Origin of the sequence: Vibrio sp. 10N.261.51.F11 (assembly GCF_041471665.1) — a bacterium.
GTDB lineage: Bacteria > Pseudomonadota > Gammaproteobacteria > Enterobacterales > Vibrionaceae > Vibrio > Vibrio crassostreae_C.
Genome location: NZ_JBFROW010000039.1, coordinates 1 through 57,671, shown reverse-complemented (window position 1 = coordinate 57,671; position 57,671 = coordinate 1). Strand labels below are relative to the sequence as shown.

At 45.3% G+C, this 57,671-nt stretch carries 41 protein-coding genes and 2 pseudogenes (1 of these 43 running past the window's edge); 26 read left to right on the top strand and 17 right to left on the bottom strand.

What is annotated here, in order from left to right; translation table 11 throughout:
* From betA to AB4351_RS14115, 4 genes and pseudogenes are all read right to left on the bottom strand, one after another.
* Positions 1-1,036 carry the 5' portion of a choline dehydrogenase gene (gene betA, locus AB4351_RS14130; RefSeq protein WP_372126338.1) on the bottom strand. Its footprint begins 692 nt before the window's first position, so the window shows 1,036 of its 1,728 coding nt (coding positions 1-1,036); it begins with the start codon at positions 1,034-1,036; its stop codon lies beyond the left edge, outside the window.
* Between the two features lie 72 nt (positions 1,037-1,108).
* Complete coding sequence (betB, locus tag AB4351_RS14125; RefSeq protein ID WP_137001589.1) at positions 1,109-2,569, bottom strand: betaine-aldehyde dehydrogenase; 1,461 nt, start codon at positions 2,567-2,569, stop codon at positions 1,109-1,111.
* A gap of 105 nt (positions 2,570-2,674) precedes the next feature.
* Positions 2,675-3,277: a transcriptional regulator BetI gene (betI, locus tag AB4351_RS14120; RefSeq protein WP_048610022.1), complete on the bottom strand. Its 603-nt coding sequence runs from the start codon at positions 3,275-3,277 to the stop codon at positions 2,675-2,677.
* Positions 3,278-3,706: 429 nt separating this feature from the next.
* Positions 3,707-4,816 (bottom strand): annotated as a pseudogene (locus AB4351_RS14115) (alpha/beta hydrolase).
* Between the two features lie 278 nt (positions 4,817-5,094).
* Between AB4351_RS14115 and AB4351_RS14110 the strand changes: the two are divergent.
* The 5 genes from AB4351_RS14110 to AB4351_RS14090 all read left to right on the top strand — a co-directional run bounded on the left by AB4351_RS14110 (position 5,095) and on the right by AB4351_RS14090 (position 12,172).
* A complete protein-coding gene (locus AB4351_RS14110) occupies positions 5,095-5,799 on the top strand; it encodes a response regulator (protein WP_372126336.1) in 705 nt (234 codons plus the stop codon).
* 35 nt (positions 5,800-5,834) lie between these two features.
* Positions 5,835-7,154 carry a sensor histidine kinase gene (locus tag AB4351_RS14105; protein ID WP_372126335.1) on the top strand — a complete coding sequence of 440 codons (1,320 nt, stop codon included), beginning with the start codon at positions 5,835-5,837 and terminating at the stop codon, positions 7,152-7,154.
* 100 nt (positions 7,155-7,254) lie between these two features.
* Complete coding sequence (locus tag AB4351_RS14100; RefSeq protein WP_017065177.1) at positions 7,255-7,530, top strand: hypothetical protein; 276 nt, start codon at positions 7,255-7,257, stop codon at positions 7,528-7,530.
* Positions 7,531-8,102: 572 nt separating this feature from the next.
* Positions 8,103-10,472, top strand: a complete 2,370-nt coding sequence (locus AB4351_RS14095; RefSeq protein WP_372126333.1) for a M4 family metallopeptidase — start codon at positions 8,103-8,105, stop codon at positions 10,470-10,472.
* A gap of 143 nt (positions 10,473-10,615) precedes the next feature.
* Positions 10,616-12,172: a M28 family metallopeptidase gene (locus AB4351_RS14090; protein WP_372126331.1), complete on the top strand. Its 1,557-nt coding sequence runs from the start codon at positions 10,616-10,618 to the stop codon at positions 12,170-12,172.
* 143 nt (positions 12,173-12,315) lie between these two features.
* On the opposite strand, the gene lhgO is transcribed toward AB4351_RS14090, so the two are convergent.
* The 4 genes from lhgO to AB4351_RS14070 form a co-directional block, all read right to left on the bottom strand.
* Positions 12,316-13,530, bottom strand: coding sequence for an L-2-hydroxyglutarate oxidase (lhgO, locus tag AB4351_RS14085; RefSeq protein WP_372126329.1), 1,215 nt, complete (start codon positions 13,528-13,530; stop codon positions 12,316-12,318).
* A gap of 26 nt (positions 13,531-13,556) precedes the next feature.
* Positions 13,557-15,734, bottom strand: a complete 2,178-nt coding sequence (locus tag AB4351_RS14080) for a TRAP transporter permease (RefSeq protein ID WP_017061065.1) — start codon at positions 15,732-15,734, stop codon at positions 13,557-13,559.
* A 184-nt stretch (positions 15,735-15,918) separates the two neighbouring features.
* Entirely contained in the window at positions 15,919-16,932 is a 1,014-nt protein-coding gene (locus tag AB4351_RS14075; RefSeq protein ID WP_017061064.1) for a TAXI family TRAP transporter solute-binding subunit, read from the bottom strand.
* Positions 16,933-17,249: 317 nt separating this feature from the next.
* Complete coding sequence (locus AB4351_RS14070) at positions 17,250-18,590, bottom strand: sigma-54 dependent transcriptional regulator (protein WP_102321268.1); 1,341 nt, start codon at positions 18,588-18,590, stop codon at positions 17,250-17,252.
* Between the two features lie 230 nt (positions 18,591-18,820).
* Between AB4351_RS14070 and AB4351_RS14065 the strand changes: the two genes are divergently transcribed.
* Together AB4351_RS14065 and AB4351_RS14060 are read left to right on the top strand one after the other, a co-directional pair.
* Entirely contained in the window at positions 18,821-20,884 is a 2,064-nt protein-coding gene (locus AB4351_RS14065) for an ATP-binding protein (RefSeq protein ID WP_372126328.1), read from the top strand.
* 112 nt (positions 20,885-20,996) lie between these two features.
* Positions 20,997-21,161 carry a hypothetical protein gene (locus AB4351_RS14060; protein ID WP_016785428.1) on the top strand — a complete coding sequence of 55 codons (165 nt, stop codon included), beginning with the start codon at positions 20,997-20,999 and terminating at the stop codon, positions 21,159-21,161.
* Between the two features lie 20 nt (positions 21,162-21,181).
* On the opposite strand, the gene AB4351_RS14055 is transcribed toward AB4351_RS14060, so the two are convergent.
* Together AB4351_RS14055 and AB4351_RS14050 are read right to left on the bottom strand one after the other, a co-directional pair.
* Complete coding sequence (locus AB4351_RS14055; protein WP_016785429.1) at positions 21,182-21,715, bottom strand: AAA family ATPase; 534 nt, start codon at positions 21,713-21,715, stop codon at positions 21,182-21,184.
* Positions 21,716-21,768: 53 nt separating this feature from the next.
* A pseudogene (locus AB4351_RS14050) lies at positions 21,769-22,306 on the bottom strand (hydrolase).
* A 192-nt stretch (positions 22,307-22,498) separates the two neighbouring features.
* Here AB4351_RS14050 and AB4351_RS14045 point away from each other — a divergent pair.
* From AB4351_RS14045 to AB4351_RS14015, 7 genes are all read left to right on the top strand, one after another.
* Positions 22,499-23,083 (top strand): porin family protein, encoded by a 585-nt coding sequence (locus AB4351_RS14045; RefSeq protein ID WP_017062017.1) that lies wholly within the window; start codon positions 22,499-22,501, stop codon positions 23,081-23,083.
* Between the two features lie 233 nt (positions 23,084-23,316).
* Complete coding sequence (locus AB4351_RS14040) at positions 23,317-24,939, top strand: phosphoethanolamine transferase (RefSeq protein WP_372126326.1); 1,623 nt, start codon at positions 23,317-23,319, stop codon at positions 24,937-24,939.
* A 328-nt stretch (positions 24,940-25,267) separates the two neighbouring features.
* Positions 25,268-26,203, top strand: coding sequence for a CorA family divalent cation transporter (locus AB4351_RS14035; protein ID WP_017062015.1), 936 nt, complete (start codon positions 25,268-25,270; stop codon positions 26,201-26,203).
* Complete coding sequence (locus AB4351_RS14030; protein WP_017062014.1) at positions 26,203-26,778, top strand: mechanosensitive ion channel family protein; 576 nt, start codon at positions 26,203-26,205, stop codon at positions 26,776-26,778. Before AB4351_RS14035 ends, AB4351_RS14030 begins: the two co-directional genes overlap by 1 nt.
* A gap of 268 nt (positions 26,779-27,046) precedes the next feature.
* Positions 27,047-27,874, top strand: coding sequence for a GNAT family N-acetyltransferase (locus AB4351_RS14025; protein ID WP_372073390.1), 828 nt, complete (start codon positions 27,047-27,049; stop codon positions 27,872-27,874).
* Between the two features lie 152 nt (positions 27,875-28,026).
* Positions 28,027-28,866 (top strand): helix-turn-helix domain-containing protein, encoded by an 840-nt coding sequence (locus tag AB4351_RS14020; protein ID WP_372126324.1) that lies wholly within the window; start codon positions 28,027-28,029, stop codon positions 28,864-28,866.
* A 111-nt stretch (positions 28,867-28,977) separates the two neighbouring features.
* Positions 28,978-29,610, top strand: a complete 633-nt coding sequence (locus tag AB4351_RS14015; RefSeq protein ID WP_017067109.1) for a triacylglycerol lipase — start codon at positions 28,978-28,980, stop codon at positions 29,608-29,610.
* A gap of 133 nt (positions 29,611-29,743) precedes the next feature.
* On the opposite strand, the gene AB4351_RS14010 is transcribed toward AB4351_RS14015, so the two are convergent.
* Positions 29,744-30,718 carry an arginine deiminase-related protein gene (locus AB4351_RS14010; RefSeq protein ID WP_017061193.1) on the bottom strand — a complete coding sequence of 325 codons (975 nt, stop codon included), beginning with the start codon at positions 30,716-30,718 and terminating at the stop codon, positions 29,744-29,746.
* A gap of 586 nt (positions 30,719-31,304) precedes the next feature.
* Here AB4351_RS14010 and AB4351_RS14005 point away from each other — a divergent pair.
* Complete coding sequence (locus tag AB4351_RS14005; RefSeq protein ID WP_065584473.1) at positions 31,305-33,155, top strand: ABC transporter ATP-binding protein; 1,851 nt, start codon at positions 31,305-31,307, stop codon at positions 33,153-33,155.
* Between the two features lie 286 nt (positions 33,156-33,441).
* Positions 33,442-34,146, top strand: coding sequence for a hypothetical protein (locus tag AB4351_RS14000; protein WP_017065155.1), 705 nt, complete (start codon positions 33,442-33,444; stop codon positions 34,144-34,146).
* 108 nt (positions 34,147-34,254) lie between these two features.
* Here the strand turns inward: AB4351_RS14000 and AB4351_RS13995 are convergent, their stop codons facing one another.
* Positions 34,255-34,743 (bottom strand): Lrp/AsnC family transcriptional regulator, encoded by a 489-nt coding sequence (locus AB4351_RS13995; RefSeq protein WP_004732526.1) that lies wholly within the window; start codon positions 34,741-34,743, stop codon positions 34,255-34,257.
* A 278-nt stretch (positions 34,744-35,021) separates the two neighbouring features.
* Here AB4351_RS13995 and AB4351_RS13990 point away from each other — a divergent pair, with 278 nt between their 5' ends.
* A complete protein-coding gene (locus tag AB4351_RS13990) occupies positions 35,022-35,192 on the top strand; it encodes a hypothetical protein (RefSeq protein WP_017061196.1) in 171 nt (56 codons plus the stop codon).
* 662 nt (positions 35,193-35,854) lie between these two features.
* Here AB4351_RS13990 and putP read toward each other — a convergent pair.
* From putP to AB4351_RS13970, 4 genes are all read right to left on the bottom strand, one after another.
* Positions 35,855-37,381, bottom strand: a complete 1,527-nt coding sequence (putP, locus tag AB4351_RS13985) for a sodium/proline symporter PutP (protein WP_170930181.1) — start codon at positions 37,379-37,381, stop codon at positions 35,855-35,857.
* A 149-nt stretch (positions 37,382-37,530) separates the two neighbouring features.
* Positions 37,531-38,235 (bottom strand): 1-pyrroline-5-carboxylate dehydrogenase, encoded by a 705-nt coding sequence (locus AB4351_RS13980; RefSeq protein ID WP_372126323.1) that lies wholly within the window; start codon positions 38,233-38,235, stop codon positions 37,531-37,533.
* Positions 38,236-38,246: 11 nt separating this feature from the next.
* Positions 38,247-41,384 carry a bifunctional proline dehydrogenase/L-glutamate gamma-semialdehyde dehydrogenase PutA gene (gene putA / locus AB4351_RS13975; protein ID WP_372126321.1) on the bottom strand — a complete coding sequence of 1,046 codons (3,138 nt, stop codon included), beginning with the start codon at positions 41,382-41,384 and terminating at the stop codon, positions 38,247-38,249.
* 181 nt (positions 41,385-41,565) lie between these two features.
* The gene (locus AB4351_RS13970) at positions 41,566-42,390 is read right to left on the bottom strand and encodes a helix-turn-helix domain-containing protein (protein WP_372126319.1); all 825 of its coding nucleotides are present in this window, start codon (positions 42,388-42,390) and stop codon (positions 41,566-41,568) included.
* Positions 42,391-42,873: 483 nt separating this feature from the next.
* On the opposite strand from AB4351_RS13970, the gene AB4351_RS13965 reads away from it, so the two are divergent.
* From AB4351_RS13965 to AB4351_RS13955, 3 genes are all read left to right on the top strand, one after another.
* Complete coding sequence (locus AB4351_RS13965; RefSeq protein WP_372112001.1) at positions 42,874-43,977, top strand: PEGA domain-containing protein; 1,104 nt, start codon at positions 42,874-42,876, stop codon at positions 43,975-43,977.
* A gap of 185 nt (positions 43,978-44,162) precedes the next feature.
* Positions 44,163-45,995, top strand: coding sequence for an SUMF1/EgtB/PvdO family nonheme iron enzyme (locus AB4351_RS13960; RefSeq protein WP_372126317.1), 1,833 nt, complete (start codon positions 44,163-44,165; stop codon positions 45,993-45,995).
* A gap of 365 nt (positions 45,996-46,360) precedes the next feature.
* The gene (locus AB4351_RS13955) at positions 46,361-47,143 is read left to right on the top strand and encodes a PAS domain-containing protein (protein WP_372073586.1); all 783 of its coding nucleotides are present in this window, start codon (positions 46,361-46,363) and stop codon (positions 47,141-47,143) included.
* A 102-nt stretch (positions 47,144-47,245) separates the two neighbouring features.
* Here AB4351_RS13955 and pdxH read toward each other — a convergent pair whose 3' ends face one another.
* The gene (gene pdxH / locus AB4351_RS13950; RefSeq protein WP_017061203.1) at positions 47,246-47,881 is read right to left on the bottom strand and encodes a pyridoxamine 5'-phosphate oxidase; all 636 of its coding nucleotides are present in this window, start codon (positions 47,879-47,881) and stop codon (positions 47,246-47,248) included.
* A gap of 167 nt (positions 47,882-48,048) precedes the next feature.
* On the opposite strand from pdxH, the gene AB4351_RS13945 reads away from it, so the two are divergent.
* The 6 genes from AB4351_RS13945 to AB4351_RS13920 all read left to right on the top strand — a co-directional run bounded on the left by AB4351_RS13945 (position 48,049) and on the right by AB4351_RS13920 (position 57,592).
* Positions 48,049-49,956, top strand: a complete 1,908-nt coding sequence (locus tag AB4351_RS13945; RefSeq protein WP_372126315.1) for an ATP-binding protein — start codon at positions 48,049-48,051, stop codon at positions 49,954-49,956.
* 68 nt (positions 49,957-50,024) lie between these two features.
* Positions 50,025-51,311, top strand: coding sequence for a sigma-54 dependent transcriptional regulator (locus tag AB4351_RS13940; RefSeq protein WP_017061205.1), 1,287 nt, complete (start codon positions 50,025-50,027; stop codon positions 51,309-51,311).
* Positions 51,312-51,423: 112 nt separating this feature from the next.
* Complete coding sequence (locus tag AB4351_RS13935; RefSeq protein ID WP_050651165.1) at positions 51,424-52,815, top strand: HlyD family type I secretion periplasmic adaptor subunit; 1,392 nt, start codon at positions 51,424-51,426, stop codon at positions 52,813-52,815.
* Between the two features lie 59 nt (positions 52,816-52,874).
* A complete protein-coding gene (locus AB4351_RS13930; protein WP_372126313.1) occupies positions 52,875-53,543 on the top strand; it encodes a transglutaminase-like cysteine peptidase in 669 nt (222 codons plus the stop codon).
* 5 nt (positions 53,544-53,548) lie between these two features.
* A complete protein-coding gene (locus AB4351_RS13925; RefSeq protein ID WP_017061208.1) occupies positions 53,549-55,459 on the top strand; it encodes a LapD/MoxY N-terminal periplasmic domain-containing protein in 1,911 nt (636 codons plus the stop codon).
* 18 nt (positions 55,460-55,477) lie between these two features.
* On the top strand, positions 55,478-57,592 hold the full coding sequence (locus tag AB4351_RS13920) for a type I secretion system permease/ATPase (protein ID WP_017061209.1): 2,115 nt from the start codon (positions 55,478-55,480) through the stop codon (positions 57,590-57,592).
* The last annotated feature ends 79 nt before the right edge of the window (positions 57,593-57,671 follow it).

Here is a 57,671-nt window from a genome sequence, read left to right as displayed (position 1 = left end):
CTTTGCGAGTCAGAATCCATTCCGCGCCAATCATGCCCTTGCTGACCAAACCAAGCTTGCTGTTGAGCGTGATGGGTTCGTTGCAGTGATATTGGAAGTACACTTCTAGGTGATCTTGAAGGTTTTCACCTACGCCATTCAGCTCGTGTTTAAGCTCAACGCCTGCCTTTTCAAGCACGGCTTTCGGGCCGATACCAGAAAGCTGCAGCAGTTGAACAGAACCGATAGAACCCGCAGAAGAGATCACTTCTTTGTTCGCCACAGCCACCTGGGTATTGCCTGACTTTTCAAACTCGACACCGACGGCTTTCAAGCCCGATTGGCCTTTTGATGACTGGTCTTGTGCGTCTTGTGCTTCAAGTAAGAAACGACGCGCCACGATACCTTTCTTCAAGGTTAGGTTTGAACGCTTCAATGCTCGACGTAGATAAGCGTTAGAGGTTGAGGCTCTAACACCCTTGTCTACCGTCATATGCATAGTGCCGAAGCCTTCTTGCTGGTAGCCGTTGTAGTCGTTGGTTTCTGGGTAACCGGCGTCTTTACCTGCATCGATAAACGCTTGGTAAAGTGGGTTAAGCTCCATATCGTTACCATTACAAGTGCCGACAGGGCCATTGTCTCCACGGTATTCATCACCGCCTTTGTTCCATGATTCAGCACGGCGGAAATAAGGCAGACATGCTTGGTAGTTCCAACCCGCAGCGCCCTCTTCTTCCCATTGGTCAAAATCACACGCGTGGCCACGAACATAAACCATACCGTTGATCGATGAGCTGCCGCCTAACACTTTGCCACGTGGGCAGTGCAGTTCACGTCCATCAAGGCCCGGTTCTTTCTCTGTTTCAAATTGCCAAGCGTACTTTTCAGTATTCATTGGGTAAGAAAGCGCGGTTGGCATTTGGATAAAAATACTCTTGTCCGTACCACCAGCTTCCAGTAATAAAACGCTATGTTCACCGCTTTCCGTTAGCCTATCCGCTAACACACAGCCGGCCGAACCCGCGCCGACGATAATATAATCGTAGCGTTGTTCCATGTTTTGATTTCCCTGAGATGAGTCAGTAGGGCTAGCTCTGTTAAGCTAACCCATAAAATTGAGTGTTACGCGTTAGGCATAAGGGCTGGCGTAGTCGCCAAGTTCAATAAGAATGCTCTTAGTCTGCGTATAGTGAAGTAGAGTTTCTGGTCCATTTTCACGGCCAATACCCGAAAGCTTGTAACCCCCAACTGGCATTTCTGCTGGTGAGTCACCCCACGTATTAACCCAACAAATACCCGCCTGCATTTGGTGAATAACACGGTGCGCACGAGAAAGGTTTTGCGTAAACACACCAGCCGCAAGGCCGTATTTGGTGTCGTTTGCACGGCGAATCACATCGTCTTCGTCCGAAAACTTCAACACTGACATCACAGGGCCGAAGATCTCTTGTTGAACGTGAGGCATGTTGTCTTCGCAATCCACAAACACGGTTGGGATAACAAAATTACCGTTTTCGAGGCCGTTGTCTGTCACTTGATAGCCGCCCGTCAGCAGGGTTGCGCCCGACTGTTTAGCTAGCTCAATGGCTTCAAGGACTTTTGAAAGGTGTTCTTTAGAAATCAACGCGCCGATCTGAGTCTCCATGTCCATTGGGTTACCAATGATGAGCTTTTCAGTGCGTGTTTTAAGTTGGTCGATGAAATCGTTGTAGATATTTTCATGAACGTAAACGCGAGTACCGTTAGTACACACTTCGCCTTGGGTGTAGAAGTTAGCCACCATCGAAGCTGAAACTGCATCATCCAATTTCGCATCATCAAACACGATCATCGGTGACTTGCCGCCAAGTTCCATGGTGACTGATTTCAGCGTCTTAGCGCTGTCTGCCATTACCGCTTTACCGGTACCGGTTTCGCCCGTGAACGATACTTTCGCGATATCTGGGTGCGCCGTTAGCATCTGACCAACACGGTAATCGCCCTGAACCACGTTGAACACGCCATCAGGAAGACCAGCTTCGGTAAATATCTCAGCAAGCTTGAGCGCCGTTAGCGGCGTTTCTTCTGAAGGCTTGAAAATCATCGCGTTACCCGCAGCTAATGCCGGAGCCGATTTCCACATCGCGATTTGGATAGGGTAGTTCCACGCACCAATGCCCGCACATATGCCTAGCGGCTCGCGGCGAGTGTAGAAAAATTGAGATTCGCTCAGCGGTTGTTGGTCGCCTTGTAGCGTTGGTGCCAAGCCAGCAAAGTATTCAATAACATCAGCACCAGACGCCACATCCACTTCAATTGCTTCTTGCAGCGGCTTGCCCGTATCAACAACCTCAAGGTTTGCAAGGTCATCATTTCGAGCTCTAAGTATTTCCACTGCCTTCAACAGAATGCGGCTGCGTTCCACAGCGGTCATTGCAGACCATACCGCAAACCCGCGTTTCGCAGATTCAATAGCACTGTCGACATCTGCTGAAGATGCTTGGCCTAAGGTCGCGATAGGTTCACCGTTGGCAGGGTTAATGCTATCAAAGGTTTCACCAGAGGTTGCTTTAACCGCTGCGCCATCGATGTATAACGAGTTCATTTCCATTTGAGATTCTGACTTAATTATTGTTATTAGACTCTACTGGTCTAGTTTGAATTTTGGGTGTAAGTATTGGTCGTTCTAGTGCTGTTCTAGTTCTAACACTGCGTTCTATTTGGTACTGCACGAGTAGAACGTCAGTTGTTTATCTAGATAATCATTGATGATGGCACGCGCCTTTTGAGCATCGATACCATCTGGGTTTAGTGTGCCTCTCAGCCACAAACCATCAATCAGAGACGCAATCCCGTGAGCAACGAGATCCGCTTGTTCATGATTCAAAATACCTTTCAACTCAAGACGTAAGTGTGAAATCAAACGTTTTTCATTCACACGTTGCAGTCTTTTCAGCTGCTCGTCATGCATTGAATATGACCAAAATGCCAACCACGCCTTCGCGACCTTATTTTCTGCTTGGTAACCTTCGAAGTTACCATCGATGATCGCGTTGATTCTCTGTTGGTGAGCATCAACAGGAAGCGCTTTTAGTGAAGTCGTGATGGTATTAGAAAGTTGGCGAAGGATTTCACGCATGGTCTCTTCGAGCAGCCCATGCTTCCCGCCAAAATAGTGATTAATAATGCCAGTGGAGACTCCCGCTTCTTTGCTGATCAACGCAATACTCGCGGCATGCAAACCCACTCGATCAATCACCGTCATGGTGGCTTGAACAAGCTGTGGTTTACGTATATCAGGCATCCCAACCTTCGGCATTTCTTAATCCTTTTATTTTATATTGAACGTTCAGTTAAATATAAAATGACAGAAATTTAGTTAGGGTTCAAATGATTATTTAAAACAAACTCGTAACAATACAGCATTCAAAACAACAAAAATCATTATAAAACAATAAATTAAATATCATTTAGAGCACTAACGAAAACAATTAAAGATTTGAGGTGTGATAGTTATTGGTCAAATGTTTTTGCTTAGAAAGTTCAAGAATCAATCAGTGAGAGTCCTTGTAGAAACTTTTTGGGGAGGGAGTGGAAAGGAAGTATCAAGGAATTTTCATACTGAAATTTAAGACAAGGAAATCCACAATCAACACAGGTAACGAATCAAAAAATGAACAAAAAAGTTGGCGACAACAGCGTCATCACCAACCTTCTCAGTCGTTTCTAATGTTATTGCAAGCCTAAGCTACTCAATGCGTGTGATGAAACCGTATTTATCTGACTCAGCCTTAGTCACCCAGTGTTCGCCAGAAGCCGGAGCAGAATCCAACGTGAAGATATAGAAGTCGATTCCTTTGTCTCCCATTACCTTTTTAAAGTAGGTCGCTTGCTTGCGATGGCTTTCGTTCGTGTATGGGAAGTCTTTGGCTGTTTTATCATCCTCAGCCCAACTGTGCACACCAACCTGCTTATTAAGCTCAATGGCTTTAGTGGTATCTGCTCGTTGCAAAACTCGTGGGTTACCCGCAGCGAAAAGATCCGTGCCGCCAGAGAACACCGACCCCATAGGCGTTACGATCGTCGTCATGTTGTTACTGTGGATCATGCGCCCGGTGTACATATTGATATCATCGTCAGCGCTGCCACCAATATGGTTGGTAAACTTCAACGTCATCTCACTGCCTTGATACAATTTCACGACATCAAAAAGCTGAGAATAGGTTGATGCGCCTAGAGTGGAAGTAATGCGATCAACAGCGCCAGTCTCGTTGAGCACATCACGGTAAAAAGCGTTGAAAGCAAACGAGGTGGTTATCGTTACCTTGTTCCCACTTTTAGTGTTACTCAGAATGGTAGACCCAAGGCTAGTCACGTATTGAACCAGTTCATTGTGATACTCAAGCTCGACGGGCTTATGAGTATTCGTCGTCGTGTTAATTAACGTGGTGTCATTGCCGATTGAGCGTTGAGCCGCACCACAATCAAACACGTCCAAACCCTTGCTCTCTGTGTAGATACCGCAGCTATCAAATCCTGCATCAGGGAGGTACAGATCCACACTTTGACCTAAACTATCCGCAAGCCTAACCACTTTTTGCTTATCACTAATATCTTCCGCAAACAGAACGATTTCATACTGCACACCGTTGTAATCAAGTTTTATGGATTCTTGGACCTCTTGTCGCTCTTTATACAACTCACCCAGTTTCGCTGATGAAAATACGTAATCAGCTTGAGGTTTTGCTTACGCTTTAGTCGCCGCTTTACCAGAACTTGAGCCTGAGTTAGAGCTTGAATTACAGCCCGCTAACAGAATCAAAGGTAACGCCAGTAATGCATTTCTATAGTCGTTCATACAGTTATTCCCAAAATATTTGATGGGAAAATTCTATTATTTAAAGGCCAAAACATCTGTCGTGCGAATGTATGAGAATGTATATCGTTTTGAACATTGTTTTTTATTTTCACACAAATCCAAAAACATCATTGAACTAGCGTGCAAAGTGTTTAATCATTCATGTCAGGTATTTTAGGTAAGGCCTGTAAATTGGGTATGCCACAATAACTAAACACTCAAAAAGGCTCCCTCACGTAATCTCAATAAATGAAACACACGATAAGGCTGAGAATGGAATGACAAAACCTAAAATGATCATCGTAGAAGACGATTTAAAACTTCAGCGAATGCTAAAGGATTACTTTGTTACGCAGGACTTTGATGTTTCCACACTCGATGATGGCAGTGATGCCGCTCAAACCATCCTTGCCGAACAGCCTGATATCGTACTGCTGGATTTAATGCTTCCTGTAACTGATGGACTTACAATCTGCCGACAGACGCGTACGCACTATAAAGGTAAAATCTTGATGCTCACCGCTAGCGATGACGACTTTGATCACGTCGCTGGTTTAGAGACAGGGGCTGATGACTATGTCACCAAGCCAATCAAACCAAGAGTTCTGCTGGCCAGAGTTCGTTCGCTATTACGCCGCCAAGACACCAATACCGCTTCAGTCGATGACTCAGACACCCTTCAGTTCGATCAACTCGTTCTGAAAAACACTTATAAGAAGTGTGAACTTTATGGTGCGGTTTTATCACTCACTGACAGCGAGTTTGACCTACTTTGGTTATTGGCAAGCAACCCAGACACGCCGTTATCTCGTGACTACTTGACGCAAACATTGCGCGGGATTGAGTACGACGGAATAGACCGGACGATTGACAACAAGGTTGTACGTCTAAGGAAGATTTTGGGCGACGACCACACACCAGCAGAGAAAATTCAGACCATTCGCGGTAAAGGCTACTTATTTGTTTCGACCGCCTGGCGTTAACCTCGCTCAATACGAGCGTAATAGAGAGAGCGATTATGCGACGTATCTTTTTGGAGTCCTTAATAGGGCTGTTAGTTTGCTTTATGGCCGGCCTTGTCGCCTACGAGATTAGCGTCTATCAGCTCAATACCGACTACGAATACGTACTGGAAGATTACGAAGCGGCTGCCCACCAGCAATTGATCGAGAACATCGCTAAAAATCAAGGCCTTGAAGCGGCTCATCAAGCGATAAACCAGTTTGTAGAAACCACACGAAATAAATTGGTTACATTCAGCCCAGACGATGAAATACCCAGCCCCGTTTCAGAGTTCTTCAGCACGAATCCGAATACCTTTGTTTTTCACGATGATGAACGGGACCTATGGTTTCGCTTAGCAAGCAGTGACAATACCTATCACTACCTCCCCAACAGTGAAGCGTTCGTTAGGCAAAAAATAGAGTTGGAGGATGACCTCATTTGGTTATTCTTTTTAGCGAGCTTTATCTTATATGGCTTATGTCATCTATTTATTATCTTCCGCCGAGTTAAAAAGCTTGAGGCTGCCACTCTGCGTTTTGCTGAAGGGGATCTCTCGACACGAGCCGAGACTTCAAGTGGTATTGCGATTGGTTCATTGAACAAATCCTTCAACCTAATGGCCGACCGAATTCATCGCTTGGTAGAAAGTAATCGCTCACTCACTAATGCTGTCGCTCATGAACTGCGCACGCCAATATTCCGTATTCAGTGGCAAGCTGAAATGTTGAAAGACACCCAGCTAAACGCAGAGCAAGAAAGCACGATTGAGAGTATTGTCGAAGACACGGAAGAGATGGAAAAGATGGTCGATGAACTATTGTATTACGCCAAACTCGATAGCACTGACCTAGAAAACTTAAAAAAGCCATTAGAGATTCGAGACTTTCTCGACCACGCAATGGCGCGTTGGAACAAAGACACTCAGCTCAACATCGACCTATCGCTACCAGAGCAACCTAGCTCAATAATGGCGGATGAAACGCTATTTAACCGAGCACTAGATAACCTAGTGCGTAACGCAATGAAATTCGCACGTTCGCAAGTGTCGATTGAAGCAAGCGTGCATCAAGATAAGCTACAGATCGCGGTACATGATGATGGTGATGGCGTGGCACAAGAACATCAAGCTCGCCTGTTCGAACCCTTTTACGTTGGCGACAAAGCGCGTAACAAGGCCAAGAGCGGCCATGGTTTAGGGCTTTCTATCGTCGAAAAGATCTGTGCTCAACATAGCGCGACCGTAGAGGTTGGTCAGAGCCAAACCTTAAAGGGGGCGGTATTCACCATAACCATTCAGCTATGTAATGATTCAACTGACAAACCCATACAGTAACGACAAAACACCTCTGGAATAATGTTCAACATCGGTCGGGAGATGCTGTCTCCCAATGAACCTATTGAATCTAAATTCCAATCTTTCTTAAGGTGTTTGTATGAAAAAGTTATTAGTTGTTTTAGGCATTGTTTCTCTAGCGGGTTGTTCTGGTATCAGCCACAACGAAGAAGTGTACACAGCGCACGCAGAGAGCTTCAACATTGTCGGTTTCCAAGTGCCAGGTAACACTCAAGACCGCGCAATGGAATTAGTACCTGAAGGTGCAACGGTTGATACGATTCGCTCAACAAACTCTGATACGAGCTCTGTTCTGGGTATCATCAACCGTATTATCGGTATCGACTACGTACAAGTTGGCGGTAAAAAGCAGTAATTCGCTATAGTGACGTTAGCCACGTACCATAATTAAGTGTCGCAGTTGCCTACCTATATTCAGTAGCCTGCACAAACTAAGTTAATCTAAGCCAGTGACCCGTCGCTGGCTTTTTTCATCCAGCAGATTTTGTGCTCTGTGCCAAACAAGTGCCCGATTCCCCTTCCCTCTTTTAACTAACAATTCGAAAAATAAGCCGAAAAGTCTTCGATTTCTTATCAAAATTGCCCCTAAATTCGCTAAATGGCCTTCTGTTTAAAGTGACACTTTCAAATCGTTGATCCTTCTATCAACCCAGAATCCGTTAATTGAGGCACAGATCAATTTACTCGAAAATCTTAATTTCCAAGAGAAATAAACACTTAATAAAAGTGTCACGATTTTATAAATAAACATATAGGTGCGTTCAAAAATAAACAGAAATGATAACTATCTGTAAATACGAGAAATATAAGTTTCATGAATAAAAGAGATCATTGCCATGCTACTAATTAATCAGATCGAATGATGTAAATTCGCTGTGATTAATTTGTTACGTTTTCTTGGATTTTACATGGAAAGAGAAAACAACAATGAAAATAAGAAAACGTTTAGTTGCCGTTGCTATAGCCAGTGCTATGTCTTTGTCAGTGCATGCAAGTGAATCCGTTCAAATCGATCAACCGATCAACTTTACTAGCTTCTCTGGGTTAAACGCTCAGTTAGGAGTCAGTAACGCCTCTAGCTTCAAGATGGTGAAAGAAGTAAACCTGAAAAAGCGTGGTATCTATAAAGTTAAGATCCAGCAGAACATCTGGGGAACACCGGTATGGGGACATTACCTAAATGCCACCCAAAGTGTCCAAGGTGGCGCACTTAAGTCCGTTCAAGGTCGCTACCTTAAAACAACGACCTTAGAGCGATCTTTTGTTAAGCCATCAATCAACAGCGCTCAAGCGGTTGAACTCGCAAGTAAAGATCTAAAGACTCAAGGATTAACCAGCAAATCTCTAGACAACGTTCAACATCAGCTATTTATCTATCAAGGCTCTGTGAAGCAAGGCATCGGACAGCAAAGCGTAGATAAAACACGACTAGTGTACGTTGTCTCTTACCTAGTAGAAGGCAGTGAACAGCCGACTCGACCGTTCACCATGCTAGACGCGCACACAGGCGAAGTCATCGACCGCTGGGAAGGTATTGCCCATGCTCAGATCGGTACTGGCCCTGGCGGCAACGAAAAAACCGGCATGTACGAATACGGCACCGACTACCACTACCTTGATGTTCAAGAAGTGGGCACAGAGTGTGTAATGGAGTCTGAAAATGTCGTTACCGTTGACCTTAATGGCGCGACCGACGGCGACACCACTTACAGCTATGAATGTCCTCGTAACGAATATAAAGCCGTGAACGGCGCATTCTCACCACTCAACGATGCCCATTACTTTGGCAACATCGTGTTCGATATGTATAAAAACTGGTTCGACACAGCGCCACTCTCCTTCAAGCTCATGATGCGTGTTCACTACGGTGAAAACTACGAGAATGCATTTTGGGACGGCAGAGCCATGACCTTTGGTGATGGGGAGAGCTTCTTTTACCCGCTTGTTAGCCTAGATGTATCAGCCCATGAAGTGAGCCACGGTTTCACTGAGCAAAACTCAGGTTTGATCTACGCAAACCAATCGGGCGGTATGAACGAAGCCTTCTCTGACATGGCCGGTGAAGCCGCAGAATACTATATGAAAGGCACCAACGACTGGATGGTCGGCCGTAATATCTTTAAAGGCGACGGAGCTCTACGTTACATGGACGATCCATCACGAGATGGTTCTTCAATCAATAATGCATCCGAGTACTACGATGGCTTGAATGTGCACTACAGTTCGGGCGTGTTCAACAAGGCCTTCTACCAACTTGCAACCACGCAAGGCTGGGATACTAAAAAAGCGTTCGAGCTTTTCGTGCTATCCAACCAAATCTACTGGTCAGAAAACAGTGACTTCTGGCAGGGTGCTTGTGGCGTGAAAAACTCGGCAACAGACCTTGGCTACAATGCCGATGACGTTGTTTCTGCGTTCGGTCTTGTGGGTGTTACCCCATGTGCAGAGCCACCACTGCCACCAGAACCGGAATATCAACGCCTTGAAAATGGTGTTGAAGCCGCAGTTGCTGGTGAAACAGGTTCGAAAACTTACTTTGATATCGAAGTACCATCAGGCCAAGAGAAACTGACGATTGATCTTGCTGTGTCTACGGGTGACCCAGATATTTATGTCGGCCTAGATTATGCGCCAAGCTCTCAGGAGAATATCTGTAAGAGTGAAACCGTGACCGATGAAGTGTGTGTGATTGAAAACCCAACCGCAGGTCGTTACACGGTTAACGTTCTAGGTTACTCAGATTACGCAGGTGCAAATCTGAAAGCGTCGTACGAATCAGGCAGCGCTAACGTGCCGCCCGTCTCTTCTTTCGAACACACGATTGTCGGTAAAGAAGTCGAGCTACGCAGCACAAGTTCAGACAGCGATGGTCAAATCGTTTCTTACCAATGGAACCTTGGCGATGGCAACACACAAACCGGTGAAGTGGCTCGTTATACCTACGCTGAAGCTGGCGACTACGTGGTGACTCTGACCGTGACTGACGATGCAGGCGTTGCAACATCAACAAGCAAGTCGATCACGATTGAAGGTGACTCTGCGGAAGGCTTCCCACTAAAACTGAAGTTTGGTAACAAAAATCCGAACGGTAAGGCGCGCGTTAAGTTGGCATGGGATTACGACACCAATGACTACTTTGTGATTAAGCGTAATGGCAAAAATGTTGGCGCTACAGACTTCAACTCATACGTCGACAAGTTCCGTCACAACGGCACAGTAGATGTTGAGTACCAAGTATGTACCTCAAGCGATATCTGTTCAGAAACCAAGCACTACCGTTTCATTAAAATACAATAATCGATAGTAAATTCAGGGCTCCGAAAGGAGCCCTTTTCGCGGTTAACTGTTCAGAAAATGAAACATCTACACAAAAACATCCACGTATTACACAAAAATCACCCCCATCAACATAACAATACTCACCATAAAAAGGACGACAAATGGCTATTCAAAAAAGCATGCTAGCTTTGGCTGTACTCGGAGGTTCTTTAGCCTTAATCAACAGTACTTCGGCTTACGCATCCCTAGGCATCACACCACCAGCGAACGAAGAGGTTTGGATCACCACCGATGCGGACGCACAACATATTATGACTCAACATGGCGCAACGGTTTACCCAGGCGTGACCGGAAACAAGCATTCCATCGTCGCGAAAATCAACCAGAAAGAGCTGGCGAAACTCTCCAGCCACATGCACGAAGAAACTCACCGTTGTGGTGGCTACATGGTGCACGAAGACAAAGCAAGCGCACTCAAAGCCGCAGCGATGCCATTGACAATGAGCACCTTCGAAAAGCCGGTGATCAGCCATCAAGACACAGTGAACGACCTACTCGCTCAGGTCGAGCCGAACAACATGGTCACGACCATAGAAAATCTAACCAACTTCACCAACCGTTTTTATACTACTTCTACTGGTGTTGCTGCTTCGGATTGGCTTTTAGAGCGTTGGGAAACAGAAATTAAAGATGTGCCGTATGCGTCTGCACGCCAAATCACACATGCTGAATATCCGCAAAAATCTGTTGAAGTGACACTGCTTGGCGCGAAATATCCTGCAGAGATCGTCGTGGTTGGCGGACACCTTGATTCAACGGTTGGTTCTTGGACAAGCGAAGGCACCATCTCACCAGGAGCCGATGATGATGCGTCAGGCATTGCAACGGTAACAGAGTCGCTTCGCCTGATGATCGCCAGTGGTATTCAGCCAGACAAGACCATTAAATTTTATGGTTATGCAGCCGAAGAAGTGGGATTGAGAGGCTCACAAGATGTCGCCAACGCTTTAAGAGATGAGCAAGCCAACGTTGTATCGGTATTGCAATTAGACATGACCAGCTACAACGGTTCAGCGCACGATATCACCTTCATCACAGACTACACCGACAACAACCTTACCGCCTACTTAAGCGAGCTGATCGACACTTACGCGAGCGACATCAGTTACGGTTTCGATGATTGTGGCTATGCCTGTTCTGACCACGCCTCTTGGCACAATGTTGGCTACCCAGCTGCCATGCCATTCGAAAGCATGTTCAATGATTACAACCCAAGTATTCACACTGAGCACGACACGCTTGAGAACTCCGATCCTACGGCGACACACGCGACCAAGTTCGCTAAGTTGGCGATTGCTTACCTTGTCGAAACCAGCCTTGATTCACCGGTTGCTGGCCCTAAAGAGCTGCAAAATGACGTCCCCGTTGAAGGGCTTTCTGCAGGATATGGTGAAGAGCAATTCTTCACATTTACGACGGAAAGTGCAGGTCAGTTAACGGTAACATTAACAGGCCCTCGTAGTGGCGATGCCGACTTATATGTGAAACACAACGGCACCGTATCGAAAGCGAACTACGACTGCCGCCCATACCAGAACATCAGCAACGAACAGTGTGTATTGAACAAGCCAGCGGGTGAATTCAGCATCATGGTGCGCGGTTACCGTAACTTTAGTGATGTCACCATCGTCGCTAACTTCGTTCCTGATTGGCTTTAAGGTTGGTTAATTGACTAACAATTAAACCTAGCAAACACGGCTAAAACTAAAAATCCGCAAGCCCACGATCATAAATAGATTGGAGCTTGCGGATTTTTTATTGTCTTCGGAGAGCATCTCAACTTAATAACCTTTAGTTATCATCAAGCCGTCTTTTTCATTACCTTGCCACAGATGTACTCACCAATCGGCATTGCAGAGGTCGCAGCCGGTGATGGCGCGTTACATACATGTAAGCTTCTTGGGCTTTCGGCAAACAGGAAATCATGGGCCAAGGTGCCATCCTTCAGTACCGCTTGAGCACGAATCCCAGCAGGATAAGGCTTAAAATCATCAACCGTAATACTCGGGCAGTATTTGTTCACTAGCTTTAGATATCCCGGTTTCCACCACGAGTTCTTAAACTCGACCAAACCCGTTTTCAAGTGATTCGCAGTCACTTTCCAAAAACCCGCAAAGCTCAGCATCTGCCAAGTGTCCTTGAAGCTAAAGTTAAGCTTGCCATAACCTTCTCGCTTCCAGCCTTGAACTGCATTTGGCCCTACTGTTACGGAGCCATCAATCATGCGTGTTAAATGCACGCCCAAGAAAGGCAGTTCTGGGTCAGGGATCGGATAGATAAGATGATTCACCACTTGGTTGTGCTTAGCGTCTAACTGATAATACTCACCGCGATAAGGCACGATTTGGAAGTCGGTTTCGATGTCTAACATCTTGGTCATTCTATCGGCCATCAAGCCAGAACACGTGATCAAGAATCGACTGTTCAGTTGAAGAGTCTGACCATCTACTTTGCACGTTAACTGCACTTCATCTTCTTGCTCATCGGCCATGATCACTTCCGTACCAAGGCTAAGCTTACCACCCGCCTCAACAAACTCTTGAGCCATCACTTCGGTGACTTTTTTGTAGTCGACGATACTGGTGGTTTTGACATAAATCGCACCCAAACCCGTGATATTTGGCTCGGCAAGTTTGAGCTGAGCTTGATCCAACAAATCAACATCAATATCGTTATCGTGGCAACGCTGATAGAGCGCATTCATTCGCTCCACTTCTTGCTCATTGGTCGCGACCAACAACTTACCGCAGTTTTCGACGGGGATATCGTGTTGGCTACAAAAGGCGATGGTGCGCTCTACGCCGCGTTTACAAAAATCCGCCTTTAAACTGCCCGGAGCGTAGTAAACACCAGCATGAATCACCCCGCTATTATGGCCAGTTTGGTGCTGCGCGAAACCACGTTCCTTCTCGACTAAAAGGATACTTTTATCAGGGTGAGCTTGCTGTAATTGCCAAGCCGTCGACACGCCAACAATGCCGCCACCAACGATAATATAGTCGTATATTGAGTTCATAATATTCCTACATTCAATCCTTTTAATTATAGGGAAGACGCGACAGTGTTAGACCCGGTTTGAGGTAACTTTTTTTCCTCACTTTCTGATTCCATTTTCACTTGATTAGCATCGTATTTACGACCGCTGTAGATAAAGATGCCAACAAAAATGGCAACACATACCAAACGGATCACGACTGAAACATCAGGCCATACTAGAGCTATACCTACCGCAACCAACGCTACTCGAGTAATAATATTAACTTCGCTCTCTAGATAACCTTCAATCGCCGCGATAAACGCGTAAGTACCAATAACAGCAAAGCCACCCGTGACTAACACGGAGATCACATCCCAACTTACCAAGTTAGTGTAGGCAATCAACAATGGTACTAAATACAAGCCTTTGGCTATCTTCCATGCCATTAATCCCGTTCTCATCGGGGGTGTTTTAGCAATGGTTGCAGCCGCAAATGCAGTTAAACAAACAGGCGGAGTCACGTTGCTGTCTTGCGATAGCCAGAAAATGATCAAGTGGGCAGAAAGCAGTGCAAGGCTGATCGCTTCTAATCCAAGGCTCTGTTCAAGCAGAGTTTCCACAAAATCAGCAGGGACTAACGCAATCATCTCTTTGGCTGTTTCAAGTGCCATTGGCGCGTTCAGCAAATCAAGCTTATCTGGCGCAGCCAACATGAAGATAGCTTTCGCCTGTTCCGGTAACTGTCCCGAAACCAACAGGTCGAGCAACTGACTTTCAGCAATCAGTTTATACAAAGCTGGTGCAGACAGAGTACCCAACACGATATAAGCCGCGGTTACTGGTAACCCCATGCCCAGAATCAAAGACGCCAGTGCAATTAAGGCGATCATCACCAACAAATCGCCGTTCGCCCAGCTGTTGATCATCAACGAGAAGGTGTTACCAATACCAGTCGTGCTGATCACGTTGATCACCAGACCAATGCCCACTAGCAACACAGCCGTGGTCGCCATGTTTTTTGCGCCTTGAGAAAGCGCTTCGATGATCGCCTTTGGACCCATTTTGTGATTTTTAGAGAACCATGAAGCCACCACGACAGACAGAATCGAGATGCCCGCAGCGTAAGTCGGCGTAAAGCCCTTCACCAACAGAGTCACTAACACCGCTAATGGGATCAGGTTGTGCCAACCCGACAGCAATACTTTCAATAGAGGCTCACAGCCAGAAGTCACCTTTTGCACACCACTGCGTTTTGCTTCGATGCGCACGAAGAATGCCACAGACAGAAAGTAGATAAGCGCAGGAACGAAGGAAACCGCAATAATATCGACATAAGGAATTTGCGTGTAAGAGGCCATGATGAACGCGCCCGCACCCATCACAGGTGGCATCAGCTGCCCGCCAGTAGATGCAGCCGCTTCAACACCTGCCGCGAAGCGCGAAGGGAAACCTGCCTTTTGCATCAAGGGAATACTGATCACGCCCGTCGATACTGTGTTTGCTACGCTCGACCCGGAGACTGAGCCCATCAAGCCGGAGCCAATAACGGCAATGAAACCAGGGCCACCAATCACTTTGCCCGCCGCGGCACGGGATACATCAATAATGTAGTCGCCGACACCAGATCGAACTAAAAATGCGCCAAACAGGATGAACATGAACACGAAGGTCCAACTGATTCTTGAGATCGAACCAAACATCCCTTCTGATGAATAAAAGCTTCGATAAAGTAACGTCTCAAGGCTTAAACCCGGAAAATGAAAAATACCGCTGGTCCATTGTCCCCAAAGCACTACATAGCTTAAACACACTAAGATAAGCACTGGAATGAACCAGCCCATAGTGCGTCTAATCAGCTCGATGACGATGGCAATCGCCAAGATAGAGAAAAACCAATCACTGGCGATAAATTTTACGCCTCGGTCATAAAGGGCGTCTTCTGCGAAGGGGATATAGATAAGACAAGCCAGAGCCGCCAAGGCAATTCCGATGTCGACAGCCAGCGCTATCTTGCTATTTTTCAGCGAGATATGAGCGGGATACCAGAGTGCACAAATGATCGCAAAGCCAGCGAAGTGGGTCGCCGAGATCCAAAGCTCAGGCAAGGTAGATAAGGTGTTAAACCAAATGTGTAACAACGAGAGGAGCACTCCCATTGTCGTTATTGCTTTGCCCACCCACGGAAAATCCGTTCGGGTCGGCAGTTCAAATTTTTTCAGTTCCTGCTGCAGCGAATCGCTCATAGAAAACTCCTGCTCTCCGCAGCAAACACGAAGAGAAAATCCATAAAGTGAGGAGGTGCACGAACACATTCTTGAGCGAACGTGCACCAAGCAATTAAGTCACGAAGGGGTTAGTTGATGACAAACAGCTAGTTCGCGACAAATCATTAGCTCACGAACCAATAGTTACCTGACAAAAGATAAGCTAGTTAACGATCAACTCAGAAGGGATCTCGATGCCCATCTCTCGATAATAACGTGCAGCGCCTGGGTGAAGAGGAACAGGCAGACCTGCGATCCCTTTCTCAAGTGCCATTGCTTTGGTTGCTTTATGGATACCTTGTAGGAAAGGTAGGTTTTCATAGATAGCTTTGGTCAGTTGATACACATCGTCTTCAGAAATGTCTTCGCGAACTGCTAGGAAGTTAGGTTGGGCAATCGTAGTAATTGGTTTGTCGACACCTGGATAAGTGTTTGCTGGGATCTCGTACTTGGTCCAGATATTGTAATCGCCATTCGCTTGTTTGATCTGCGCATCGGTAAACGACAGGATTTGAATATCTTCACCCAAGGCAGCAAAGGCTTGTGTTACCGCACCAACAGGCACACCAGCAGGCGTATTCATGCCATCAATCGTGCCGTTTTGTAGTGCACTAGCACTGCCACCGTAACCCATAAAGGCGAGTTTAAATTGTTCTGGGTTAACCGATAGGCCCTGCATGATCTGGCGTCCTGAATTCTCAGTGCCTGAGTTCTTCTTACCGATAGAGAATTTCTTACCGTTTAGGTTCTCTAGATCGCTTACCGTACCTGTTTTTGCTAGATCTGAACGCACAATAAAGTGTTCTACATTTTGCCATAACATGGAAACTGAACGCAGTTGAGTTTGTCTGCCAGATTTCTCATATGGCCCCAAACCCTGCCAAGCCCAAGCACCGTACAAACCTTGTAGAATTGCGAACTGAGCTTCGTTCTCGTTCAACAACTTTACGTTCTCACCCGAGCCCGCAGAGCTGATAGCCGCTAAAGAAAAATGCTGCTTAGGCGCAAGCTTAACTTTACTCAATGTCGCTAAGGCCACACCCACTGGATAATAGGTACCACCCGTTGAAGCCGTCGCTAAAATATAGCTGCGATCTTCTTCAGCTGACGCATTACTGATAAGGCCAAGAGAAGCCATTGCTAGCGCTAAAGTTTTAACCAGCTTGTTGTATTTCATTGTTACTCTCCATGTAGGGTTATTCACGTTATATTTTTGTTAACAACAATAGATAGCAAGCGTAATGCCAGTTTTTAACTATTTGTTTTAATTTACTTTTATTTTAAAACCTATTCAAAATAAGCCGTTTTTTGCTTATTCCCCTGTTATTAAGTAAGCCATTTTTTGCTTATCGGCTACCGGAATTAACACCTGTAGATCGGGAAGCAAGTCACACCATGTTGCAGTTGTGTGATCAATGTATGTAAATTGATAAATATGCAATGAGCCATTTATTGCTCATTAAAAATCAACAAGCACTGCGATGAAGCTGCTCTCTAAGGGTCAACATAGTCACTTCGATTTAACCCATAACGCACCATCTTTTGGTTCAATGTTCGACGAGGTAAATCCAAATCTTGCATCACGTCATTGATACGCCCTTTATAACGAACTAAGGCATCATGAATCACTTTCCTTTCAAAGCTCTGTACTTGAACCGCCAAAGGGATGCCCGCCGTTGTGGACTCTGTGACAGAATTGGGACGACACGCCAAAATATCCCCAACGGTCAAGCTTTCATCCAATGCAAAACGAATCGCAACATTACGCAGTTCACGCACATTGCCCGGCCACGCATACGAGAGCAGTGCATAGCGATCAGCCTCACTGGCTATACGTGTTTCGGAATTGGCTTCTTGGGTGAAGTGTTCAAACAAAAGTAAGGCATCTTCTTCACGCTCACTGAGTGGAGGCAAATGCAGCTGGGCAACATTCAAACGATAGAATAGATCTTGGCGAAAGTCGGGGTGATTCAGTAGATCGCTTTTCGAGGCAGAGACCACTCGTAGATCAACATGTTGTTGCTGATTCCCCCCCACGCGTTCGACGACATTATCTTGCAAGGTGCGCAGCACTTTTACCTGCATCGACAGCGGCATACTCTCTATTTCATCAAGGAACACTGTGCCTTTGTCGGCAAATTCCAGCTTACCAATGCGTCGTTTGGCCGCACCAGTAAACGCTCCGGCTTCGTGTCCAAACAGCTCGCTTTCAAAGAGATTTTCTGGGATTGCGCCACAGTTGAGCGGAACAAACGGATGGGTTTTACGTTGGCTGAATTCATGTAAGCAAGAGGCGACCAGCTCTTTACCACAACCCGTTTCACCATAGATGATCACGTTGGTGTCTATGGAAGCGACTTTCTGGATTTGCTCGCGCAGTTCACACATCACTTTACTGCGACCGATCAGCACCTGTTCAATGCCCTTAAGGTTATCCAGATAGTTCTGACGACTGTTTCTGTCTTGGCCACTTTGATGTTTATCTACCGCTTCCGATACCGTTTGAGACAGACGCTCTGGGTCGAATGGCTTCTCAATGAAGTCATAGGCACCTTGCTGTAAGGCTTTCACCGCCATATCGACATCACCATGCCCAGTAATCAAAATAACAGGCACATCTGGCACAAGACCTTTGAAACGCCCTAGCAGATCAACACCATCAATATCAGGTAAACGAACATCGGTGATAATGGTTTGAAAATCACCCTGCTCTACGGCGTTTAACGCATCTTGTCCTACTTCAAATGCGGTGACATCGAAGCCCGCCAGCTGCAACCATTGGCTGGTTGCTTGACGCACAATCGCGTCATCTTCAATTAAAGCAATACGCTGCATAGTTTGGTTCCGCCACTCTACATCTGATTAATATCGTCCACGGTATGTAAAAAAACCTCAGACGAAAAGGAGCTAGCTCCCACTTTGAATAACACTCCTTTAACAGTTTAATAATGTTTGTTAGCTTCGATTTGTCTCACTCTCCATTCGCTTAAAAAGCAAACATAAAACCTTGTCAAACCACTAGCTCAAAGAGGCAAGCCACTAATTTTAAAGGGATTTGATCAGAAATGATGAATAACAATCGATATTGGTTATTCCTGTGTACCTGTTTATTGATTGGTTTGGTGCAGGTCACCACCAAGAATGGCATCAGCCAGTGGAAGCTTGAACAAGCCCAACGCTATGCCGAACAGCGCTTCCTTGGCTACATTGCCGAAGCAAGGCGAACCCTTAAGCGTTTCTATTATCTGCCCTACCTAGTAACCAATGATGAAACCAGTGTGCGCTTCATTGATGGTGAAGCCCGCCTAGAAAAACGCATTAAGAAGCAGCTGATTCAATTGGATAAAGCCGCCAACACCAAGGGCTGGTATCTGCTTTCTGGCGAAGGGGACTTGTTGGTATCGAGTGTTGAAAGAAGCAAACTGAGCAATAAGAACGCCAGTACAATTGTTTCGAAGATCCACCAACAAGGTGGTGCGATTTCAGTGGTGACAAAAAACAAAGGCGTGACACCCGATTACTTCATAGCGGCACCCGTATATCGAGCCTCTGATGTGGTTGGCATTGTCGCGGTGCAAATCGATTTGTCATTGTTAACCGATCAATGGTTTGCCGATGGTGAGGCGATACTGTTTCAGAACCCTCGCGATCAGTTCTTTCTCTCCAGTGACAACAGGTTGAGAGCCGATTGGTTCAATGACACCTTCAATTCTCAGCCCACAGCGACAAAACGTGAGCTGTATGACCAAACCCATATTCGCGTGTGGCGATTGCAAGATAAAGATTACCTAATTCAGTCCATCAAGTTAGACGATCTGAATTGGCGTTTAACCTACCTCACCCCATTAACTAGCCTCAATCAAACCACTAACTGGATAAGTTGGAGCGTCGCGGTAGGCTGTCTTTTCATCATGCTATTGCTGGTCATTCTCTACCAAAGACGCCAGAAGAAACTCAGCAACCTACGAATCCAAAAGCTTATCGAGGAGTCTGAGAAACGACTGTCTGGGATGATCAATAAAACCCATGTTGGGTTAATACTGATCGATAAACACGGACGCATTCACGATATCAACCTGATGGCGAAGAACTACTTTTCCTTATCCGATTCGATGATCAATAACATCAAGGCGTGGCAGCTATTTGAGGCAGGTAATCCGAATTCAACCACCTTGCAGCTGCTCAAAAACTTAGATCAACACCAAGAACTGGCCGAGATCACCAGCGTCGAAACCATGGCAAGACGCAGCGATGGCAGTTACTTCCCTGTTTTATTCTCTATTAGCGCCTTTCCTTGGCATGCGACGACTTACTACCTGTGTACCGTAATCGATATCAGCAAACGTAAGAAAGCCGAAATTGCGGTGCAAAACGCCAATAAAACGCTGCAGCTGCGAGTCGAAGAGCGAACACAAGACCTCAAGGATGCGCAGCAAGAGTTGGTGGAATCAAGCAAACTTGCCGCATTAGGTCGCATGTCGAGTGCGATTACTCATGAGCTTAATCAGCCGCTTACTGGTCTCAAAACCCTGCTTTCAAGTAATCAATTACTGATGGAAAGAGGCGAGACTAAGATGTTGAAAGCGAACATGGACTTGGTGATGAGCCTAATCGACAGAATGGCCAACATGACCAGTCAATTGAAGTCATTCGCCTTTCAAAGACTAGAAAAGCCATACCCAGTTTCGCTAACAGACGCACTGCAAGAAACCCTGCGTATTCATCAAACCGAGCTAGACAGCGTCGATATTCGCGTGCGTGTCGCTTCCAATATTTCGATGGTAATGGGAGAAGAGGCGCGACTTCGTCAAGTGCTTGGTAACCTGCTTAGAAACGCTGTCGATGCCACGCAGAATCAGAAACCAGCAACCATTGTGATCAGCGCTCATACCGAGCAACAACGCGTGATCATCAAGGTTCAAGATAACGGTTGTGGTGTGTCTGAAGATCAACTCGAAACCATTTTCGAACCGTTTCATACCAACAAAAAGATGGGCGAAGGCTTGGGGCTCGGGTTAGCTATTACAGCCAACAATGTACGGGATATGCAAGGCACCTTGATAGCAAAGAACAACCCAGACCAAGGCATGACATTCACATTAACGCTGAAGAATATAGATAGTGAGTAGTTACTAATAAGACTCAAAAATTACGATAATTGACTCGTATATATTTTAGCTTATTAAGAGAGTACATCTTGGTAGGTATTCGTGTCTGACGCATGAACCGGTTGAGCAAACAGTGACTAAAGTATCAACGAAACAATCAAGCAAGAACCTAGACATCAACCGCACTCTGTTCAAAGGGCAAGACGTTGAAACCGCAGCCAGCTGGCTACATAACACCAGACAAATCATTGCTGTCGGTATCGGTGGCGGTTCGACAATCGCCTCTCAAGAGCCGTAACACCGACTGTTTCGATTAATCTAACCAACCGAGGCTAAGATAAACTCGACTCGTACCTCAACAGATAGCTTAGGCACTTCCACCAGCTGATAACCAAACTGATTATAGGCTGTCACCATCTTTTCATAGGTGGCGATCGCTTCATCAAAATCTTGCTTGCGCTCTTGGTCATTGATGAAAATCGAATCCCATGGCGGGAAGATAAATACCTTGCTGTTGTATTCCAGTTCATTACAGTTATTCAGCAAAGACTCTGAAATAGGCAACGTTTCTAACAAGCTGTAACCGTATGAATCTACGATGCTTCTATCAAAGAAAACGAGTTGCTCACTTTCCTCAAACGCTTGGTAATTCGCTAACTCCTCTCGCACCATTTCGTCACGAAAAGTCACTTTATCTAACCACGGCAAGGCTCTACCTTGTTGCTCGACTTGTTGCTGAATCACTTTACGTCCAACTTCTGGTGCGCAGCGATAGCCCAGACTTTTCAAAGCATCGATGACTGAGGTTTTTCCAGATCCCGGCCCTCCGGTAAATACGATTAGATTGTTCAAATAAACCTCTTCAAAATGGAAAGTTAACGAATCGGACCTAAACGAAACCCAAGTTAACGAATCAAGGATAGAATGAGCTTAAATTCTGGTGCGCGGCAATCTTTCACTAGCTCGTATAAGCTCATTTCTAATCCCGTAATTTGGACACCAGCGTCCTGTAATCGGCTGATAGCCAACTTCTTATTCAATGCTGTCCGTGAACCAATACAGTCGCCAACTACCTGAACCCTGTACCCAAGCTCCAACAAACCCAATGCGGTTTGATAAACACAAATATGAGCCTCAATCCCACACCAACCAAGTCTCTACATCCTTGGTTTGAACCGCCTCAACAAACTTGGGCTCATCACACGCGTTAAACGTGAATTTAGGTATTGGTTTAGCATCACTCAAAAGGTCATTGAGTTCATCAACCGTCGCACCTAGCTTCTCTGGATTCTGCTCCAAACGAATAATTGGCAGACCCAAAACCTGTGCGCCCTTAATCAACTTTCCACAGTTAGAAATAAGTGTCTCACTCTCATCAACAAGGCGTGCAAGCTTACCTTGCACGTCCACAACCACCAAACCTGTGTTTTGTTTCGTTAGCATGTTTATTCCTTGTTTTAAACAGCCTGACTCACTAAGCAACCTGATGTGTATTTTTTCTACTATGTAACGATTCAGCTTACAAAGCCATACAGTAATACATACAAGACTACGGAATAATACTCACCAACGGTCGAAAGGTCGCAAAATAAAAATTATTGATACTGGCATGACATTTAAGAGTGAGTAACAAAGATGAACAAGATAACGAAATCAGCATTAGCACTGGGTTTAATCAGCGCAGTTTCTCTTCCAGCTTTAGCAGCAGGTACTGACGGCGGTGCGTACATTGGTGGCGGACTTAGTGTCTACCAAGATTCTGACACAGACGGTCACGGTAGCTTAGATTCAGATGGCATGGGCTACAACCTATACGGCGGCTACCAATTCAACCGTATCGTAGGTGTTGAACTTGGCTACACAGATTACGCAAACTACAAAAATAGCGCTGAAAAGCTGTCTCCGACGTCTGTTTCTTTGTCAGCAAATCTTGGTTACACATTCGACAACACAATCCGCCCATTCGTATTGGCTGGTTTAAGCTCTGTTGACCTAAACGCAAATAAGAGTGCTGGTTACGCTGATGACAGCGGTACGGGTTTCCACTTTGGTGTAGGTGTTGAATACACGCCAATCGAACACCTAACGCTACGCTTAATCTCGCAAGCGGATGCAGTAAGCGTAGACGACACGGTCCAATTTAAGAACTCTCAGATATCAGCTGGTGACCACACGCTTGCCTTCAACAGCATTAGCTTCGGTGGTTCATACAACTTCTAATGTGATTGAACCACATAGAATAAGCTGAACATACTAATTCACTTTGCTGTTCCACCTTGTCATGAAGGTCACTCAGTAAAGTGAATTTTTTGTTTCTACACGCACTATCGCGTCATTTCACTTTAGCCGGTTTATCGCTCACCATTACTTACTGAGCTTTATGCGTTGATATTAGAGCTTTCTTGGTAGCGAGACTAAAATAAAGGGATAAGAGACGCAGGAAAACAAGACCTATGAATCTACCAAGCTTTAACATGTCGATAAACAAGCTGCCTTTTGTGTTGGCCGTGTATTATCTGCTTGTCGTCAATCTACCTCTCTCCCAAGAACTGTTTAGTATTGTTCAGGCATCGAAGTCTGAAAGCGTTGCGTTTCTTATCTCCATTCCTATCTTCTTCCTTGCTGCCTTTAATTTAATCTTCCAAGTCTTCAACTGGCCTATTTTCTCTAAGCCGTTTTTCATCTTATTGCTGATCACCTCAACCTTAGTCAGCTACAGCATGTTCAATTACGGCATATTCGTCGACTACGGCATGATAGAGAATGTGTTTGAGACCAATAGCGGTGAAGCAGCCAGCTATATCAGTGGTCACTCGATCTTATGGCTACTGGCTATGGGTGGTATTCCATCTCTCATCCTGTTGTTTACCAAACTTGAAAAAGAGTCTTGGAAGGATTTCTTTGTCTGGAAATCGATTGGCTTGCTCTCTTCCTTGATCGTCATTGCGATTATTGCCGGGCTTTTCTACAAAGATTACGTATCGATTGGTCGCAATAACTCGCACATCAAAAAGATGATCATTCCGACCGAATACGTCGCTTCAACCGCAAAATACATCAACAATACTTACATCAAAGAACCGATTCCTTACCAAGAAATCGGCTTAGATGCGCAGATAAAACCAGAAGCTAAACAAGCTGAAAAACCAACCTTATTGGTGTTTGTTCTTGGTGAAACAGCACGTGTATATAACTACCAATATTATGGCTATGAGAAAGAAACCAATGCTCATACCAAACCCTATAATCCGATCTTTTTCTCTGATGTTCAGTCATGCGGAACCGCCACTGCGGTTTCTGTGCCGTGTATGTTTTCTAACATGAACCGAAGCAACTACGATCGCGACAAAGCCTACAACCAAGATAACGTGGTCGACATTATGAACCGCGCGGGCATTCACTCTATCTGGCGAGAGCACGATGGTGGAGACAAGGCGGTCGCACATCGAATCAAAGAGATGACTCTCGTCGCCAAAGACAGCGACCCGCTGTGTAATAACGATGTGTGCTATGACACAGCCATGCTAGAGAACTTCGAACAAGATACTCAAGATCTTAAACAAGATAGCATCATTTTCTATCATATCTCAGGATCTCACGGCCCAACTTACTTTGAGCGATACCCAGAAGATCATAAGAAGTTTGTGCCAGACTGCCCACGTTCTGATATCGAAAACTGCACCAAAGAGCAAGTAGTCAACACCTACGACAACACCATCTTGTACACGGATTTCTTTCTCTCACAGGCTATTCAAAAGCTAGAGAAGCTCACAGATAAGTACAATGTCGCGCTGATGTACATTTCCGATCACGGAGAATCATTGGGAGAAAATGGCGTCTACTTACACGGCATGCCTTATTCATTGGCACCGAAAGAGCAAACCCATGTGCCTATGATAATGTGGATGTCTGATGGTTTCGCCGAGCAGAAAGGGATAGACCAGACCTGCTTAAGAAAGGCAGGCAAAGAACAGAGCTTCTCCCAAGATAATCTGTTCGACTCCTTACTTGGCTTGATGGATGTACAAACCAAAGAATATCGAGAGAACCAAGACATTTTTGCTGCGTGTCGGTAGTGCTTTTGCTTATGTAAACCATCGGAAAACTCGAGTTGCCTGAACAAGCTATCCTCAACTTCTCCTAAAAAGAAAAGACCTCGGTCTTTTCTTTTTTTTCGTCGCTAACATGGAGCCAGAGTGCTAATTTATAACGATGAAACAATGAGCTACATTTAATAGAGACAATAATGGAAGAGTCCGTCGTGCTCCAAAGACCAACTAGTCTTATTAGACTTTATCTCACTCACATCGCTCATTGAACTTACCACGATTAAGCTCAGTTCAATACGGCACCTGAATGGCGCCGCAATATCAATGTTTACGTCATATCATTAAGGACAAATGAATGGACGCTTTCATAATTTCAAGCTGGCAATTTTCTGAGGGTGTGGCACATGAACACACCACCAGCCCAGCCTCATTCGAGCAATCAACTTGGTATCACTGCCAAAGAGATGCTGACGGTTTGAGAGAATGGCTCCACAGTAATACGGTTCCAAATGCCATCATCGATTCATTACTCACCGATGACACCCGTCCTCGGTTCGAACAGTTTGGCCACGACTGTTTTTTGATGATTCTGCGAGGGATTAATCTAAACGAAGGTGCTAACCCTGACGACATGCTTAGCCTACGCATCTTATGGTACAAAGGCACTTTAATATCAACACGCAAAGTTCCTTCAAAAGCGGTCAGTAATCTGATATCTGATCTCAAACAAAACCAAGGCCCTACATCATTACCTGATGTGTTGTTGGGCATGATCCGTGGAATCAACCACAGTATTTCAACCTTCCTAGCACCCGTCGAACTATTAATTGACGAGTTAGAATCTACATCCAATATCGACATAAGATCCATTAACGCTCTACATTCAAGGCTACTCAGACTAAGGCGTTATTTGAAGCCACAGAAATACGTTTTTGAAGATTTAATGAGTGACCTACCTGCGCCATTGAGTAAGCACAACAGTCATATAAAGAACAGCCTTGATACCATCCTGAGAATTAACGAGTCTGTTGAGTTTTACATCGAACAAATTAATGTATTTTTAGCGAGCCTAAGTCAGCAACAAGCTGAAAAAATGAATAGAAATACGTACCTATTTTCTATCATTGCAGGTATTTTCCTCCCTGCTGGGTTTTTCACCGGTTTACTGGGTGTCAATATCGCTGGGATACCCGGAACAGATAACCCGATAGCATTTCCACTATTTTGCGTTGGGCTGCTCGTGGTCATAGCGGCAGAGGTCGTTATTTTGAAAAAATTGAGGTTTATTTAATGGTTGAGTTTTTGCAATCCAATATGTGGCTTAGACAAGTAGTTTTAGGTTTACTTCTTATCACTGTGTATTGGGTGATCAAACGCTTAGGTAAGAACTGGATAGAAACATTAGCGGAAAATAAACGTGTCGAATTGAAGCGAAAGCAGTTCGTGATTAAGTGTTTCAATATTGTTCTGTTTCTACTCTTCATCGCTGTGTTTACGATTGTTCTTAACTTGGGTTTTGGTGATATTTCTCTGTTCTTGTCTTCGATATTTGCGGTGCTGGGTGTCGCTTTATTCGCGCAATGGTCGATTCTAAGTAACCTCACAGCCAGCGTACTAATATTTTTCGTCTTCCCTTATCGCATTGGCGACAGAGTAAGAGTCGCGGAGAAAGACGAAGACATCAGCGGTGTGATCATCGATATCACCATGTTCCATGTTATTCTTCGACACAGTTCGGGCAACATTATCACCTACCCTAATAACCTGATCCTACAAAAAGGCGTGATAAAGGTATTAGTTGATCCTGAGTTAAAGAGTGAAACTGTCGATACAAAACTCATCAAAGCTGAAGACTCAGATAAGTAATGCGCCCTCTGTTGAACTTCCACATCAATAAGTTCAACAGAGGGTAAGATATCTTGCCCTCTTTCAATTAACATAAGCTCTCCTGTTAATACTTACACGCCTTTCAAAACTGTCGTTTTTATTCAATATCAATCTAGAGTACTCACCTACAATTGCTGCTATTGAAACGTGGCTTGGCTAATCAATTTATCTCATCGTCCGTTGACGCACCTGAGAACAAGATGACAACCACGCACTCTACCGAATCGAAACAACAGGAATTAACGCGATGTTAGACATCAAAAAAATCTCAGTACTTAGCGACTTAAGCGAACTTAAAACGGCTTACTTTGCTGAATCTACAGCTCCACTCGATGGCATGTGGCATTTTGGCTTTGTACCTATGTCTGACCATTACGGCTTTTACGAAGATGACAAACTTGTGGGGTATTGCGTATTGAACGGAGAAGGTTACTTACTTCAATTCTACCTAGCACCAACAGCCAACACCAATATAGAAGACTTGTTTACCTTAATCGTAGAAAACAACAGCTCTGTGATTGGTGAAGTGAAAGGCGCATTCGTAAGCACGGCAGAACCACAATACTTGTCACTATGCATGGATAACACCCATTCATTTAAGGTGAACTCCTTGATGTATTGCCAAGACCAAGAAGCTAACTCTAGTCGTAATTCAGGTCGTATTGAAGACATCGAGATGACTCTCGCGACGCAAGAACAACTCGATCAATTAGTCGAATTTGCTTCATCAACGATTGGTGCGCCAAAAGAGTGGTTAACCGGCTACTACGGCAATTTGATTGCCCGCCAAGAGTTATGGGGCTACTGGGAAAATGGCAGCGTTCTCGCAGCCGGTGAGTGCCGTAAGTTCGATGAGCATCAAACACAGTTTGCCGACCTGGGTATGATTGTCGCTCAACAAGAGCGCGGAAAAGGGTTAGCAACGCGTGTTCTTAACTTTCTAAAGCAGCACGCTAACCAGCAAGATTTGGAAGTTATCTGTTCAACAAAAAATAGCAATATTGGCGCGCAAAAAGCTATCACACGCGCTGGGTTGTCATCAAAGCATCGCATCTTACAGTTTGATTTTCGCTAGTTGAAAACTCAGCTTTACCTCGCACTGAGCATGCGCACTCAGTGTGAAGTGAAGCTAAGATGCCAAGCGCAAGCACTTAGTATGGATAAAACTGTCACAGACAACGATATCCACATATAGTGGTAAAGTACTCATCAGAAATAGAAGTTCGAATGATCAATTGGTTACAGTCGGCAAAATCCCCTGAAATCGCTCAGTTCATTGATTGCTACTGGCTTATCGAGAAAACGCCCGATGCCCAAACTCATCAGTTTCCGATACTCAACCCTGACCCTTCAGCGCATTTAATCCTGTCCCCCTGCGATCAGCCGTATCACTACACAATAGAGCAGCAAGTCGAGCAAGGGGTTGGCAGCCACCTGTTGCTGCCCCATCACAAAGCCATTGAACTTGATCACTCGAAGCCGTTTATTCACTTGGGCATCAAGTTCCACGTTGGTGCTTTGTATTCGTTAGTCACCCCTGATTGCCCGCACCCAAGCCTAGATCGCGTCAATACCATCGACCTTGCAGATTTACTAAACAACTCTGATGTCGATACGATGTCACTGATTAAGCTTGCTCAAACCGACTTTGAAGCTTGTTGCCAGAAGCTGGATGATTTACTACTTCCATGGTTATCGACCGGTAAAACAGATAGACACAGTGAAATCACTCACAAAGTGTTGGGTGTACTTGATTCGACGCCGATTGCAGAGCTTAGCGACAAGCTGTTTTGCTCGCAAAGAACATTAGAGAGAAGCTTCAACAAGGTAACAGGGCTGACATTAAAACAGTGCCAATCGATGAACAAACTCGAAGCTATGTTGGAATACTTGTATAAGAGAAATTTGGATGACATCGACTGGATGGACGTCGCCTTTCAATTTGGGTTTAGTGACCAACCGCACCTAATTCGTTACCTCAAGAAAACCATTGGCCTAACACCCAATACTTATGCCAAACAAGGGGGATTAACTATAGACGTTTATGGCGGGGTCAGGTCAGAATAACGAACTGCCACTACGACACTCTCTGTCTATTGTGTCCCATTCACAGCAAGTTTTGTTGAGTTTAGAATTGCGACTCCATATACTGAAAACACCATCAGACGGAGGACAAAAATGAATAATAAAAACAAACATATAGTTTTAATTCATGGTCTATATATGCCTGCGTTGATCATGCAGTATCTGGATAGAAACTTCAAAAAACGCGGCTTTACAACGCACAAGTTTGCCTACAACTCGCTGCGTTTCCCTTCTGCAGCCAAACGCCTCAATCGCTTCGTAAATGCTCGCTTTAATGAGTACGATGAGGTCTATTTTTTTGGTCACTCACTCGGTGGCTTGCTGATTCGCCACTACTTTAAGTTCTACCAACCCGACTTTGCAGACACCTGCATTATTACCGCAGGTACGCCGCACAATGGGGCAACCATAGCCAAAACGTTGTCGAATCATGGTCTTGGCTTTATCTTTGGCTCGAGCAAGATGATCTTAAGTGATGGCTTGGGTGATTATGATATTGATGTGCCGATTGGCGTGATTACCGGCACCTATGACGCTGGTGTAGGGCGCATTGTATTGGGCAGAAACCCAGGTGATGGCACGGTGACGCTTGAAGACGCGAACCTGCGAGGCGCAACAGACACCTGCGCCCTCAAGCTCAACCACACGGCGCTTGTCTACTCCAAAGAAGTCGTAACACTGTCGGCTCAGTTCATCGAACACAGAGCTTTTAAGGACGCTTCATAGCTTATTTCCATTAGCTTTTGCGCGTTGACTCCTGTATCGAGCTCTGTTCTCTTATATGTGAAAGACAAAAACAAAAATACCACTCTGCGATAAGAGTGGTATTCAAAGATTCATTACTGAAAGTGAGTGCTTGTTACAGACGATTTACTCGCGTTGGTAAAAACACCTCACCCAACATGCATCGCACCGAACCACCGCCAATGTCTTCAATCGTTTTCACGTTAAATGGCAGCAGTTTTCCATGCGTCGAAAGCTGAGCTAACTGGGCTGGAGAAAACGCATCGTAAGCCGATTGAGACATCGCGATCACCTTGTCGCCATTCACGGTTTCAAGCTGCAGGATGTTGCCACAGAAACGGTTCATCTGATCAATTGAGATAGAGATAACCTGCTTATCTTTAGCAAGCGACTTCACCACAAAGCGGCGTTCAAACTCAGGAATCACTTCATCACAGATCACGCAGAAGTTATCGCCAATCGCCATCATCACATTGGTATGGTAAATCGGTTGGCCAGACGGTAATGCCGTTTGGAACGAGACCACGCGAGAATAACCAATGCGCTTCGCATAATCTTCTAACACTTCGCGGTCACAACGCTGAGAAAGCGCAGCGTAGATGGTCTTGTTGATATGGTCGATAACCATCACGCCCGTGCTCTCTAGATAAGAACCTTGCGCGATGTAAGACTCTAGAGACTCGCTATGGTTAACAATGCGACCCGACGCTTCTAACGCTTCAATAAGAGCATTTGGCTTAACTTCATTCTGACGGTTTTCACACGCCATAGGGAACGTGAATAAGCTTCCATCACTACAGGTACTGAACCAGTTGTTTGGGAAAACAGCATCCGGAGTTTCAACGCCCAATTCTGGGTAATCAAACTCTACAACTTGCACACCTTCTTTACGCAACGAAGCGACCATAGCTTTAAATTCGGCCATCGTTTCTACTTTCACCTCAGCTTCGGTCAGATTAACTCTGTGCTGAAATTCGTTATCACGTGCTGTTTCTTCGTTAAATTTAAACTCTTTTGGTGGCACCATAACAACGCAATTGGCGTTTTGAACATTAGTGATATGAAGTGATTTTTTGTGTAGGTTTAACATTTCAACCGTCCCTATCTTTTATTTACTTCAGAATTGTAAACAACTTGTTACGACAAGATTCACTGAAAAGAATATTTATTTGAATATTTATCCCAAACAATTACTGCAGATCTTAGATTAATCGGTAATTTTTACTGCAAGATAACAGCACATCAGAAAGAACCAACTGTATGCATATTCGTTAAGTCACTTTATGGATAAATATTCTGATTCCATTTTCTCGCCCATCACGAGTTTTGATTACAATTCAATCCATTTAACGTTAGGATTATCACCGTTGCATAACAATCAATTACGTTTGAAATAAGCTTAACTTTTCCTGTCTAATTCAATCTAAAATAAGCGTCATGAAAGACACTCTTTGGACCTTTCCTGTATCGCTTAGACAAAGTTTTAGTGTTTTAAAGCCAAGTGCCTAAATAGGCGCTAGAACAAAATCCATCGAATGACTTAATACTGATAAGAACCCATGGGCGCTTATATAATTTCAAACTAAGACAGTTAAATTTCGAATCAAGACCATAAAAACAAAGCTGCACCAACGATGCAGTCGCTTATAGATGCACTAGTTTATAAAGGGAAATCTATGTACAAGAAATTTGAAGGCTTTACTGAAGCCTTTCCAAAGGGAGAGCCGATACAACCTCCTACTGGCATACTGGCATTCTGCCGCCATTACACTCGAGGTTTCGAAAAACCATTGATTTTGCTCGGGTTGATGAGCATGACCATCGCGATCATCGAAGTCGCGCTGTTCGGTTACATGGGGCAATTGGTCGACTGGCTATCAACAAGCAACCCAGACACTTTCTTAGCAGACAACGAATCGACATTGATGGGGCTCGGTATTCTGCTGTTGGTTGTGATGCCAATCTTGATCAGTGTTTACTCGCTATTGCTTCACCAAACTTTGCTGGGCAACTACCCAATGTCGATTCGTTGGTTAGCACACCGCTACCTTTTGAAGCAAAGCCTGTCCTTCTATCAAGATGACTTCGCCGGACGTGTCGCGACCAAAGTGATGCAAACCTCGCTTGCAGTGCGCGAAACTGTGACCAAGATGGTCGATGTGTTTGTCTACGTGACGGTTTACTTCACGGCGATGCTGTTCATGCTTGCTGAATCAGATTGGCGCTTGATGGCTCCGATGCTGATTTGGCTATTCGTTTACATCGGTATTCAACTGCACTTCGTGCCAAAGCTAAAAGACGTGTCTTCAGAGCAAGCGGATGCGCGATCGTTAATGACAGGTCGTATTGTCGATAGTTACACCAACATCGCGACGGTGAAATTGTTCTCACACAGTAAAAGAGAAACCGAATACGCCGAAGAAGGCATGGAAGGCTTCCTAGATACTGTGCACCGCCAAATGCGCTTGGTAACCGGCTTCAACATCTGCGTGGAATTCGCTAACTATCTATTGGTGTTCAGCATTGCGGGTATCTCTATCTACCTATGGCTAGATAGCGCAATCACCGTGGGTGCAATCGCGATTGCGGTCAGCTTGGCTCTGCGTATTAACGGCATGTCGAAATGGATCATGTGGGAAATTGGTGGTCTGTTTGAGAACCTTGGTACCGTGATTGACGGCATTAAAACTCTGTCTAAGCCTATTGCTATTGAAGACAAGAAAGACGCGAAGCCTCTGGAGGTTCCACAAGGCGGTATCAACTTCGACAATGTAAGCTTTAACTACGGTGAGAATAAGGGGGTGATCAACAACCTAAACCTCAACATCAAACCGGGTGAAAAAGTGGGCTTGGTTGGCCGTTCAGGTGCAGGTAAATCGACCCTAGTTAACTTACTTTTGCGTTTCCACGATGTAGAAAGTGGCCGCATCCTGATTGATGACCAAGAGATCTCGAGCGTTACTCAAGATTCTCTGCGTAGCAACATTGGTATGGTGACCCAAGATACTTCACTGCTGCACCGTTCGATCAAAGACAACATTCTTTACGGTCGACCAGAGGCATCAGACGAAGAGGTATACGCGGCGACTAAACAGGCACACGCGCATGAGTTTATCGAAACGCTAACCGACCCGTTTGGCAACGTTGGTTACGATGCTCAAGTGGGTGAACGTGGCGTTAAGCTTTCTGGTGGTCAGCGTCAACGTGTGGCTATCTCACGTGTTCTTCTAAAGAATGCTCCATTACTTGTTCTCGATGAAGCAACTTCTGCACTCGATTCTGAGGTAGAGGCAGCGATTCAAGAGAGCTTGATTGAGCTAATGGAAGGCAAAACGGTTATTGCGATTGCACACCGCCTGTCGACCATCGCAGCGATGGATCGCCTGATCGTGCTTGATGCCGGCAATATCGTAGAAGAAGGCACGCACCAAGAGCTGATTAACCAGAATGGTATTTATGCGCAGCTATGGAATCACCAAACCGGTGGCTTCATTGCCGATGACCTTGAGCAAGCTACAAACGCTTAATTTTTGTGCTATTTTAAAAGTGCGATGTGATTCACAGCAATTTGTTTATTAGCGGTAAATTACACATGGCAGAATGTTATGTCGTAATTATATAATGACATTAACACCAAAGACGCCTCGCTTGCGCGTTCTGGAATAAGGCTAGACTTCGGGGGGAGGCTAGCCTTTTTTATGCCTGCTATTTGGCGCTCTTTGCTACCTGTCCAATAAACTTCATCGATCCTTTTGTTTTTTTCTTGGCGTTTTTTTCTTAAAATGCGCGCAATATTCTTTCTAGAGATCAACCATGAACAAAAGTGTCTTAACTAACGTTATCGCGTTAGCGCTGCTTGCTGGCGGCTATGCGACAGCAAACCAATACTTGCTTTATGCAGGCCTATTCGCCTTTTCTGGTGCCATCACCAACTGGCTTGCGATTCACATGTTGTTCGAGAAAGTACCCGGCCTATACGGTTCTGGAGTGATTCCAGCGCGCTTTGAAGAGTTCAAGGCAGCCATCAAGCAACTGATGATGGAGCAATTCTTTACAGAAAGTAACATCGACCGCTTCCTAAGCAGCGAGATGACAGGAAAGTCGCTCAATCTAGAGCCTGTGATTCAGAAGATCGACTTTAACCCTGCATTCGACTCACTGGTGCATGTTATCGAGAACTCTCAGTTTGGCGGTATGTTGGCAATGTTTGGTGGCACAGAAGCACTAGAGCCAATGAAAGCGCCGTTTGTTGAGAAGATGCAAGAATCTGTGATTGAAATCAGCAAGAGTGATTCTGTAAAAAATGCCATCAAAGACGAGCTAGAATCGCCTGCGATGATGGATGAAATCAAAGAAAACATTGAGGCGATCATCGATCAGCGCTTGAATGAACTAACACCTAAGCTGGTTAAAGAGATGGTTCAGACCATGATCAAGAAGCACCTTGGCTGGCTTGTGGTTTGGGGCGGTGTATTCGGTGGTGTGATTGGCTTAATCTCTGCGGCCATTACGCTTTAAGGCGAACAAGTTTATCGGATTGCTCTTTATCTGACGCTCAACAAAAAATGGAAGCTTATTGCTTCCATTTTTTATATCTAAATCACGTTGGTAAGCGAAATTAGGCCACTATTTTAGAGTTGCCAACAACTCAGGGTTCACGCCGAAGCCCTTTTTATGCTCTTCAATCACCACTTCACTACGTGTCTGAATCACACCAGGCAAGGTGCCCAACTTCGTTGCCATAAACGCTTGGTACGCCTTCATGTCTTTCACTCGAACCTTGATCATGGTGTCAAAGTCACCCGACAGTGAGTAGCACTCTTCCACCTCAGGCATCATTTCCACGGCTTGGGCAAATTTGTCGAAGATCGAAAAGCTAGTCTGATCGAGACGGATATGGATAAAGACTTGAACATCGAGTCCCAGCTTTTCTGAACAAAGCTCAGCATGATAGCCCGTGATGTAGCCCTCTTTCTCCAATCGCTTGAGTCTATCAGAGCAAGGTGACGTCGTAAGGTTGACCTGTTTTGCCAGTTCAACAACAGGTAAACGCCCTTTCATATGCAGAATTCTTAGTATCTCTTTATCGATACGATCGAGCTGATGCTGAGACATAACATTCCTTAAACATTCTAAATTCCGCTCAGTATATTCCATACCAAGTGCAATCGAAGAAAACCTCGCTCACACATTTAAAAACTAAATGCACGGATGATATTCACGCCAGATATAAACACATACAAATAGATAAGAACCCTTATAAATCAAACTCTGGTTATTAACAAATTATTATAGAAATGACCCGATTAACAAATAAGTTGAGCCGGAAACGAAAGAAAGGATATAGGCCAAAGTGAATAATAGAATTATCAAAGAGAAAGGATGACTCTATTATGAAAACGCAAGAACTCGCATATAAACCTTACGGTATTGGTTCATGGACACACGTAACGGTATCAAAAGATGTTGCTCAGGCACTAGCAAATGAATACTCAAACTATGGTTGGGATGTGAAGATTGATGGCGACGCCATTGTTGCCGAGCTAGCACTCAAAGCCGCATAGAAACGCAAAAACCTCCTAAAACGGAGGTTTTTTGATCTAAGTTAGTGAGCGCTTACTGTAAGTTAAGCTAAACCAATTTGGGGTACAGTACTTCCTGTTTCGCAACGACAATTGCACGTGCGGCAGAAGTGCTGAGTTTCCATATCGTAGTACAGGTTTCCACTAAATAGTTTTGACGTCCATTGCATCATACGGCCAGAAGCTGTCTCGGGCTCTGATTCACAACGTTTCATTATAGACTTATGTAGTGTTGTTTTTTTACATCCTTTGCAATAGAGATCAGGCATACCTTTGTCCTATAGGTCTTTAGTGGTTACTGACAATTGACACATCATGTCCAATTCGGTTCCACAATTCACCGAGCTAATGACAAAAGTGAGCGCCAAGTTCAAAAAATAGCCATTTTTCTGTTTTATTTTTTGACATCACACGCCATTGAGTAAGTTGATCTTTCCCTTCTCACGCAAGATCCTACCGCTTCGATTTACATTGTAAACCCCCATTTCAATATCAGAAAACCTCGAATAAACTTAATTTGAAATAAGACAAAGGTCGTACTCACATAAAAAAATAGAGCCACCGAAGTGACTCTATTGCTTTTATTTTTCAATTTCTTTTTAGCTAACGTTCTTTGCTAATTCACATCTGTTTTACAATGTAAATTAGTCTAGCTCAACGAGGTTCTTCTCGAACTCAGCGTGTTGCTTCTTAACTTCGTCTTCAGGCTCGCCCGTAATTAGACTCACGATAACGATAGAAAGAGTCGATAGGATGATTCCCGGTACGATTTCGTACACATCGAACCAACCGCCCGTGAACTGTTTCCAAAGTACGATAGTCACACCACCAACCACGATACCCGCGAGAGCGCCGTTACGGTTCATACGAGACCAGTACAGGCTCAATACAATAGCTGGGCCGAATGCAGCACCAAAACCAGCCCATGCGTAAGACACAAGGCCAAGTACTGAACTGTCTGGCGTCATCGCTAGTACAAGTGCAATCAGAGAGATTAGGATAACCGCGAAACGGCCTACACGAACAATCTCTTCAGACGTCGCGTCTTTCTTCAGAACTTGCTTATACAGATCTTCTGCCATTGCAGATGAAGAAACAAGAAGTTGTGAATCCGCAGTACTCATGATTGCCGCTAGGATTGCAGCAAGTAAGATACCTGCGATTACTGGGTGGAACATCGCGTTCACAAGAAGCATGAAGATCTTCTCGCCATCGTCTAGCTTAGGTGCGCCCGAGTTCGTCACGTAGATTAGACCAACAAGACCAACCAGCATTGCACCAATCATAGACAGTGCAGTCCATACCACCGCGATACGACGCGCGGTTGTTAGGTCTTTGTTGCTACGCGTTGCTTTGAAACGAGCCAAGATGTGTGGCTGACCGAAGTAACCTAGACCCCATGCCGCTAGCGAGATGATCGCGATAGCAGAAAGTGGTTCACCTTTCGCATCATTCCATAGCGTTAGAAGCTCTGGGTTAATGTTGTGTAGGTCAGTAGACAGTTGGCCAAGGCCACCGTTCATTGCTGCGATTGGTACAATCAATAGCGCAGCAGACATCAGTAGACCTTGAACCAAGTCAGTCCAAGATACCGCAAGGAAACCACCAAACAGGGTGTACGAAACCACACATACTGTGCCGATAATTACCGCTGTTGTGTAATCTAGGCCAAATACCGTTTCAAACAATTTACCACCCGCTACCAAGCCTGAACTTGTGTAGAAAAGGAAGAATAAAAGGATAAAGAAAGCAGAAATTGTTTGGATCAGCTTAGAGTTATCATTGAAGCGACGAGATAGGAACTCAGGCAACGTCAGTGATTCAGTTGTAATACTGTAAGTACGCAGACGCTTAGCACTGATTAACCAGTTAGCCCAAGTACCCACAAGTAGACCACCAGCAAGCCAGAATGCTTCAAAGCCAGCAGCGTAAGCGTAACCTGGTAGGCCAAGTAGCAACCAACCACTCATGTCTGATGCACCAGCAGAAAGTGCAGCAGGCCATGGACCTAACGAACGACCACCTAGGAAGTAGTCAGTTGAGTTAGATGTACGTTTGTAAGCAATAACACCGATTGCCAGCATCATAATTAGATACGCAATGAACGTCGTCGTTATTGCAAAACTGTTTTCTATCATTTGATAGTCCTCATTTTGTAGAAAGCCTTCCATGCCTAATTCAATGCAAAGCACTCACCGTAAAGGCAAGCAAATGCATTGAGTTAGGTATTCAGGCTCCAAAGCACTATGAGTTAAATCCAAAGATGGAGAAAACCAAAATGGAAAAAAACAAAAGTGTTTAGAGCCAGTATTACTGAAGGTTAGTGAGCTTCGCTTCCAAGTTCGAGCAAGGTCGCGTTACCGCCCACGGCTGTTATATTTATAGTTCGCGTACGCTCGGTAATGAAGCGCAGCGATAGGTGTGGATCATTAGCAACATTCATTGCCGTTAGATCCGTTTCAGCTACTAAACCGACGATTGCACCGTCACGCTTAGCAAGTTGTAAATTGATAGCTTGAGCCGTTTGTGAATTACCCACGTAACCTGCACTTCGTACATCGCAAGACAGCAGCTGTTGAGCAGCGTCGTACGAGGCAACCTGTACCAAGTTAGTTGGTAGATTCGCTTGTTTCGCGGCGTCAGCAATTAAGGTATTGAACTGCACGTCATCACTGCACAGTTGCACGCTGTTACCCGCTAATAGTGCTGCGGTAATCATCGCGGTTGCTGTTTGCAGTGCTGGCACTTTCTCTTCGCAATCATCAACAATCACCAAAGCCACACCACGTCCTGCAGCATACAGCTCGTTTGTTTCACCAGTCGGGCCAGCCATTAGGTGCTGCTCAGAAAGCAGCGCAGAGGCTTGCTCTAGGTGATAAGTTGCCACTGCCGCCAAAGACGTAGATTGGCTTTCGATCTCTGATTTGAATGCAAGTACCTGAGCACTCTTATGATCAAAGTCGGTAAGATTCCATTGTTCCCACGCTAACAAAGCATCAGAAAAACCTGTCACTTGATGAACCATGATACTGCTCCTTATGCCTTGTCTTGTGATTGAGAAAAATGAACATCAGTAAAGCGGTATAGGTAGTGAGGACCACCCGCTTTAGGGCCAGTACCCGACAAACCTTGACCGCCGAATGGTTGAACACCAACAACAGCGCCCACTTGGTCACGGTTGATGTAGCAGTTACCCACACGAATGTGTTTCTCGATCCAACGGTAAGTTGTTTCGTTACGGCTGTGGATACCCATAGTTAGACCAAAACCGGTTTGGTTAATTTGGTCTACTACTTGTGTCAACTCACTCGCTTTGAAGCGAACGATGTGAAGCACAGGGCCAAACTGTTCTTCTGTCAAGCAGCTGATGTCATCGATTTCAAACGCACTTGGTGGAACAAAGTCACCATGTTCACAATCCGTACCTAAAGAAAGTTGAGCCACCTTCTTCTGGGTATTGGTCATGTTTTCTAAGTGCGCCATTAGCTTCTGTTTTGCGTTTTGGTCGATAACAGGGCCAACATCGGTTTTATGAAGGTGTGGAATACCAACACTCAACTCGTCCATTGCACCGTGAATCAATCCAACCACGCGGTCTGCAATGTCTTCTTGGATGTAAAGCACACGCAGTGCAGAACAACGTTGACCTGCTGAAGCGAATGCAGAACGAATAACATCACGAACTACCTGTTCAGGCAGTGCGGTACTGTCGACGATCATCGCATTCTGACCACCGGTTTCCGCGATAAACGGAACAGGCTTAGCGTTACGACTTGCCAATGACACGTTAATGCGTTGTGCAGTTGGGGTTGACCCCGTGAAGGCAACGCCTGCAATCGCATCGTGGCTAGTTAGCGCACTGCCGATCTCTGCACCACGACCAGGTAGAAGTTGAATCGTGCCAGCAGGGAAGCCCGCTTCATTCATCAGTTCAACCGCGCGAGCCGCAATCAAGCTTGTTTGCTCTGCAGGTTTCGCCACAACCGTGTTACCCGCCACTAGTGCAGCTGTAATTTGGCCAAGGAAGATCGCCAATGGGAAGTTCCAAGGGCTGATACAAACGAATACACCACGACCTTGTCGCGAAGCGATTCGAGTTAGACCATCAAAGCCTTTTAGCTCAAAACCTTGTAGGTTGTTCGCTTGTTTTGCGTAGTAACGACAGAAGTCGACCGCTTCACGCACTTCATCAATGCTGTCGTGAATTGTCTTACCCGCTTCTTGATGACAAATTGCCACCAGCTCAGCCAGGTTGTCTTCCATCAGGTCAGCCAACTTATCAAGCGCTGCCGCTTTGGTTTCAACTGAAGTTGCGTTCCAATCAGCAAATGCTGCATCAGCGCCAGTGATCGCTGCGGAAACATGATCAAGGTTAGCGAAAGCCACCTGACCCACATTAATTCGACGATCATAAGGTGCAGTCACTTGCTCAACGTTCTGATCAGCCTTGATCATGCTTTCGGCAAGAGATTCGCCGTTGATCACAGGTCCAGCAGTCCATTGATTGTTCAAAAAGCCTTTTACTTGCTCTTCAAACTGATGCGCTTCGCTCTCGATATCAATGTTCACACCGTATGAGTTCTTACGCTCAGGGAATACCGCTGGCGGCAGAGGAATCTTAGTGTTGTTCAACGTATCGAATGCCAAAAGCATGTCGACTGGATGCTGTGTTAGCTCTGCTACAGGGCAACGAGCATCAACCAAACGGTGTACAAACGAGCTGTTTGCACCATTCTCTAACAGACGACGTACTAGGTATGGCAGTAGATCTTTATGGCTACCAACTGGCGCGTAAATACGTACCGACTGTTGGTAAGCTTCCATTGCATGGTTGTAAAGTGAATCACCCATGCCGTGTAAGCGTTGGAATTCAAAGTCTTTATGGTCTGTCATCACTGCAATAGCGGAAACCGTATGAGCATTGTGGCTAGCAAACTGCGGGAAGATATTGCCACGAACACTTGGGCTCAATAGATAACGCGCACACGCTAGGTAGGCTACATCAGTCGCTTCTTTGCGAGTGTAAACAGGGTAGTTATCGAAACCAGCTTGTTGTGACCATTTGATCTCACTATCCCAGTAAGCACCTTTAACTAGGCGAAGTGGGATTAAGTCACCCTGCTCTTTTGCTAGGCGGTTTAGCCAAACTAGAACCGGTAACGCACGCTTTGAATACGCTTGAATAACCAGACCAAACTTGCCCCAGCCTTTCACTAGCTCGCTGCGATACAGTTTTTCGAATAACTTAAGCGAAAGCTCTAGGCGATCCGCTTCTTCTGCATCAATCGTGATCGCAACATCAAGCTCAATCGCACGGCGCAGTAACTGCTCTAGCGTGTCGCATAGCTCAGTCAGTACGCGGTCTTCATTCGCCACTTCATAACGTGGGTGAAGCGCAGAAAGCTTGATAGAAACAGACGGTGCTGGGCTAGATTTTGAAGAGACGTATGTGTCTCGACCTACGGCTTCAATCGCCATTAGGTAATCTTTGAAGTATTTGTTTGCGTCAGCAGTGGTCAGTGCCGCTTCACCTAGCATGTCGTATGAGTAGGTAAAACCTTTGTCACGCATAGACTTACCGTTCTTCTGCGCTTCAGCAATGCTGCGACCAAGAACGAATTGGTGACCCATCACCTTCATCGCTTGGTGCATCGCTTTACGAATCACCGGCTCAGAAAGCTTGTTCACTAAACGGTTAACCGCTTGACCTGCACTCTGCTCTTTAGATGAAAGTCCAACCACCTTGCCTGTTAGCATTAGGCCCCAAGTTGATGCGTTAACAAAAACCGAGTCAGAATTCTTTAGGTGAGACTTCCAATCCGCAACGCTTAGCTTGTCGCGAATCAGTGCATCAGCCGTTGCTGAATCAGGAATACGCATCAAGGCTTCCGCCAGACACATCAGCAAGATGCCCTCTTGAGTATCTAAGCTGTATTCAAGCAACAGTGCATCGATCATCTGGATAGAAGTCTTATCCGCACGGATAGCTTCGATCAAAGAAGTCGTTTTGTCTGTGATTTGCTGCTTTTCAGACTCAGAAGGGGTAGCTAGTGGCAGAAGTTGCTCTAGCCATTGGGTTTCATCCACCATATATAATGGTGAGATAAGCGACCATAGATCATCAAGCGACTGCTCGTTGAATTCTGGCTTTAACACATCAGTAGCTGTAAACATGCGTTTTCCTTAATCTCACACCCGGAATTAGCCCGGGATCTCTACAATGGCTGCAGTGTATTTAGAGTATATAAGGAATACTTGTCAAAAACTCCGAGTTTTTTGCTAAAAACTCGCTTTATTAACAAAACAAACACAATGTCACATATGAAACTTTAATATAATATGCCGTTTCGTTTCACTATTTAACAGAAATTTGCTTTTTGTATTGAGATGGTGACATGCCTTGAAGGCGTGAAAATGTGTGGGTAAAAGAGGATTGACCGGAGAATCCAGCAAGTTCTGCGACCTGACCAAGGCTTAAATTCCCTTGTTCAATAAGACGTCGAGCACGGTCGATTCGCTTACCTAGCACATACTGGTGAGGGGTAATGCCCATTTGCTCTTTAAACAACATATGGAATTGGCTTTCACCTAAGAACACGCTACCTGCAAGTTGCGCGACTGAAATCTTACTTGCTAAATGTTGCTCGATGTAACGATCCAACGCTTCAAGATCAAAGCGTGAATCTTTGATTGAGGTTTCAAATGCCGAGATGTGCCTTTGCATCAATGCAATCACCGTATCATTGCACGCACGGCTTAATAACAGATCATCAGGACTGGCCTGCATCTCTTGCACCAACATATGGATAAGCTTTTGAATTTGCGCATCTAATTGGAAGTAGACGTTCGATGATTCTAACTGGTTAATCTTCTCTAGCATCAGAGGGTCATCATCGGTTGGCATAGGCATGTTGAGCACGAGAATATCCGACTGACCAACCACTCCGCCGAAAGCATGATCAGAGCTCGCTGTCACCACACAACCTTGTCCTGGGCCAACAAGATTCCCCTTACCACTCACTTCAAATTCCGCCTGACCTTTTAAACCAATCACCACCTGAGAATAATGGTGATCGTGGCAATCCATATGCGATGGCAAAGTGATGATCTCAGCAGGACGAGGGCCAGTAAGGCCTAGCGGAGAAAGGTCTAGGTTAGGAAAGGGTAAAGGTTTAGACATGACAGAAAAATACTCGGGTCAACATAGTAAGAATAATACTCTTAAATGCGCATAAGATGAATTTGTAAATGCTCATGAGAGTTATTTGCTCGCGAGAATGAAAAGATCATTATCGCGATCATCTTGATCATGCCTCCGGAAGGATGATCAAGAGTGTACAAACTACGGGCATTGTAAAACCAATCGTTCCGGCGAGTTTAGGGACTTCACAAGCAATCACACAAGCACGAAAAACCATGTGGTCAATAAATGCTTTTTCACGCCAACATAATGAATAAATTTTCTTATATAGCTCAAATAATTGGCTATAAGCCTGTAAAAAGTGTATCCGAAGTACCGAAACTTGGCTTTTGAGTAGATTGGATAGCAATAAAACGGTATAAAGACGGGTACTGTGTTAATTGCTAATAACTAGTGACTCACAACTAGGAAGTAGACACTTTATTAACGAGCCAATTTTCAATCTACAAGTTGCAGGGACCTATGACTAACTTTCGAATTTCAGCGCTTTTACTTGCGCTATCCCCACTTTGGGTATCTGCATCGGTATCCGCTGAAGAACTGAATCAAGTCGATCCCGTTTCAGCTATCGATGCAAAGCTAACAGAGAAAAACTCAGATATTGAGCGTATTTCAGCAACCAAAGTATCGGCGACTGAAAACCTAAAACAACTTCAAAACAAGAACAGCAAGTTGTTGCGCGAAGGTGAAGAACTTAAGGCAAAACGTAACAGAGCCAAGTCTGTACTCGACAAACAGTACAGTCGCTTGCTTGAAGATCCAGAAACAGATTTAGTCTCTTTCCAGAAAAGTTACCAAGACGCTTGGGCTGCGGTTAAAGAGAATCAATCGTCTCAGCTAGATAACGAACAAGCGATCAACGAGAGCGAAATTCACCTTTCTCAAATCAAGCAAAAGCAAGCTCGCCTGAATAATGAGCTGGCAAACTTGAGAGAGTCAAAAGTTGAAGCTCGCGTAAAACGTATCGCAACAGAACTGCGTGAAAGTGCGGTGCTTGAAACCAGCTATACCACCACATGTTCATCAACAATGACACTTGGTGAGTGTACTGCACAGGGTAAACACCTGACCAATCAAAAAGCCGTGCAAACGTTCAAGAGCCAATTACTTGAGCAGCTCACAGAAAGCACACTTGCGAAGCAAAACTTACAAGGTGTTCAGCTGAATATCCATGTTCAAGACAGCCAAGCGATCAAGAGCGGCTTCTCTGGTAACAACTCTTACTTCATGCAGATGCAAGCTCAACTTCAAGCAAAACCTGAAGCGGTTGCCGCATGTAACCTATTGAACGTTTCAACACGCTACTGTTTAACTGGCAGCGATGCGGCTGCAGTTAAAAAGAGCGACAAGAAATGGGCGAACGTAACCGTGCGTTCTGACCAATACAACGACTCTGTGACCATCAACGGCATTAAGTATGGCAGCACACCTCTTGAGGTAGCGCTACCAAGCGGTCGTCATCAAGTAACTATCTCTAAGCAAGGTTACGAGTCATACAACCGCACAGTTACCATCAACGGCAGCGACACTATCTGGGTTAAGCTTCTTCCTAGCAAAGAAAGCTAATTCCCTCAGTAGAAGATCGCCATACCGATTTCACAAAGCTGAATGAACACTCGCCATTTTGTTGATAGTTATAAACTGTTGATCGTTATAAACTTATACGGTCATTATAAACAATAACTGCAAACGAAATGGCGTTGTCGTTTAGAATAGTCGATTAACCTAAATTACGATTGAAGTAGCCCATCATGCGCCAAGGTTTTCCCACTCTATTATTTGCACTTGCTCCCTGCTTAATGACACCTGCTGTTTTCGCTGAAGCAACACCACCAGCAATCACGGCCGCCTCTGTTACTGATCTTGAAAGTTCGCTTTTCGAAAAGCACGCCGAGTTAACGGCTATCGAAAAGAAATTAGCCGACAAACAAAACGAAGTCGACAATCAGGCGCAGCAAACGGCACGTCTAGCTGAGTTATCAGCTCAAGCAGAGCAAACACTCGCAAAGGCAAAAGCCAGCCTAGAGCAAGATTACACGCGCATGATTGATGATCCCGATTTCGATATCTCGCTTGCTCAAAAACGCTTCCAAGACGCTTGGAAAACCGTAAAAGAAGGCAAACTTGCGATTTCAGACTCAGAGCAAAAGCAGCAAGGCTTGGTGATGGAGCTTGAGGCTATCCAAGCCGAGAAAGCCGCGGCAGAAGCTTCAATCGCAAACCTAAACCAAGACAAGCTAAGAGCAAGAGCAGAGCGACTAAGGTACGAGATCACTCAGACGGAAGAGCAAACTGTTAGCTTTACCAACCGTTGCAGCAGCGATATGACACTGGCGCAGTGTTCAGACCAAACGGTGACTTTGGCACTTCAAAAAGCGGTAAAACAATTCCAACACAGCCTAATCGATAACGCGACTGAATCGAAAACAGTGAAAGAGCACCTTGCGTCTGCTTCGCTGAACATTCACGTTCTGCAACACAAAGTGAAATCCTCTGGCTTCTCTGAAGATAACCGTTACCGAGCGGTGATTGCGGCGAACCTAGAAACTCGTCCAGATAAGAACACACCTTGTCGCCTGCTTGGTATTCAGTCATCAAACTGTTTCACACAAAGCGAGCAACAAGCCAACGACCAGCAAAAAGAAGTTGCTTGGGTTAACTTGGCGGTGCGTTCAAATCAATACAACGACAATGTTTCTATCAACGGCGTGAACTATGGCAGTACACCGGTTGAAGTGATGTTACCGACGGGCCAACACATGGTCACGATCGAAAAAGAAGGCTACCTTTCTTTCCATCAAGAGCTGAAGATAGCCCGCGATCACAACCTACGAGCCGTATTGCAAGCGAAACAGAATTCATTAAATGTCGGCACCAAGTTTGCCGATCCGATGGGTAACGACATTCAGAGCCCTGAAATGATTGTTGTCGGCTCGGGTCGCTACCTACTGGGTGAAAATAACGCACAACAAGTGACGATCAAACAGCCGTTTGCATTAGCCGCAACACCAACCCGTGTTCAAGACTTCAAAGCATTCGTAAAAAACACAGGCTACCAGACAGACGCTGAGCTGATGAACACCTGCGATACATTCGTCAATGCAGAGATCACAACCGTTTCAGATAAAGACTGGCAGAACCCAGGCTTTAAGCAAGCTAATAACTCACCGGTAGTTTGTGTTAGCCAAAACGATGCCAAAGCTTATACACGTTGGTTATCTAAAAACACCGGCTTCACTTACCGCTTGCCAACACCACAAGAGTGGGAAGCTGCAGCAAGAGCTGGCCAAGACACCAACTTCTGGTGGGGCAATGAATTCCGTTCAGGCAAAGCCAACACTGGCTGGGCGGGTACACCATGGTCAAACGTTAGTACATCTCCGGTTAAGTCATTCCAACCAACACCAACAGGCTTCTACGACATGGTGGGTAATGTATGGGAATGGACAACCGTTCAGAAAGGCCTAGCAAAAGGTGGCGCGTGGAGCTTCTCTCCTGAAGAAGCAAAAGTGTTTAACGAACTGTACGTACCGCCTTCAACGGCAGCGAACTATCTAGGATTCCGAGTAGTACGAGAGCTGTAGGCTCCCAATCACAGGCTCAGAATCCCAAATATTTACTCTAGGTTCTCAATTATCACATTGAGCAGCATTTATAGGGGAATTCCCCCCTTATGCATAAGCACTCCTAGGAGTAGATTCGTCGATAGAGTAGTAAGTCACTCTGGGTATCAAATTGATGCCTCAGTTTAATTTACCTGACCCTCGTAAATTAGACTGAAAATCTTCTACATGTCGACAAGGCATATCTTGTCTTTAGCCAGCCCCTCTTCAGGCTGGCTTTTTTTTTGCCTGATTATCACCCTTTATGCCCATCGATTCTCCGTGATTGACACAGTTAATCAACAGTCCGTTTAACTGTCAGTCATCCCTTATTTTTCGTACTCTAATTGCCATTGCAGCGCTATAAGAAACTGATATCATTGCCATACCTCAGCTTACGAGATAAAACCTTGCCAGATCCACTCAACTCCATACATCGTTCTTTATTCGAACAACTTCCAGGCTGCTGGGGCTGCAAAGATACTGACTCGGTCTTCGTGTATGCCAACCTTGCTTACAACCAATTGATTGGCTTAAAACCCAATGAGACTTGTACTGGCTTGACCGACTTCGACATGCCCAGTCAAACCACTGAGTGCGCACAAGATTTCAGGGCTCAAGACAAACATGTAATGGATACACGCAGTACCCTTAAGATTCTCGATATTCACCCCTATCCAGACGGACGCTGGCACGCCCATATCTTTACCAAAACCCCTTGGCTTGATGATGACGACAACGTCCAAGGCACCATCTTCTATGGCCAAGAGCTTACCGATACCGCGATCTTAGAGGTTGGTCATTGGGTTTGTCAGGCCACAGGAACAAAAGGCAATCAGGCATCGCTTGCGGGGTCAGAGCCGCGTGTGTCTAAACTGCAAAAGCGGCTGACTTCGAGAGAATCAGAGGTGCTGTTCTTACTGCTTTTCGGCAAGAAACCACAGTACATCGCGTCGACGTTAAACATTTCAATCAAAACGGTCGAAGGTCATGTCGCCAGATTGAAACAGAAGTTTGATGCACGCAGTAAAAGCCAATTGATTGAGTATGCGTTGGATTCAGGATTGGGCTCAGTGATCCCAGAAACACTGCTCAAAAAACAGATCTCCGTTGTTCTGCACAGTAACTGATTGACTGTTCATCTGAAAATGCAGACAAAAAAATGCCGTTGATTTGATAAGTCTAATCAACGGCATTTTTAGATCTGTTAAGCAGCTAAGCGATCAAAAAGCCTAAGGCGCTAGGCGATCAATATCCCAACTGTTGTCTTGGCGAGAGAACAAGAAACGGTCGTGCAAGCGGTGTTCACCACCTTGCCAAAACTCAATGCTATCTACACGTACACGGAAACCACCCCAGAAAGAAGGCACGGGAATCTCGCCTTTGGCAAACTTCTGTTTAAGCTCTAGATACTTACCTTCTAAAATCCCACGCGCTGAGATGCGGCTACTCTGCTTACTTGCAATCGCGGCCAATTGGCTCTCTTTTGGACGTGACGAGAAGTACTTCATATTTTCCATAGCCGTTAGCTTTTCAGCCGTGCCCGTAATATGAACTTGTCGCTCAAGTGGATGCCAAGGAAAGTGCAAACTGATTTTGCTGTTGTGCTCAAGCTGGTGCGCTTTACGGCTACCTAGGTTAGTGTAAAAAACGAACCCGTCTTTATCAACATTCTTCAGCAGAACAATGCGTTGGAATGGCTGACCATTTTCATCAACCGTAGCAACTGTCATGGCAGTAGGGTCCGTCAACTTCGCTTCAATGGCTTGCTCTAGCCATAGATTGAATTGCTCAATCGGGTCTGCGGCCAAGTCTTTACGTCTCAATCCACCCTTAGCGTATTCGCGACGAATATCTGTCAGTTCCATTTGGTTGCTCCTTTTAATTTTTTTGTGATTTTGCGCCGTAATCCTTTGAAACACAAGTCTAAGCCATGGTTTTGTCTCACAGAAGGTGCTCTGTGTTAACAAGATCTCGGTACTCTCTCCATCATATTGATAATCTTTATACAAACCGATGACAAGCTGAGATCCGAGTGACCAAAATACTGCCTAACCTAATGACGCCCTTTGTTTTATTCTCATTGTTATTGGGAGCTGCAGGGCTGACCGCAACCCACTTTATGGCAGTACAATTCCAAGAAAAAATCGTCACTCAGCAACTCGATGAAGCGGCGAATAAAGCCAATCTACAAATCGATTCTGAGCTGGATAAATTCAAACAGATCCCAGATTTGCTCAGCCATGACCCGCGCTTGCTCTCTTATTTTGACTCATCGATTTCCGCCGCGCAGCTCAATCAATTGCTGTTTGAATGGTCGAATCAAAGCCAGGCCGACACCATCTATATTCACGACCCGAGCGGTACTGTGGTCGCTTCCAGTAATTACCAAAAGCCTCGTACCTTTGTCGGTGAGAACTTCTCGTTTCGTCCCTACTTTGCTTCTGCCATTCAAGGTAACAACACACAATATGTCGCGCTAGGTGCTCGCTCGAACGTACGAGGTTATTTTCTGTCTTCACCTCTGTATATCGACAAGGAAGTTGTTGGCGTTATCACCGTAAAAGTGAGTTTAGAAAACCTCGAAAACATCCTGACCAGCGACGACTTTGAGATCGTAGTACTCGACTCGAACCAAGTGGTCTTTCTATCAAGCCAAGCTCCATGGCTTTATCATTCACTGTTGCCATTAACGCAGCAACAACAAACGGATATCGCACTTCAACGCCAATACGGTCAAAGCGAAATTTCGATCATCGAAGCCTTTCGTCCTTCAAGCTCTCAGTCAGAAGCGAGCAATACCAATCAATCTAGCAACCTTCAATCCAATGAAATCCGAAAAGAGCTCACCGCCAACCAGTTATTCAAGCTTGGTGCTTTTAATCTTTACCCTGCAACGGTCAGCAACAACCAGTACCAAGTTGTCGCACTAAAAGAGACCAGAGCTGAACTTATTAAAATCTTTCAGATCGATGTCATCTTCGTGGTGATTTATAGCTTGGTGATGCTCATCGCTTGGTCGTGGCGCCAGACTTATCTCGCGAAAGTGGCGTTGACCCGACTCAACCAAAACCTAGAGCAAACCGTTGATAAACGTACCCACTACTTGAAGCAATCCAATCAGCAGCTGCAACAAACCCTTTTTCAATACCAAGAGTCGCAGTCGAAGTTGAAACAGACAGAACAAGAGCTGACACAAACCGCGAAACTAGCGGTACTCGGTGAGCTGTCAGCCAGCATTAACCACGAAATCAACCAACCGCTTGCAGCACTGCGAACCTACAGTGAAAACAGCTTAAAGCTACTGGAAATGGAACGAACCGATTTAGTGAAAAGCAATCTTGAGAAAATGATTGGCCTCAACAACACCATTACCGACATCATCGCGCGACTCAAAGTCTTTACTCGCAAGGTCACCAAACAAGAACATCATGTGGCGAACCTGCATCAAGCGGTCAATAACGCCACTAGCATTCTCAGTGCGCTGATGATCAAGCAAGGCATTACGCTAAGGCTAAGCACGGTGCCAGATGACATCAATATTGCGATTAATCCAACCGAACTCGAGCAAGTACTAGTGAACCTGATTCACAACGCGACTCAAGCGCTGCAACAACAAGTTCTTGAACACAAAATCTTGCAGGAGCAACAAAACCTGGAAAGCGTTGACCAACAGGCTAGCCCACAGATAGGCATCGAATGGCAACTGCATCATGACGCTTGTCAGCTGATCATTTGGGATAACGGAATTGGCATGCCGAACGATAAGCTAGAACAGCTGTTCGACCCGTTTTTTACCACCAAACCGGAAGGCTTAGGGCTAGGGCTTTCAATATCGAAACGGATTATTGAAGCGTATCACGGCACGATCAGCGCGAACCGATTAGAGCCTTCAGGCATGGTATTCTCGCTAAGCATCCCGTTATATAACGATAAGGGCTAACACGCCGTTGTTATCGCTGATTAGAAAACGAATCTCACATACTGCTAAGGACTCGACTTTTGCACTCTATGCCTAAACTCTATTTTGTCGACGATGAACCCGCCATTCGAGACTCCGTAGAACAAGCCATGCTCATTGAAGGCATCGATATCGTCTGCTTTCCCAATGCTATTGAGGCATTAAAGAAAATAGATACCACGCAAGCCGGAATTGTCATCACCGATATTCACATGCCAGTGATGGATGGCATTCAATTAACGCAAAAATTACTGAGCCAAAACCCTCATTTTCAGGTCATCGTACTTACCGGACATGGTGACGTGCAAACCGCGGTATCCGCAATGAAAGCCGGCGCTTACGATTTTCTGGAAAAGCCATTTGTGGTCGATGCCCTACTCACTGCCGTTAAAAAAGCGGCGGATAAGCTCGCACTGGTTGAAGAGAACAACCTACTGCGTAAAGAGTTGGCAATGCAAAATCAGGTTGGCCCGAAACTGATTGGTCAATCACCATCAATGCAGGCATTACGCCGAGAATTGATCACCCTAGATACCAAAACTAACCCACTTCTATTGTTTGTTGGTGATTTAGGGACGGGGAAAAGGGTCACTGCACAATACACCCATGATTTACACAGTCATCAAACCGCGGAGCTTTGCCCTGTCGCGGCGTTTAATTTGCCACGCAGTGACGAAGCGACATTCCATCAGTTTGTTTTGCAACTGTTCTTAAAGCATCAAGGTGGAACACTCTATATCCATGAAACAGAAGCGTTAACTTCGCAGCAATGGCTATGGTTAGCCGCTCTAAAACCCACTCTACTTCATGAAAACTCATGCAAGACCAATGCAACTTGTATCATTATCGCAACTACAGTAGTTCCTACTACAATTACAGGTGAACTACGCCGGTTTAATTTACTACCCTTGGCGCAAAGAACGGAAGATATTGGCTCTTTATTCAAACACTTTGCTCGTGGTGCGGCCAGTCGCTATCAGCTGCCACCCCCCGTCATTACAGAAAAAGAGATTCAGCGACTCATTGCAACGCATTGGACGGAGAACATTCGTCAGCTTCGCCAACATGCCGAACTCAGAGTGCTGACTCAAATTAAGCAGCCGTCGCTCGACAGCGATACTGATGAGCAAAATGAACTCGATATGAGCATTGAAGAGCAACAACAGTCGTTAAACCAACGCACCGATAGCTTTGAACAAATTATCTTGATTGAGGCACTACATCGCCATCAAGGTCGTTTAAAAGAGGTACAACAAGAGCTGCAGGTATCGAGAAAAACACTGTATGACAAACTAAGAAAGCACCAACTCGATAAAACGGATTTCAAGAACCGATAGGTCTTAAAAAATATATAAATTCAAAGATTTAAAGGAACAAAATCTTAACATTTATCAGAAGTAAGAATACACTCAATAAGCTTGCACTTTTATTTAGCGAACAAGGACTGTTATGAGTCAGAAAAATTTCAGCAAATTGAACGAGACCGAGCTTGAGTATGTCGATGATAAAACAGCGGCACTGCTCCTCAATACGCCCACCAGTGCGCGTATTATGTTGTGGGTGATCGTTCTGTTTTTTATTGCTGCTATTGGGTGGTCTGCATGGGCAGAGATCGACAAAGTTACCGTTGGCCAAGGCAAAGTGATCCCCTCCTCTCAGATCCAAGTGGTACAAAACCTTGAAGGTGGCTTGGTTAAAGAAATCTTAGTTAAAGAAGGCCAACGCGTTCAAAAAGGTCAACAATTGCTGTTAATCGATGACACACGATTCCGTTCTGACTTCCGCGAACGTGAACAACAAGTCGCGAACTTGACCGCCAACGTGTTAATGCTTTCCGCTTCCCTGACCAGTGTTGTCATCAATGAAGAATTCTCTGAAAAAGAATGGAAGAAAAGTGTCACTCTCGATTATGGCAAGCTTGCGTTCCCACCTAAATTCTATGAACTTCAACCTCAACTGGTTAATCGTCAAAAAGCAGAATACCGTCAAGATCTCAATAATCTGAGAAACCAGCTTTCCGTTTTTGATCAACAAGTTGAACAGAAACAGCAAGACCTAGTTGAGATTAAAGCGCGTGTTCGAAACCTAAAACAGAGCTACCAGTTTGCTCGCCAAGAACTGGATATCACCAAACCTCTCGCCGATGAAGGGGTGGTACCACGAATTGAATTACTTAAACTGCAAAGACAAGTGAACGACACTCGCCGAGAAATGACTTCGAGCGAGCTAAAAATTCCTCTTTTACGCTCAGCAATCAAAGAATCCATGCTCAGCCGTATTGACGCCGCACTGAACTTCCGCTCCGAACAACAAGAAAAACTCAATCAAGCCCAAGACAAGCTCTCTGCAATGACCGAATCTGCCGTTGGCCTAGAAGACAGAGTAAACCGTACCGTGGTGGTTTCTCCGGTAACTGGCACCGTTAAAACACTCGGTATTAATACTGTCGGCGGTGTTATCCAACCGGGTATGGACATCGTTGAGATTGTACCGACAGAAGACTCTCTATTGGTTGAAGCGAAAATCGCTCCTCAAGACATCGCCTTCCTACGCCCAGAACTGACAGCCATCGTTAAATTCAGTGCTTACGACTTCACTAAATACGGTGGTCTAGAAGGCGTGTTAGAGCACATCAGTGCCGATACCACTCAAGATGAAGAAGGCAACAGCTTCTACATCGTGCGTGTACGCACCGAAAAACACAATTTTGGTAAAAACGAAGAACTGCCAATTATTCCGGGAATGACGGCCTCTGTCGACATCATCACGGGTAAAAGAACCGTGCTTGAGTACATGTTGAAGCCACTATTAAGCGCTCAAAACAATGCACTAAAAGAGTAAGGACGTTTGATGTTTAACAGCGCCTTTCAATACACAGCAAATAGACAAGAGCAGAGGCTATGAAGTCTCGGATTTCGCTATTGCTGCTGGTCCTCACCTCTTTTACCTCTGTGGCGCTCAACAAGAGCGACCAACGGTGGATAGATGCGGTGACCAAAACCTACGGCGATAGAGCCGGAAAGCGAGTGGCTACATGGCGTTCAAATATGACGGCATACGACGGATTAAGTGAAAAAGAGAAGCTCAGGTCGGTGAACCAGTTCTTCAACCAGATGTACTTTGTCGATGACAACATACTGTGGGGAAAGAATGACTACTGGGCAACACCACTGGAATTTTTAGGCAGCAACGCCGGTGATTGTGAAGACTTCACTATCGCAAAATACTTCTCTTTACTTGAACTGGGCGTCCCAGATAAGAAATTACGATTAGTGTACGTAAAAGCACTGGAGCTAAACCAGTTCCACATGGTGTTGGCGTACTACTCAACACCGAGTGCAGAGCCACTAATTTTGGACAACTTAAACCCTGAAATTAAACGCGGTTCCAAACGCCCAGATCTACGACCAATTTACAGTTTCAACGGTAAAAACCTTTGGTTGATCAAGTCGGCAGCAGGCAGCGGCAAGTTAGCAGGGAAATCTTCAAGATTGAGCTTATGGAACGACTTACGTTCACGTGAGCGCTCTCTAAAATTAAACAAACCCATTATCAATTACGATGAGTAGGTACAATGACTTTATATAAACAGCTTGTGGTCGGGATGGTTGCAGTGTTCATACTGCTGATGACGTCAGTTTTTATGATCGAATTCAATACCACCCGTGGATACTTAGAGGAGCAGCAACGCTCTGAGGTAAGTAATACCATTAATACTGTTGGACTGGCTCTCGCCCCTTACCTAGAAGAAAAGGACAAGGTGGCAGTGGAGTCTGTTATCAACGCCCTGTTTGATGGCAGTTCTTATTCCGTCGTTCGATTAATCTTTCTCGACAGCGGTGAAGACATTCTCCGCTCATACCCTGTAAAGCCAACCGGCGTACCGGAGTGGTTTACCAACCTAAACCTGTTCGAGCCTGTTCATGACCGCCGCGTGATCACCAGTGGCTGGATGCAATTGGCCGAAGTCGAGATCGTAAGTCATCCAGGCCCTGCCTATGATCAACTTTGGCAAGCATTCATCCGCTTACTGAGTATCTTTGGCACGATCTTCTTGCTCGGTTTGGTATCTATTTCTTGGATCCTTAAGCGCGCTTTACGCCCGCTCTCGTTGATCATTACGAAGATGGATCAGATCGCTAAGAATCAGTTTGGCGAACCTCTGGCTCGTCCAAAGACAAAAGATCTAACCTTGGTTGTCGATGGTATCAACCACATGTCGACTCAAGTTGAACTGGCATTTAAAAACCAAGCGAAAGAAGCTCAGAAGTTACGTGAAAGAGCGTATATCGACCCTGTATCTCAGCTAGGTAACCGTGCTTACTACATGTCTCAGTTAACACAATGGTTAGAAGAGTCGAGCTTAGGTGGTTTAGCGGTACTTAAAGCGGAGTTTATTAGTGAAGAATACGATGAAAAGGGCTATCAAGAAGGTGATGCCTTGGTTCATCAACTGGCTGAACAGCTACAGGCTTCAATTTCATCACCAGACATCACCATCGCTCGTATTTCTAGTGACGAGTTCGGTTTCATCATGCCAAACATTGATGAGAGCGAACTGAAACTTGTCGCGAGCAGCATCGTAAACTGTATCCAGAGCCTAGGTTCAGACCCAACAGGCACTGCGAATCCACATATTGCTCTTGGTGTGACCTACAGCAACAAGCGTAAAACCAGTACTGAAATCATGTCGCTGGTGGATAACGCACTCTCAAGTGCCAAGGCGAATCGAGAACTTGCTTACGGCTACGTAACCGCAGACGATCACGGCGCAGTGATGGGCAAACAACAATGGCGTATGTTGGTTGAAGAAGCGATCATCAACGACCTCATTACCTTCCGTTTGCAGGCTGCAAACAATGCCTTTGGTAAAACGTATCACCAAGAGGTGTTCTCTGCGATTGAAAAAGATGGCGTGCGTTACGGTGCTAACCAGTATCTATACGCGCTAGAACAGCTTGAAATGAGCCACATTCTCGACCAATACGTTATTGAGAAGATGGTTGAAAAGCTCAATGCAAAAGAAGTAACCAGCCCAGTCGCTATTAATCTCTCGCCAAGCAGTATATCTCAACCAAGCTTCATCCGTTGGATCGGTAAGACGCTTGAACAGAATGCTTCAATCGCTCACCTGTTGCACTTTGAGATTCCAGAAAACTGCTTCATCAACGTTCCGCACTACACGGCACTTTTGTGTAACACCATTCGCAACGCTGAAGCGGTGTTTGGTGTCGATAACTACGGACGTAACTTCCAATCACTGGATTACATCAACGAATACCGTCCAAGCTATGTGAAGCTAGATTACCTGTTCACACATAACCTTGATGACGAAAAACAGAAGTTTACCTTAACGTCGATCTCTAGAACCGCTCACAACCTAGGCGTCACCACCATCGCGTCTCGAATAGAAACTCAGACTCAGCTAGATATCCTGTCTGATAACTACGTAGAAGTGTTCCAAGGCTTCATTGTTGATAAATAGTTGTAAGGGTTATATCACATGCAAGATCCACTATTGAACTCACTGATCTACGTTAGCCGGTATTACGGGTTAGCTAACTCGCCCGAAGCGTTGATCAATGGGCTACCACTATCTGATGGAAAGCTAACCCCTTTCCTATTCCCTCGTTCTGCTGAACGAGCAGGATTAGTGGCAAAAGAAAACCGTTCCGACTTAGAAAAGATCCCTCACCTGATTCTGCCTGCAGTTTTATTGCTTAAACAAGGTGAGGCGTGCGTTCTCAACAGTATCGATTTAGAGAAGCAAGAAGCGGAAATCATTACAGCGGAAAGCGGAATGGTGCCAATCATCATTCCCGTCGAAGAGCTGAAAGAACAATTCATCGGTCGCTACTTCTTGGTCAAGAAACAGTTCCGTTATGATGAACGTTCACCAGAGGTTCTAAAAACACGCAAAGGGCATTGGTTTTGGAGTACGATTTGGGAATCGAAAAACATCTACCGAGATGTGTTGATTGCCTCCATTCTGATCAACATCTTCGCGATAGCCGCGCCCATGTTTACACGCTTGGTGTACGACAAAGTCGTACCTAACCTCGCCTTTGAAACTTTGTGGGTGCTAGCGAGTGGTATCTTTGTCGTGTTCCTATTCGATTTGCTGCTCAAATTGATGCGAAGCTACTTCATTGACGTTGCTGGTAAGAAATCCGATATTCTCATTTCCTCCAAGCTGTTCAGTAAAGTACTGGGGATACGTATGGAAGCGAAACCTGCTTCTGTCGGTGCTTTCGCTAAAAACTTGCAAGAGTTCGAATCCATTCGTGAATTCTTTACCTCTGCAACCATTGGCTCGCTCATCGACCTCCCCTTCGCACTGATGTTCTTAGCGCTAATTTGGCTAATGGCTGGAAACCTTGTATTCGTTCCCGTTGCTGGCGTGGTCATTTTGATCGTCTATGCATTGCTAATCCAAGGCCCACTGCGCCGCACCATTGAAGAAGGATCTCGTCTTGCCTCGCAGAAGTATGCAAACTTGATTGAAAGTTTGGCGGGTCTAGAAACCGTTAAGCTATTCAGCGCGCAAAGCCAATTCCAATTCCGTTGGGAAGAAGCCGTGGCTCACATGGCGAATTGGAATATCAAAAGCCGACGCATCACAGACAGCATCCAAAACACCGCCGGTTTTGTTCAGCAGAGTACTAACGTAGGTATGATCATCTTTGGTGTGTACCTGATTGCGGAAGGTGAGCTTACGATGGGTGGCTTGATCGCTGCGACCATGCTGAGTGGCCGAGCGATTGGTCCTCTTGTTCAGTTATCTTTGCTTTCGACTCGTTACAACCAAGCGAAGTCATCAATGACTCTGATTGAGCAAGTGATGTCGATGCCTGATGAACAAGAAGAAGGTAAACGCTACATTCACCGTCCGATTATTCAGGGCCATATCGCGCTAGATAAAGTGACGTTTCACTACCCAGATTCACCAGTTGCTTCAATTAGAGACTTAACCCTCAATATTAGTCCAGGCGAGAAAGTGGCGATCATTGGTCGTATTGGTTCAGGTAAAACCACACTAGAACGTCTGATTATGGGCCTGTACAAGCCAACAGAAGGCCATGTACGCATTGATGACACCGATATGGAACAACTGCATCATGTCGACGTACGACGCAATATAGGCTGTGTGCCGCAAGACAGTAACTTGTTCTACGGTTCGGTAAGAGACAACATTACTTTAGGCCGCCCTTTGGTGGATGACCGTGACGTGATGGATGCAGCGAACCGTGCAGGCGTAACCGCGTTTACTCAGCAAGATCCTGCAGGTTTAGAACGCCAAGTGGGTGAAGGTGGTGCCTTGCTGTCTGGTGGTCAACGTCAGTCAATTGCCATTGCTAGAGCCTTCCTAGGCCGTCCGCCAGTATTGTTAATGGATGAGCCGACCAGTGCTATGGATAACCGTTCTGAGATGCACATCAAACACCAGCTTAACCAGTTGCTACCAAGCGAGACGTTGATTCTGATTACACACAAAACGTCGATGTTGGACATTGTCGATCGAGTGATCGTAATGGAGAAAGGCTGCATCATTGCAGATGGTCCTAAAGCACAGGTTCTTTCAGACCTTAAACAAGGCCGAGTGAGAGCCGTTAGTTAGAGCGCTCAAGCCACCTAAATAAATAATTATCAGTAGAAACCAAAAGGGGGAGCATCAGCTCTAATGCCGATCAGTTAAA

Bases quoted from the DNA above. Each gene is read 5' to 3' on its own strand.
- betB (WP_137001589.1), bottom strand. From the start codon at position 2,569: ATGGAAATGAACTCGTTATACATCGATGGCGCAGCGGTTAAAGCAACC.
- betI (WP_048610022.1), bottom strand. From the start codon at position 3,277: ATGCCGAAGGTTGGGATGCCTGATATACGTAAACCACAGCTTGTTCAA.
- AB4351_RS14110 (WP_372126336.1), top strand. From the start codon at position 5,095: ATGACAAAACCTAAAATGATCATCGTAGAAGACGATTTAAAACTTCAG.
- AB4351_RS14105 (WP_372126335.1), top strand. From the start codon at position 5,835: ATGCGACGTATCTTTTTGGAGTCCTTAATAGGGCTGTTAGTTTGCTTT.
- AB4351_RS14100 (WP_017065177.1), top strand. From the start codon at position 7,255: ATGAAAAAGTTATTAGTTGTTTTAGGCATTGTTTCTCTAGCGGGTTGT.
- AB4351_RS14095 (WP_372126333.1), top strand. From the start codon at position 8,103: ATGAAAATAAGAAAACGTTTAGTTGCCGTTGCTATAGCCAGTGCTATG.
- AB4351_RS14090 (WP_372126331.1), top strand. From the start codon at position 10,616: ATGGCTATTCAAAAAAGCATGCTAGCTTTGGCTGTACTCGGAGGTTCT.
- lhgO (WP_372126329.1), bottom strand. From the start codon at position 13,530: ATGAACTCAATATACGACTATATTATCGTTGGTGGCGGCATTGTTGGC.
- AB4351_RS14080 (WP_017061065.1), bottom strand. From the start codon at position 15,734: ATGAGCGATTCGCTGCAGCAGGAACTGAAAAAATTTGAACTGCCGACC.
- AB4351_RS14075 (WP_017061064.1), bottom strand. From the start codon at position 16,932: ATGAAATACAACAAGCTGGTTAAAACTTTAGCGCTAGCAATGGCTTCT.
- AB4351_RS14070 (WP_102321268.1), bottom strand. From the start codon at position 18,590: ATGCAGCGTATTGCTTTAATTGAAGATGACGCGATTGTGCGTCAAGCA.
- AB4351_RS14065 (WP_372126328.1), top strand. From the start codon at position 18,821: ATGATGAATAACAATCGATATTGGTTATTCCTGTGTACCTGTTTATTG.
- AB4351_RS14045 (WP_017062017.1), top strand. From the start codon at position 22,499: ATGAACAAGATAACGAAATCAGCATTAGCACTGGGTTTAATCAGCGCA.
- AB4351_RS14040 (WP_372126326.1), top strand. From the start codon at position 23,317: ATGAATCTACCAAGCTTTAACATGTCGATAAACAAGCTGCCTTTTGTG.
- AB4351_RS14035 (WP_017062015.1), top strand. From the start codon at position 25,268: ATGGACGCTTTCATAATTTCAAGCTGGCAATTTTCTGAGGGTGTGGCA.
- AB4351_RS14030 (WP_017062014.1), top strand. From the start codon at position 26,203: ATGGTTGAGTTTTTGCAATCCAATATGTGGCTTAGACAAGTAGTTTTA.
- AB4351_RS14025 (WP_372073390.1), top strand. From the start codon at position 27,047: ATGTTAGACATCAAAAAAATCTCAGTACTTAGCGACTTAAGCGAACTT.
- AB4351_RS14020 (WP_372126324.1), top strand. From the start codon at position 28,027: ATGATCAATTGGTTACAGTCGGCAAAATCCCCTGAAATCGCTCAGTTC.
- AB4351_RS14015 (WP_017067109.1), top strand. From the start codon at position 28,978: ATGAATAATAAAAACAAACATATAGTTTTAATTCATGGTCTATATATG.
- AB4351_RS14010 (WP_017061193.1), bottom strand. From the start codon at position 30,718: ATGTTAAACCTACACAAAAAATCACTTCATATCACTAATGTTCAAAAC.
- AB4351_RS14005 (WP_065584473.1), top strand. From the start codon at position 31,305: ATGTACAAGAAATTTGAAGGCTTTACTGAAGCCTTTCCAAAGGGAGAG.
- AB4351_RS14000 (WP_017065155.1), top strand. From the start codon at position 33,442: ATGAACAAAAGTGTCTTAACTAACGTTATCGCGTTAGCGCTGCTTGCT.
- AB4351_RS13995 (WP_004732526.1), bottom strand. From the start codon at position 34,743: ATGTCTCAGCATCAGCTCGATCGTATCGATAAAGAGATACTAAGAATT.
- AB4351_RS13990 (WP_017061196.1), top strand. From the start codon at position 35,022: ATGAAAACGCAAGAACTCGCATATAAACCTTACGGTATTGGTTCATGG.
- putP (WP_170930181.1), bottom strand. From the start codon at position 37,381: ATGGAAGGCTTTCTACAAAATGAGGACTATCAAATGATAGAAAACAGT.
- AB4351_RS13980 (WP_372126323.1), bottom strand. From the start codon at position 38,235: ATGGTTCATCAAGTGACAGGTTTTTCTGATGCTTTGTTAGCGTGGGAA.
- putA (WP_372126321.1), bottom strand. From the start codon at position 41,384: ATGTTTACAGCTACTGATGTGTTAAAGCCAGAATTCAACGAGCAGTCG.
- AB4351_RS13970 (WP_372126319.1), bottom strand. From the start codon at position 42,390: ATGTCTAAACCTTTACCCTTTCCTAACCTAGACCTTTCTCCGCTAGGC.
- AB4351_RS13965 (WP_372112001.1), top strand. From the start codon at position 42,874: ATGACTAACTTTCGAATTTCAGCGCTTTTACTTGCGCTATCCCCACTT.
- AB4351_RS13960 (WP_372126317.1), top strand. From the start codon at position 44,163: ATGCGCCAAGGTTTTCCCACTCTATTATTTGCACTTGCTCCCTGCTTA.
- pdxH (WP_017061203.1), bottom strand. From the start codon at position 47,881: ATGGAACTGACAGATATTCGTCGCGAATACGCTAAGGGTGGATTGAGA.
- AB4351_RS13940 (WP_017061205.1), top strand. From the start codon at position 50,025: ATGCCTAAACTCTATTTTGTCGACGATGAACCCGCCATTCGAGACTCC.
- AB4351_RS13935 (WP_050651165.1), top strand. From the start codon at position 51,424: ATGAGTCAGAAAAATTTCAGCAAATTGAACGAGACCGAGCTTGAGTAT.
- AB4351_RS13930 (WP_372126313.1), top strand. From the start codon at position 52,875: ATGAAGTCTCGGATTTCGCTATTGCTGCTGGTCCTCACCTCTTTTACC.
- AB4351_RS13925 (WP_017061208.1), top strand. From the start codon at position 53,549: ATGACTTTATATAAACAGCTTGTGGTCGGGATGGTTGCAGTGTTCATA.
- AB4351_RS13920 (WP_017061209.1), top strand. From the start codon at position 55,478: ATGCAAGATCCACTATTGAACTCACTGATCTACGTTAGCCGGTATTAC.